Origin of the sequence: Nocardia sp. NBC_01009 (assembly GCF_045208035.1) — a bacterium.
In the GTDB taxonomy this organism is placed as follows: domain Bacteria; phylum Actinomycetota; class Actinomycetes; order Mycobacteriales; family Mycobacteriaceae; genus Nocardia.
The window spans coordinates 228,261-284,087 of sequence record NZ_CP108695.1 but is presented as its reverse complement, the minus strand read 5'-3'; the positions used below and the strand labels follow the sequence as shown (position 1 = coordinate 284,087).

58 protein-coding genes (2 of these 58 running past the window's edge) are annotated in these 55,827 nt (G+C 66.6%); 34 read left to right on the top strand and 24 right to left on the bottom strand.

The window, feature by feature from the left end:
* The 4 genes in view from OHA42_RS01200 to puuE are tightly spaced (at most 38 nt apart) and all read left to right on the top strand, a layout consistent with a single transcriptional unit that may run on beyond the window.
* Positions 1-606, top strand: the final stretch of a protein-coding gene (locus OHA42_RS01200) for a molybdopterin-dependent oxidoreductase (RefSeq protein ID WP_406233800.1). The gene continues 2,271 nt to the left of window position 1, outside the view; only the last 606 of its 2,877 coding nucleotides appear in the window; its start codon lies off the left edge, out of view; its stop codon occupies positions 604-606.
* A gap of 38 nt (positions 607-644) precedes the next feature.
* Positions 645-1,817 carry a DUF6986 family protein gene (locus tag OHA42_RS01195; protein ID WP_406238979.1) on the top strand — a complete coding sequence of 391 codons (1,173 nt, stop codon included), beginning with the start codon at positions 645-647 and terminating at the stop codon, positions 1,815-1,817.
* Positions 1,818-1,849: 32 nt separating this feature from the next.
* Positions 1,850-2,815 carry an allantoicase gene (gene alc, locus OHA42_RS01190; protein ID WP_406233798.1) on the top strand — a complete coding sequence of 322 codons (966 nt, stop codon included), beginning with the start codon at positions 1,850-1,852 and terminating at the stop codon, positions 2,813-2,815.
* Entirely contained in the window at positions 2,812-3,726 is a 915-nt protein-coding gene (puuE, locus tag OHA42_RS01185; protein WP_406233797.1) for an allantoinase PuuE, read from the top strand. The genes alc and puuE overlap by 4 nt, the downstream gene beginning before the upstream one ends.
* Before the next feature lie 40 nt (positions 3,727-3,766).
* Here the strand turns inward: puuE and OHA42_RS01180 are convergent, their stop codons facing one another.
* Positions 3,767-4,246: a MarR family winged helix-turn-helix transcriptional regulator gene (locus OHA42_RS01180; RefSeq protein WP_406233795.1), complete on the bottom strand. Its 480-nt coding sequence runs from the start codon at positions 4,244-4,246 to the stop codon at positions 3,767-3,769.
* Positions 4,247-4,316: 70 nt separating this feature from the next.
* Here OHA42_RS01180 and OHA42_RS01175 point away from each other — a divergent pair, with 70 nt between their 5' ends.
* A complete protein-coding gene (locus OHA42_RS01175; RefSeq protein ID WP_406233793.1) occupies positions 4,317-5,150 on the top strand; it encodes an alpha/beta fold hydrolase in 834 nt (277 codons plus the stop codon).
* 29 nt (positions 5,151-5,179) lie between these two features.
* Here the strand turns inward: OHA42_RS01175 and OHA42_RS01170 are convergent, their stop codons facing one another.
* A complete protein-coding gene (locus OHA42_RS01170; protein ID WP_406233791.1) occupies positions 5,180-6,460 on the bottom strand; it encodes a lipase family protein in 1,281 nt (426 codons plus the stop codon).
* 498 nt (positions 6,461-6,958) lie between these two features.
* Here OHA42_RS01170 and aceA point away from each other — a divergent pair, with 498 nt between their 5' ends.
* From aceA to OHA42_RS01135, 7 genes are all read left to right on the top strand, one after another.
* Entirely contained in the window at positions 6,959-8,242 is a 1,284-nt protein-coding gene (gene aceA, locus OHA42_RS01165; protein WP_328406698.1) for an isocitrate lyase, read from the top strand.
* A gap of 416 nt (positions 8,243-8,658) precedes the next feature.
* Positions 8,659-9,528, top strand: a complete 870-nt coding sequence (locus OHA42_RS01160; protein WP_406233790.1) for a 3-hydroxybutyryl-CoA dehydrogenase — start codon at positions 8,659-8,661, stop codon at positions 9,526-9,528.
* 319 nt (positions 9,529-9,847) lie between these two features.
* Complete coding sequence (gene metE, locus OHA42_RS01155) at positions 9,848-12,151, top strand: 5-methyltetrahydropteroyltriglutamate--homocysteine S-methyltransferase (RefSeq protein ID WP_406233789.1); 2,304 nt, start codon at positions 9,848-9,850, stop codon at positions 12,149-12,151.
* 171 nt (positions 12,152-12,322) lie between these two features.
* On the top strand, positions 12,323-12,748 hold the full coding sequence (locus tag OHA42_RS01150) for a VOC family protein (protein ID WP_406233788.1): 426 nt from the start codon (positions 12,323-12,325) through the stop codon (positions 12,746-12,748).
* Positions 12,748-13,320, top strand: coding sequence for a TetR/AcrR family transcriptional regulator (locus tag OHA42_RS01145; protein ID WP_406233787.1), 573 nt, complete (start codon positions 12,748-12,750; stop codon positions 13,318-13,320). The genes OHA42_RS01150 and OHA42_RS01145 overlap by 1 nt, the downstream gene beginning before the upstream one ends.
* A gap of 214 nt (positions 13,321-13,534) precedes the next feature.
* On the top strand, positions 13,535-13,894 hold the full coding sequence (locus OHA42_RS01140) for an LLM class flavin-dependent oxidoreductase (RefSeq protein WP_406233785.1): 360 nt from the start codon (positions 13,535-13,537) through the stop codon (positions 13,892-13,894).
* Between the two features lie 430 nt (positions 13,895-14,324).
* Positions 14,325-16,085 carry a DEAD/DEAH box helicase gene (locus OHA42_RS01135; RefSeq protein WP_406233783.1) on the top strand — a complete coding sequence of 587 codons (1,761 nt, stop codon included), beginning with the start codon at positions 14,325-14,327 and terminating at the stop codon, positions 16,083-16,085.
* Between the two features lie 303 nt (positions 16,086-16,388).
* Here OHA42_RS01135 and OHA42_RS01130 read toward each other — a convergent pair whose 3' ends face one another.
* From OHA42_RS01130 to OHA42_RS01115, 4 genes are all read right to left on the bottom strand, one after another.
* Positions 16,389-17,120: a ZIP family metal transporter gene (locus OHA42_RS01130; protein ID WP_406233782.1), complete on the bottom strand. Its 732-nt coding sequence runs from the start codon at positions 17,118-17,120 to the stop codon at positions 16,389-16,391.
* 192 nt (positions 17,121-17,312) lie between these two features.
* Positions 17,313-17,861, bottom strand: a complete 549-nt coding sequence (locus OHA42_RS01125; protein ID WP_406233781.1) for a TetR/AcrR family transcriptional regulator — start codon at positions 17,859-17,861, stop codon at positions 17,313-17,315.
* Positions 17,862-18,124: 263 nt separating this feature from the next.
* Entirely contained in the window at positions 18,125-19,363 is a 1,239-nt protein-coding gene (locus OHA42_RS01120; RefSeq protein WP_406233779.1) for an AI-2E family transporter, read from the bottom strand.
* A 186-nt stretch (positions 19,364-19,549) separates the two neighbouring features.
* On the bottom strand, positions 19,550-20,602 hold the full coding sequence (locus OHA42_RS01115; RefSeq protein WP_406233777.1) for an NAD(P)-dependent alcohol dehydrogenase: 1,053 nt from the start codon (positions 20,600-20,602) through the stop codon (positions 19,550-19,552).
* A 147-nt stretch (positions 20,603-20,749) separates the two neighbouring features.
* Here OHA42_RS01115 and OHA42_RS01110 point away from each other — a divergent pair, with 147 nt between their 5' ends.
* The gene (locus OHA42_RS01110) at positions 20,750-21,874 is read left to right on the top strand and encodes a S1C family serine protease (protein WP_406233775.1); all 1,125 of its coding nucleotides are present in this window, start codon (positions 20,750-20,752) and stop codon (positions 21,872-21,874) included.
* Between the two features lie 76 nt (positions 21,875-21,950).
* Here the strand turns inward: OHA42_RS01110 and OHA42_RS01105 are convergent, their stop codons facing one another.
* From OHA42_RS01105 to OHA42_RS01080, 6 genes are all read right to left on the bottom strand, one after another.
* Positions 21,951-22,520 carry a vitamin K epoxide reductase family protein gene (locus OHA42_RS01105; RefSeq protein ID WP_328406682.1) on the bottom strand — a complete coding sequence of 190 codons (570 nt, stop codon included), beginning with the start codon at positions 22,518-22,520 and terminating at the stop codon, positions 21,951-21,953.
* The gene (locus OHA42_RS01100) at positions 22,517-23,293 is read right to left on the bottom strand and encodes a DsbA family protein (protein ID WP_406233772.1); all 777 of its coding nucleotides are present in this window, start codon (positions 23,291-23,293) and stop codon (positions 22,517-22,519) included. Before OHA42_RS01100 ends, OHA42_RS01105 begins: the two co-directional genes overlap by 4 nt.
* 184 nt (positions 23,294-23,477) lie before the next feature.
* Positions 23,478-24,323, bottom strand: a complete 846-nt coding sequence (locus tag OHA42_RS01095) for a polyphosphate kinase 2 family protein (RefSeq protein ID WP_406233770.1) — start codon at positions 24,321-24,323, stop codon at positions 23,478-23,480.
* Positions 24,324-24,460: 137 nt separating this feature from the next.
* The gene (locus tag OHA42_RS01090) at positions 24,461-25,189 is read right to left on the bottom strand and encodes an ESX secretion-associated protein EspG (RefSeq protein WP_406233769.1); all 729 of its coding nucleotides are present in this window, start codon (positions 25,187-25,189) and stop codon (positions 24,461-24,463) included.
* On the bottom strand, positions 25,186-25,878 hold the full coding sequence (locus OHA42_RS01085; RefSeq protein WP_406233767.1) for a hypothetical protein: 693 nt from the start codon (positions 25,876-25,878) through the stop codon (positions 25,186-25,188). The genes OHA42_RS01090 and OHA42_RS01085 overlap by 4 nt, the downstream gene beginning before the upstream one ends.
* Positions 25,875-26,264: a hypothetical protein gene (locus OHA42_RS01080; RefSeq protein ID WP_406233765.1), complete on the bottom strand. Its 390-nt coding sequence runs from the start codon at positions 26,262-26,264 to the stop codon at positions 25,875-25,877. The genes OHA42_RS01085 and OHA42_RS01080 overlap by 4 nt, the downstream gene beginning before the upstream one ends.
* 208 nt (positions 26,265-26,472) lie before the next feature.
* Here OHA42_RS01080 and OHA42_RS01075 point away from each other — a divergent pair, with 208 nt between their 5' ends.
* From OHA42_RS01075 to OHA42_RS01060, 4 genes are all read left to right on the top strand, one after another.
* On the top strand, positions 26,473-27,216 hold the full coding sequence (locus tag OHA42_RS01075) for a GntR family transcriptional regulator (protein ID WP_406233763.1): 744 nt from the start codon (positions 26,473-26,475) through the stop codon (positions 27,214-27,216).
* Positions 27,217-27,301: 85 nt separating this feature from the next.
* The gene (locus tag OHA42_RS01070) at positions 27,302-27,508 is read left to right on the top strand and encodes a hypothetical protein (protein ID WP_406233761.1); all 207 of its coding nucleotides are present in this window, start codon (positions 27,302-27,304) and stop codon (positions 27,506-27,508) included.
* A 258-nt stretch (positions 27,509-27,766) separates the two neighbouring features.
* Entirely contained in the window at positions 27,767-28,450 is a 684-nt protein-coding gene (locus OHA42_RS01065) for a DUF2637 domain-containing protein (protein WP_406233760.1), read from the top strand.
* 25 nt (positions 28,451-28,475) lie between these two features.
* Positions 28,476-28,922 (top strand): hypothetical protein, encoded by a 447-nt coding sequence (locus OHA42_RS01060; protein ID WP_406233758.1) that lies wholly within the window; start codon positions 28,476-28,478, stop codon positions 28,920-28,922.
* 74 nt (positions 28,923-28,996) lie between these two features.
* On the opposite strand, the gene OHA42_RS01055 is transcribed toward OHA42_RS01060, so the two are convergent.
* The 4 genes from OHA42_RS01055 to OHA42_RS01040 form a co-directional block, all read right to left on the bottom strand.
* The gene (locus OHA42_RS01055; RefSeq protein WP_406233756.1) at positions 28,997-29,629 is read right to left on the bottom strand and encodes a class I SAM-dependent methyltransferase; all 633 of its coding nucleotides are present in this window, start codon (positions 29,627-29,629) and stop codon (positions 28,997-28,999) included.
* 159 nt (positions 29,630-29,788) lie between these two features.
* Positions 29,789-31,039: a saccharopine dehydrogenase family protein gene (locus OHA42_RS01050; protein WP_406233754.1), complete on the bottom strand. Its 1,251-nt coding sequence runs from the start codon at positions 31,037-31,039 to the stop codon at positions 29,789-29,791.
* Positions 31,040-31,070: 31 nt separating this feature from the next.
* Complete coding sequence (locus OHA42_RS01045; RefSeq protein ID WP_406233752.1) at positions 31,071-32,501, bottom strand: ABC1 kinase family protein; 1,431 nt, start codon at positions 32,499-32,501, stop codon at positions 31,071-31,073.
* 164 nt (positions 32,502-32,665) lie between these two features.
* Complete coding sequence (locus OHA42_RS01040) at positions 32,666-33,349, bottom strand: TetR/AcrR family transcriptional regulator (protein ID WP_406238977.1); 684 nt, start codon at positions 33,347-33,349, stop codon at positions 32,666-32,668.
* 273 nt (positions 33,350-33,622) lie between these two features.
* On the opposite strand from OHA42_RS01040, the gene OHA42_RS01035 reads away from it, so the two are divergent.
* From OHA42_RS01035 to OHA42_RS01015, 5 genes are all read left to right on the top strand, one after another.
* Entirely contained in the window at positions 33,623-34,960 is a 1,338-nt protein-coding gene (locus tag OHA42_RS01035; RefSeq protein ID WP_406233750.1) for a DUF445 domain-containing protein, read from the top strand.
* A gap of 104 nt (positions 34,961-35,064) precedes the next feature.
* Positions 35,065-35,568 carry a helix-turn-helix domain-containing protein gene (locus tag OHA42_RS01030; RefSeq protein WP_406233749.1) on the top strand — a complete coding sequence of 168 codons (504 nt, stop codon included), beginning with the start codon at positions 35,065-35,067 and terminating at the stop codon, positions 35,566-35,568.
* Entirely contained in the window at positions 35,565-36,224 is a 660-nt protein-coding gene (locus OHA42_RS01025) for a heparin-binding hemagglutinin (protein WP_406233747.1), read from the top strand. The genes OHA42_RS01030 and OHA42_RS01025 overlap by 4 nt, the downstream gene beginning before the upstream one ends.
* A gap of 61 nt (positions 36,225-36,285) precedes the next feature.
* Entirely contained in the window at positions 36,286-36,591 is a 306-nt protein-coding gene (locus OHA42_RS01020) for a DUF2516 family protein (RefSeq protein ID WP_328412448.1), read from the top strand.
* A 156-nt stretch (positions 36,592-36,747) separates the two neighbouring features.
* The gene (locus OHA42_RS01015; protein WP_406233745.1) at positions 36,748-37,785 is read left to right on the top strand and encodes an alpha/beta fold hydrolase; all 1,038 of its coding nucleotides are present in this window, start codon (positions 36,748-36,750) and stop codon (positions 37,783-37,785) included.
* A 143-nt stretch (positions 37,786-37,928) separates the two neighbouring features.
* Here the strand turns inward: OHA42_RS01015 and purU are convergent, their stop codons facing one another.
* Both purU and OHA42_RS01005 read right to left on the bottom strand, forming a co-directional pair.
* Positions 37,929-38,819 (bottom strand): formyltetrahydrofolate deformylase, encoded by an 891-nt coding sequence (gene purU / locus OHA42_RS01010; protein WP_406233743.1) that lies wholly within the window; start codon positions 38,817-38,819, stop codon positions 37,929-37,931.
* A gap of 468 nt (positions 38,820-39,287) precedes the next feature.
* Positions 39,288-39,875, bottom strand: a complete 588-nt coding sequence (locus OHA42_RS01005; protein WP_406233741.1) for a GNAT family N-acetyltransferase — start codon at positions 39,873-39,875, stop codon at positions 39,288-39,290.
* A gap of 177 nt (positions 39,876-40,052) precedes the next feature.
* On the opposite strand from OHA42_RS01005, the gene deoC reads away from it, so the two are divergent.
* Positions 40,053-40,721, top strand: coding sequence for a deoxyribose-phosphate aldolase (gene deoC, locus OHA42_RS01000; RefSeq protein WP_406233740.1), 669 nt, complete (start codon positions 40,053-40,055; stop codon positions 40,719-40,721).
* A gap of 49 nt (positions 40,722-40,770) precedes the next feature.
* Here the strand turns inward: deoC and OHA42_RS00995 are convergent, their stop codons facing one another.
* The gene (locus OHA42_RS00995) at positions 40,771-41,493 is read right to left on the bottom strand and encodes a DUF2993 domain-containing protein (protein WP_406233738.1); all 723 of its coding nucleotides are present in this window, start codon (positions 41,491-41,493) and stop codon (positions 40,771-40,773) included.
* Between the two features lie 99 nt (positions 41,494-41,592).
* Here OHA42_RS00995 and OHA42_RS00990 point away from each other — a divergent pair, with 99 nt between their 5' ends.
* Positions 41,593-42,201 carry a hypothetical protein gene (locus tag OHA42_RS00990; protein WP_406233736.1) on the top strand — a complete coding sequence of 203 codons (609 nt, stop codon included), beginning with the start codon at positions 41,593-41,595 and terminating at the stop codon, positions 42,199-42,201.
* Positions 42,202-42,298: 97 nt separating this feature from the next.
* Positions 42,299-43,876 (top strand): hypothetical protein, encoded by a 1,578-nt coding sequence (locus tag OHA42_RS00985; RefSeq protein WP_406233734.1) that lies wholly within the window; start codon positions 42,299-42,301, stop codon positions 43,874-43,876.
* Here the strand turns inward: OHA42_RS00985 and OHA42_RS00980 are convergent.
* Together OHA42_RS00980 and OHA42_RS00975 are read right to left on the bottom strand one after the other, a co-directional pair.
* Entirely contained in the window at positions 43,801-44,610 is an 810-nt protein-coding gene (locus tag OHA42_RS00980) for a class I SAM-dependent methyltransferase (RefSeq protein WP_406233733.1), read from the bottom strand. The genes OHA42_RS00985 and OHA42_RS00980 overlap by 76 nt on opposite strands.
* Positions 44,580-45,098, bottom strand: coding sequence for a DUF2505 domain-containing protein (locus OHA42_RS00975; RefSeq protein WP_406233731.1), 519 nt, complete (start codon positions 45,096-45,098; stop codon positions 44,580-44,582). The genes OHA42_RS00980 and OHA42_RS00975 overlap by 31 nt, the downstream gene beginning before the upstream one ends.
* A 153-nt stretch (positions 45,099-45,251) precedes the next feature.
* On the opposite strand from OHA42_RS00975, the gene OHA42_RS00970 reads away from it, so the two are divergent.
* Entirely contained in the window at positions 45,252-45,833 is a 582-nt protein-coding gene (locus tag OHA42_RS00970; protein WP_406233729.1) for a VanZ family protein, read from the top strand.
* Here OHA42_RS00970 and OHA42_RS00965 read toward each other — a convergent pair.
* Entirely contained in the window at positions 45,824-46,309 is a 486-nt protein-coding gene (locus tag OHA42_RS00965; protein WP_406233727.1) for a DUF2505 domain-containing protein, read from the bottom strand. The two genes, OHA42_RS00970 and OHA42_RS00965, sit on opposite strands and share 10 nt — an antisense overlap.
* A 42-nt stretch (positions 46,310-46,351) precedes the next feature.
* On the opposite strand from OHA42_RS00965, the gene OHA42_RS00960 reads away from it, so the two are divergent.
* Both OHA42_RS00960 and OHA42_RS00955 read left to right on the top strand, forming a co-directional pair.
* On the top strand, positions 46,352-47,440 hold the full coding sequence (locus tag OHA42_RS00960) for a UDP-N-acetylmuramate dehydrogenase (RefSeq protein WP_406238975.1): 1,089 nt from the start codon (positions 46,352-46,354) through the stop codon (positions 47,438-47,440).
* 68 nt (positions 47,441-47,508) lie between these two features.
* The gene (locus tag OHA42_RS00955; protein WP_406233725.1) at positions 47,509-48,747 is read left to right on the top strand and encodes an Ig-like domain-containing protein; all 1,239 of its coding nucleotides are present in this window, start codon (positions 47,509-47,511) and stop codon (positions 48,745-48,747) included.
* Between the two features lie 76 nt (positions 48,748-48,823).
* On the opposite strand, the gene mscL is transcribed toward OHA42_RS00955, so the two are convergent.
* Together mscL and OHA42_RS00945 are read right to left on the bottom strand one after the other, a co-directional pair.
* Entirely contained in the window at positions 48,824-49,276 is a 453-nt protein-coding gene (gene mscL, locus OHA42_RS00950) for a large conductance mechanosensitive channel protein MscL (protein ID WP_406233723.1), read from the bottom strand.
* A gap of 158 nt (positions 49,277-49,434) precedes the next feature.
* A complete protein-coding gene (locus tag OHA42_RS00945; RefSeq protein ID WP_406233722.1) occupies positions 49,435-50,169 on the bottom strand; it encodes an SDR family NAD(P)-dependent oxidoreductase in 735 nt (244 codons plus the stop codon).
* Positions 50,170-50,260: 91 nt separating this feature from the next.
* Between OHA42_RS00945 and OHA42_RS00940 the strand changes: the two genes are divergently transcribed.
* From OHA42_RS00940 to OHA42_RS00915, 6 genes are all read left to right on the top strand, one after another.
* Positions 50,261-51,094 (top strand): alpha/beta fold hydrolase, encoded by an 834-nt coding sequence (locus OHA42_RS00940; protein WP_406233720.1) that lies wholly within the window; start codon positions 50,261-50,263, stop codon positions 51,092-51,094.
* Between the two features lie 165 nt (positions 51,095-51,259).
* On the top strand, positions 51,260-52,732 hold the full coding sequence (mshA, locus tag OHA42_RS00935; protein ID WP_406233717.1) for a D-inositol-3-phosphate glycosyltransferase: 1,473 nt from the start codon (positions 51,260-51,262) through the stop codon (positions 52,730-52,732).
* On the top strand, positions 52,729-53,235 hold the full coding sequence (locus OHA42_RS00930) for a YbjN domain-containing protein (protein ID WP_406233716.1): 507 nt from the start codon (positions 52,729-52,731) through the stop codon (positions 53,233-53,235). Before mshA ends, OHA42_RS00930 begins: the two co-directional genes overlap by 4 nt.
* A gap of 211 nt (positions 53,236-53,446) precedes the next feature.
* Positions 53,447-54,352: an ROK family protein gene (locus OHA42_RS00925; protein WP_406233714.1), complete on the top strand. Its 906-nt coding sequence runs from the start codon at positions 53,447-53,449 to the stop codon at positions 54,350-54,352.
* Between the two features lie 86 nt (positions 54,353-54,438).
* Positions 54,439-55,176 (top strand): phosphoglyceromutase, encoded by a 738-nt coding sequence (locus tag OHA42_RS00920; protein ID WP_406233713.1) that lies wholly within the window; start codon positions 54,439-54,441, stop codon positions 55,174-55,176.
* Between the two features lie 251 nt (positions 55,177-55,427).
* Positions 55,428-55,827, top strand: partial view of a CocE/NonD family hydrolase gene (locus OHA42_RS00915; protein ID WP_406233711.1) — the 5' portion only. It continues 1,658 nt past the right edge of the window; 400 of the gene's 2,058 nt are visible here — the first part of the coding sequence; it begins with the start codon at positions 55,428-55,430; its stop codon lies off the right edge, out of view.

The following is a 55,827-nucleotide window of genomic DNA, read 5'->3' as shown; positions in this document are numbered from 1 at the left end:
ATGCTGGCCAGGGCATCCGAGCTGTCCGGACTACCCGCGTCCGAATGCGAACTGCGCCCCGGCGGTGTCCGCTGCGGTGATCGGCTGCTCGTCGCGGCGGAACTCCTGGCCAATGGTGAGCTGTCGGGCCGCGGCGATCATGACGGCAGCCCACGTTCGGTCAGCTTCAACGTGCACGCCTTCCGGGTTGCGGTTCACCCGGACACCGGATCAGTGCGAATCCTGCAGTCCATCCAGGCCGCCGACGCGGGCACCGTGCTCAACCCGGTGCAGTGCCGCGGGCAGGTGGAGGGCGGCGCGGCGCAGGCCATCGGCACCGCGCTCTACGAGGACATGCGCAGCGACCACGGCGTGGTGACCACCCGGACATTGCGGCACTACCACATCCCACAGTTCGCCGACCTGCCCCGCACCGAGGTGTACTTCGCCGAAACCGCCGATGACCTGGGCCCGCTCGGTGCCAAGTCGATGAGTGAGTCGCCGTACAACCCGGTCGCCCCCGCCCTGGCGAATGCCATCCGCGATGCTGTCGGAGTACGACTGGACCGGTTGCCGATGACGGCCGACCGGATCTGGCATGTCATTCAGAAAGGAGCGCAGGGGTGACCCGGCTACCCGAGGACGTTCGTGCCCGAATCGACGCGATGCTCGACCCGGTCGACGCCGAACTGCTTGCGCGGTATCCAGGCCCCGACGGCCGGGCGCAGCCCATTCACACGGCATACGTGTCAGCCGATCGCGTCACCGCCGAAACGCCCGTGGCATGGGGTGCGGCGGCAACGGAACTGCTCGACCGCCACCACGACCTGCTCGCCGAGCTGGACAGCACCCGGTCCCTGCCCGCCGTGCGCGACCGCCTCCAGCGCCACCCGATCCAGGATCTGCGCATCGACTTCGAGGACGGCTACGGATTCCGTTCCGACGATGAGGAAGACAAGGCCGCCATCACCGCAGGCGCGGCGCTGGCTGCCTGGGCGGAGCAATCCGACGGCCCGGCAAGTTTCGGCATTCGGACGAAGGGTCTTGCGGGCGCGGAACGCCACAGAGCCTTGCGCACCCTCGAGTTGGTGCTCGACACGGCGGGCGGCGTGCCGGCAGGCTTCGTATTTACCGTGCCCAAGATTCGAGCGGCAGAACAGGTTTCGGCTCTCGTCGCACTCTCCGAAGCCTTCGAGCGGGGCTATGGCCTGGCTGAAGGCACCTTGCGTTTCGAGCTCCAGATCGAGAGCCCGCAGGCCGTCATTGCTGCCGACGGCACCACACCGATAGCAAGAATGATCGGCCTTGCCGGTGGCCGCTGCAGCGGATTGCATTTCGGCACATACGATTACACGGCCGCCTGCGGTATCGCCGCGCCCGATCAGGCGCTCGATCATCCGGCCGCGGACTACGCCAAGTCCGTCATGCAGGTGGCCGCGGCGCAAACGGGTGTGTGGATCTGTGACGGCTCCACCCAGATCGTGCCCGACACCGAACCCGAAGCCGCACTGCGCAACCATCATCGGCTGGTCACCCGATCGCTGCGTCGCGGGTACTACCAGGGCTGGGACATGCACCCCGGGCATTTGATCACCCGCTGGCTGGCCACCTATGAGTTCTTCCGGCAGGCCACCGCCATCGCGGTCCCGCGCCTGCAGGCCTATCTCGAACGGCGATCCGGCGGGGTCATGGACGAGCCCGCCACCGCGGAAGCCTTGGCCGCCACCGTCTTACGCGGCGTGAACTGCGGCGCGCGCGGCGCGGGTGAACTCGGCGACCTGACCATCGAGGTGCTGCAAGCGCTGGTTTCGCGCGCGCCGATCCCGCAGGAGGCGTAGATGAACAACCAAGCTCCGGAACAGGAGGCGTAGTGCACGACGCGGACTTCACGCTGCTGCCGGACCTGGCGGTCCGACCCCTCGGCGGGTCGGTGATCTGGGCCGATGACGAATTCTTCGCGGAGAAGGAGAATTTGATCAACCCCGGCCCCGCCGAATACCGCCCGTCGACCTTCGGGCACAAGGGCCAGATCTATGACGGCTGGGAGACCCGTAGGCATCGGGGCAGGCCCGGTGACGATTCCGCCATCGTGCGGCTCGGCGTGCCCGGCCTCATCCGTGGCATCGTGGTGGATACCGCCTGGTTCAAGGGCAATTATCCGCCCGCCGTGTCGGTGTCCGCGCTGGAGATCGAGGGCTACCCGGACGCCGAGACCATCGCCGAACGCGACGACTGGGTGACCCTGGTCGACCGTGCCCCGGTCGCAGGCGACAGCCGCAACCCGTTCTCGATCGAGAGCGAAAAGCGTTGGACCCATGTGAAACTCACCATGCATCCGGATGGCGGCGTGGCTCGGCTGCGGGTGTACGGGGAGGGTCGCCCCGATCCGAGGCTGCTCGGTCTCGGCCCGCTGGATCTGGCCGCGCTGGAGAATGGCGCGCTGGTGATCGACTGCTCCAACCGCTTCTACAGCTCGCCCAACCAGCTGCTCTATCCCGGCCTGGCCGGGAAGATGGGCGACGGCTGGGAGACCGCCCGCCGCCGCGACGACGGCAACGACTGGGTGCACATCCGCCTCGCCGGACCGGGCCTGATCCGGCTCGCGGAGATCGACACGTCGTACTTCCTCGGCAACAGCCCGGGCTCAGCCCGGGTCACCGGCCGCACCACCGACGGCACCGAGCTAGAACTGCTGCCACGCACCGCACTGCTCCCCGACACCAGGCACCGCTTCGCGATCGCGCCGATGGGCGCTTCGGTCGAGGAAGTGCGCCTGGACATCTACCCGGACGGCGGGCTTGCGCGCCTGCGGCTGTACGGAGAGCTGGGCGAATGAGCAAGCGGGACTTTGTCGGCTACGGGGCGACACCACCGGATCCGAAATGGCCGGGTGGCGCACGGATCGCGGTCCAGTTCGTGCTCAATTACGAAGAGGGCGCGGAGAACAGTGTCCTCGACGGCGATCCGCACTCGGAGACCTTCCTCTCGGAAATGACTCCGGCGGAAGCCTTTCCGAATCGGCACATGAGCATGGAGTCGCTCTACGAGTACGGCTCCCGCGCCGGTCTGTGGCGGGTGCTCCGGGTCTTCGAGCGCCGTGCCCTGCCGCTCACCATCTTCGCGGTGGCCAGGGCCATGCAGCGAAATCCCGAGGCGGTAGCGGCTTTTCGCGAGCTCGGCCACGAGATCGCCTGCCACGGCCTGCGCTGGAAGTCCTATCAGCTCGCTGACCGCGAGACCGAGCGGGCGCACATGGCCCAGGCGGTTCGCATCCTCACCGAATTGACCGGCGCCCCACCGCGGGGCTGGTACACCGGGCGCGACTCACCGAACACCAGGCAGTTGGTGGTCGAGCACGGCGGATTCGTCTACGACTCGGATTCCTACGCCGACGACCTGCCCTACTGGGTCACCGTCCACAACCGCAATCACCTGGTGGTCCCGTACACGTTGGACACCAACGACATGCGTTTCGCCTCGCCTGCGGGTTTCCCCAGCGGTGAGCAGTTCTTCGCGCACCTGCGTGACGCCTTCGACGTGCTCTACCGCGAAGGCGCCGAGGGCAGCCCGAAAATGCTGTCGGTGGGTCTGCACTGCCGCATAGTGGGCCGCCCTGCCCGCACCGCGGCACTCGAACGCTTCCTGGACCACGTCCAATCCCACGATGATGTGTGGATAACTCGACGCATCGACATCGCCGAACACTGGCACCGAACCCACGCTCCTACGGGGCTATCGACACGCTGAACATGGTCGAATTCTCGGGAGTGTGTGCCGGAAGGCGAGATCAGCCGCCTTGCTTCCGAGATGCGGTGGAAGGATCGCTGTGCGCGGCTGTGCGCGGGTGGCTCGGGCGTAGTTGCCGAGCGAGTAATTCCAAAGCGGTGACGACTTCGTTCACCAGCTCAGGGTCGTCGGTGCCGAGTGCAGCCGCCAGTGCGGCGTCGATCGTGGTCGCCCGCACCTGTGCGACGCGGGCGGAGATTCGGTCGGCCTTGCGGATCAACGATCGACGTCGGTCGCGTGGGTCGGTGGTTGTGGTGATCGAGCCTGCTTCTTTCAGGCGGGCGACTGCGTTCGATACGGCGCTCTGCGGAAGGCTGGTGCGCGCGGCTATTTCGCTGACGGTGCTGTCTGGATGCTCCAGAATGTCGCTGGTCACGATCAGCACCGGCCGGTGGCCGCCGCCGAGACCCTCGGTGGGCAGCGCGTCTTCGCCGAGCTTCATCAGGGTTCGGCCCAACAGGAAAAGCTCCACACCATCCATGCGGCAACAGTACATCAAGTTTGATGCATCACTATTGATGTATCAGATTTGATGGGTTATCGTTCTCGGTATGACCACGATTTCGAACGCCACCCTTTCGGTGCCCGGTGCCGACCTCTACTACGAGGTCCGGGGCACCGGCCCGGTCCTGCTCATTTCGCAGAGCGGCGAGGGGGACGCGCGCCGCAGCGAGGGCCTGGTCCGCCAGCTGGAGCAGAGTTACACCGTCATCACCTACGATCGAAGGGGACTGTCGCGCAGCACGATTCACGACTCGACCGAGCCGGTGACGGTGGCGACGCATGCCGATGACGTGCATCGTCTGCTCGCTGCGCTGACAGATCAACCGGCCCGCATGCTCGGTTGCAGCATGGGTGCGGCCATTGGACTGCACCTGGCTGTCGGACACCCGGAGCAGCTGCACACCCTGATCGCGCACGAGCCGGTCGCACCGTGGCTTCTCGCGGCTGCCGAACGCGCGCACCATCTGCGCGAACTCGAACACTGCCAGCAGGTTTTCCGGGACAGCGGTTGGCAGGCCGCCTTGGCGCCCATGGTGAAAACCCTCGGCATCGACCCACGGAACCAGGAATTGGAGCCGGGTGTGGAGCTGCCCCCGATTACTCCAGCGCGTGCCGCGAACTTCGCATTCTTTATCGGCGAGGACTTCACCGCCATTCGCGCCGACAACCTCGATGCCGCCGAATTGCGGCGGTCATCTGTCCACATCATTCCGGCCTCCGGGCGTAGCACCCCGCATGAGGTTTTCGACCACAAATGCGCGCAGGAGTTGGCCGTGTTGCGTGATACCCCGGTGGTCGAATTCCCCGGTGGCCACAACGGCAATATGACCCACCCGTCGGCCTACGCCGCTCGCCTCCGTGACTTGCTCACCGCGGTGTGAGTCGGGTTCGCGACCGGCCGGGGTGCGGCTCAGGCGAACAGGTTGTGCACGAACGGTAGGGAATCCGGCAGTGAAGCATTGACCGTCCCGCTGTGGTCGGTGGGATAGGTGTGCAGCGTGACCGGCTGGCCGTTCGCCTTCAGCACGGCTGCCCAGCGCAGGGATTCCGGCGTGATGACATCGGTGTCGCGCAGGCCCTGCCCGATGAAGAGCGGCTTGTTGTAGCCGGATTCGGGCAGCGCCATGTAGCGGGCGAGGAACCCGTGCAGGTCGGGGATCTCCAGCAACGGCCGGGAGAACAGATCGCCCAGCACGACGCCGCGTGCCGCGAGCTCGTCACCGAGCGGCCCGATGCACGCATCGCGGGCGCGGGTCAGCCATTCCCGGCCGGCGTCGGTGAGGAAGGACTCGATATTCAACGTTGGGGAGGCGGCTGCCTCGCCGCCGCTCGGCCCGGCGCGGTTTTCGGACGGACTCTGTCCGGCTGCGTCCCCGTAGGCGGCTGCCTCGCCTCCGCTCGGCCCGGCGCGGTTTTCGGACGGACTCTGTCCGGCTGCGTCCCCGTAAGTCGTGCGCAGCCCGTTGAGGATGTACAGCACGTAGGCGGTGCTGTGCGGGCTCAGCTTGATGGGTGGCATATGCGGAGCCAACGGCAGCAGCACGTCCTCGACGTAGGCAGGCACGCCGGTGGTGACCGCGCCGCGGTAGTCCAACTCGGGGCCGCCGAATTCGGTGGCGTAGCGCGCGGTGTAGGCGGCCGCGCCCGCGCCCTGCGACTGGCCGACGACGGCCCACTTCTTCGCGAGTGACGAGTACTGCCTGGTCGCGGCCTGTACTGCGTCGACCACGTTGTGTGCCATGACCATCCCGTTGAGATAGGGATGCTCATCCGGTGTGCCGAGCCCGGCATAGTCGGCGGCCACGATGGCGTAACCCTGCTGCAGCCAGGTGCCCAGGTAGGCCCAGTCGCGCTCGGCGGCGCTCGGTCCGGTGATGCTGTATGCGCAGTCGTCGCCGAGTCCGACGGTGCCGTGCGCCCAGGCGATCACCGGCCAGCCGCCCGCGGGCGCAGGACCCGGCGGGAAGTAGACGGCCGCGCTCGCCTCGGTCGGCACGTTGTTCGCGGTGCTGGTGCGATAGATGATGCGGGTGGAGTTCACCGACCCCGGCGGGGTCGCGACTGCGGCGAGTGGCGCAATAGAAGTGACGGTGCCCGGTCCGCCCGCGGGGTCGGCGGTCGCTGCGGGCAGTGTCAGCAGGCTCGCGGCGCAAGTGCAGGCGATTGCCGTGGTGAACCACAGTTTCCGCATGGTGCTCCTGTCGGGTTGATCGAGCGCCCGATGCCGGCCGCGGATGGCCGAGGCAGCTGGACGCCTGTCCTGGAGTGAATTCGACCCAGTCTGCCCGACGGCGCGCGACCCTTCCCGCTCGAAGGTGGCCCAGCCCACACCGAAGGCAGCCGCCCGAAGCTGTGAAGGTCCTCACAGGACGGAATGTCTGCGCGAGTCGATGGCAGCCCACTTGAAGATCGCTAACAGTACGAGCGTTACGCTAAAACCGCATGTCAGAGCTACCCGTCGGTAGGTTTCATGCGTGCAATTCATCGGCAAATTTCGCAAAGTTAGCAAACACCTGCGGAAACCTAGCTGAGATTCACACTAGCAACAGGTAGACGGCTATTTTCTGGTGTGCCATCGTGTGGAAGTACACCCCATGGGCCTAGCAAGCCTGCAAATTGCCGCTCCAGCAGTTCGAGTCAGACTCGACCGTGGGGCATACCCCGACCAAACGAGGAAGTGGAGTCAGAGATGACCACCGGCACCCCGAAGACAGCCGCGGAAATCCAGCAGGATTGGGACACCAACCCCCGCTGGAAGGGCATCACCCGTAACTACACCGCAGAGCAGGTGTCGAAGCTCCAGGGCACCGTCGTCGAGGAAGCCACCCTCGCGCGCCGCGGCTCGGAGATCCTCTGGGATCTCGTCAACAACGAGGACTACATCAACTCCCTCGGCGCCCTGACCGGCAACATGGCCGTGCAGCAGGTGCGCGCCGGCCTGCAGGCCATCTACCTGTCCGGTTGGCAGGTCGCCGGTGACGCGAACCTCTCCGGCCACACCTACCCCGACCAGAGCCTCTACCCGGCCAACTCGGTCCCGGCCGTCGTGCGTCGTATCAACAACGCGCTGCTGCGCGCCGACGAGATCGCCAAGGTCGAGGGTGACACCTCGGTCAAGAACTGGCTCGCCCCGATCGTCGCCGACGCCGAGGCCGGCTTCGGTGGCGCCCTGAACGCCTACGAGCTGCAGAAGGCCATGATCCAGGCCGGCGCCGCGGGCGTGCACTGGGAAGACCAGCTCGCCTCGGAGAAGAAGTGCGGCCACCTCGGTGGCAAGGTGCTCATCCCGACCCAGCAGCACATCCGCACCCTGACCTCGGCTCGCCTCGCGTCCGACGTCGCCGACGTGCCTTCGGTGATCATCGCCCGCACCGACGCCGAAGCCGCCACCCTGATCACCACCGACGTGGACGACCGCGACAAGCCGTTCCTCGACGGCACCCGCACCGCAGAGGGCTTCTTTGGTGTGAAGAACGGCATCGAGCCCTGCATCGCCCGCGCCAAGGCCTACGCCCCCTACGCGGACCTGATCTGGATGGAGACCGGCAAGCCCGATCTCGAGCTGGCCAAGCAGTTCGCCGAGGCCGTCCGCAGCGAATTCCCGGACCAGCTGCTCGCCTACAACTGCTCCCCGTCCTTCAACTGGAAGGCGCACCTGGACGACGCGACCATCGCGAAGTTCCAGAAGGAGCTCGGCGCGATGGGCTTCAAGTTCCAGTTCATCACCCTGGCCGGCTTCCACTCGCTCAACTACGGCATGTTCGACCTGGCCTACGGCTACGCCCGCGAGGGCATGACCGCCTACGTCGACCTGCAGGAGCGCGAGTTCGCCGCCGAGGAGCGCGGCTACACCGCCACCAAGCATCAGCGTGAGGTCGGCGCAGGCTACTTCGACCTGATCGCCACCACCGTGGACCCGAACACCTCGACGGCCGCCCTGAAGGGCTCCACCGAAGAGGGTCAGTTCCACTGAGTTGTTTGGCGGCGCCTGCGGCACCGCGTGTTCGCGGCCCCCAAGGCTCGCTTCCGAGCACTCGAGACTCGCGCCTTCGGCGCATGCGCGAGGGTCGGACCTTCGTCCGCCCCGGCGCTCCAAGCTTCGAGTACTCGGAAGCGAGCCGGCCGCGAACGGGGCTCGTAAGACTCGCCCCGTGCGTGGTTGCGTAAGCAGTTCGCGTTGCCAGCCTGTGTTTTGTATGGGAAATGAGGTTTCCCGACGTGAATACCTTTAGCCCTCTACTCCAGTAGGGGTGTACCGCCCTCCCCGCCGAACAGCCCTCGGCGGGGAGGGCATATCCCTATACCTTGGACCATCGAAGGCTCGCCGCGACCGCGTCGCTCCTTCGCCACCAGCCACCCGATTGCCAGACAAACCAGCAGGAGCGGGACGTGAGCAGCGAGAAGATTCAACGCGTCGGCATTATCGGCGCCGGACAGATGGGTGCCGGAATCGCGGAGGTGTGCGCTCGCGCGCATATCGACGTGCTCGTCTTCGAACAGACTCGGGAACTAGCCGCCGCAGGCCGTTCCCGCATCCTGCGGTCGCTCGACCGTGGCGTCAGCAGCGGCAAGATCACCGAGCGGGAGCGCGAGCAGGCCGCCTGGCGGCTGCGGTTCACCTCCGACCTCGGCGACTTCGCCGACCGCCAGCTGGTGGTCGAGGCGGTGCTCGAGGACGAGAAGGTGAAGACCTCGATCTTCAGCGAGCTCGACAAGGTTGTCACCGATCCCGATGCGGTGCTGGCCTCCAACACCTCCTCCATCCCGATCATGAAGATCGCGGTCGCCACGGCGAACCCCGAGCGCGTGGTCGGCATGCACTTCTTCAACCCGGTTCCGGTGCTGCCGCTCGTCGAGCTGGTCACCACGCTCAAGACGAGCGAGTCGGTGTCCAAGCGCGCCGAGGCTTTCGCGGGCGATGTGCTCGGCAAGCAGGTCGTCCGCTCGGCCGACCGCTCCGGCTTCGTGGTGAACGCGCTGCTGGTGCCGTACCTGCTGTCCTCGATCCGCATGGTGGAGTCCGGCTTCGCCACCAAGGAAGACGTCGACAAGGCGATGGTGCTCGGCTGTGCCCACCCGATGGGCCCGCTGGCGCTGACCGATCTCGTCGGCCTCGACACCGTCAAGTCGATTGCCGACTCCATGTACGCAGAGTTCAAGGAGCCGCTGTACTCGGCCCCGCCGCTGCTGATGCGCATGGTCGAGGCGGGCCTGCTCGGCAAGAAGACCGGCGCAGGTTTCTACCAGTACCGTGCTTGATTTGCAGCGCCTGCGGCGCTGCGTGTTCGCGGCCCCCAAGGCTCGCGTCCGAGCGGCCGAGACTTGCGACTTCGTCGCCTCGCTTCGGCCACTCGGACGCGAGCCGGCCGCGAACGGTCGCTCGTAAGACTCGCTCCGTGGTGGGTGGGTCGGCTGAATATCATCCGGCCTCAGGTACGGCCGGGTGGATGGGGTTATCGGCATAAGCTGCAAGAAGGGCCGAGTGGTTTCTCGGTCACACATCGAGAGCGCAGCGTTGCGGGGCGTCCACCGTTTCAGGTAGGCGCCGCGCAGGTGATCGAAAGGGAGCATCCCGCGCATGGTCAACGTCACCGATGGTTACGGGTCGAGCATCCTCGGGTACCCGAGGATCGGACCGCACCGGGAACTGAAGCGGGCCCTGGAGGCCTATTGGCGCGGCGGGGCATCCCGCGACGAGCTGCTCGCAGTCGGGCGCGACATCCAGGAACGGCAGTTCAACGAGCTGGCCGCCACCGGGCTCACCCAGGTTCCCGGCAACACCTTCTCCTTCTATGACCATGTGCTCGACAATGCGCTGCTCTTCGGCGCGGTGCCGACCAGGTTCAAGCCGCTCCAGGATGAACTGGACCCGCTTGACTTCTATTTCCTGATGGCACGCGGTCGTCCCGACCTGCCGCCACTGGAGCTGGTGCGGTTCTTCGGCACCGCCTACCACTACCGGCAGCCCGAACTCGATGAATCCACCGAGTTCTCACTGCATCCCGAGGCGTTGCTCGACGAATTCGATAGGGCCAAGGAACGCGATATCGAGCTGCGCCCTGTGGTGCTCGGCCCGCTGTCGCTGCTGCTGCTGTCCAAGGCCGGGCACGTGCCGGGTGAGGCGGAATTCGACACCCTCAGCCTGCTCGACAAGCTGCTGCCGGTGTACGAGCAGCTGTTCGAGATTCTCGCCAAGCGCGGCGCCACCTGCGTGCAGCTGGACGAGCCCTGTTTCACCGGTGAGCGCAGCCCCGCCGAGCTCGCCGCGTTCGACAAGGCCTACCAACGACTTTCGAAGGCGCCGCTGCGGCCGCGCATGCTGGTCACCGGTCAGTACGGCGACTTCGGTGAAGCGCTGACCATCCTGGCAGGCACCAATGTCGAGGCCATCGGCCTGGACCTGGCGAGTTTCCGGGTCGACCCCGAGGAACTCGCGAAGGTTCCCGGCATTCGTCGTAAGCGTTTGTACGCGGGCGTGATCAGCGGCCTGAATGTGTGGCGCGCGGACCGGTTCGTCACACTGTCCTACCTCAACGAGCTGGCGAAGGTCTGCCCCGACCTGGTCGTCTCCACCGGTGCGACGCTGCTGCACGTGCCCTACGATGTGCTCGCCGAATACGACATCGAGGGCAATGTCGCCGATCGCCTCGCCTTCGCGAAACAGAAGGTGGGCGAGGTGGTTTCGCTCGCGAAGGCGCTCACCGAGGGGCCGTCGGAGAAGTGGCGCAAGCGGCCGACCGAGGTGCACTTCAAGCAGAAGCACGCAGTGCGGCAACGGGTTTACGCGGTCACGCCGGGTATGCGTGAGCGTGCGCCCTACGAGGTGCGCCGAGAAGCCCAGCAGCGCAAGCTGAATCTGCCGCCCGTGCCCGCGACCACGCTGGGTTCCTTCCCGCAGGCCACCCGGATCCGGCAGGCCCGCCACGATCTCGGCGAGGGCAGGTTGTCCTACGCGGAGTACCGCAAGAAGATCGAGGCCGAGATCGAGGCCACGATCCGTCTGCAGGAGGACATCGGCCTCGACGTGCTCGTGCACGGCGAGCACGAGCGCAACGACATGATCCAGTACTTCGCCGAGCTGCTCGACGGCTTCGCGACCACCCGCTTCGGCTGGGTGCAGGTGTACGGATCCCGCTGTGTCCGACCGCCGATCATCTACGGCGATGTGTCGCGTCCGGCCCCGATGTCGGTCGAATGGATCACCTACGCCCAGTCGCTGACCGACAAGCCGGTCAAGGGCATGGTCACCGGTCCGGTCACCATGATCGCGCGCTCGTTCGTCCGCCAGGACCAGCCGCTGTTCGAAACCGCAGACCAGGTGGCGCTGGCGATCCGCGACGAGGTCGTCGACCTGGAGCGCGCGGGTATCTCGATCATTCAGGTCGACGAGCCCGCCATTCGCGAAATGTTGCCGGCGCGCCCCGTCGGTCGTGCCGAGTACCTGCGCTGGGCTGTCGGCGCATTCCGCCTCGCCACCTCCGGTGTGCGGCCGGAAACCCAGATCCACACGCACATCAACTATTCCGGTCGCGCCGAGGTGGTCGAGGCGATCGACCAGCTCGATGCCGACGTCACCGCGCTGGTCGCGACCCGCTCCATCGAATGGGTGCTCAAGGCGCTCAAGGACGACTGCGCCTCCGGCCACGGCCTGAGTCACGGTGTGGGACCCGGTGTCTACGAGAGCCGTTCGGCGCGTATCCCGGATATCGATGAGATCGACGAATTGCTCACGGCCGCAGCCGAAGCGGTTACGCCGGAACGACTATGGGCGAACCCGGACGGTGGTTTGAAGACGCGACACTACTGGCAGCTCGAGCCGTCGCTGCGCAATATGGTCGCGGCCGCGCGCCGGGTTCGTCGGCGGGCGATGTCGGCCGAATAGGCACAAGTTGAGGCCGCCCTTCATGTCCGAGTGATGTGGGGGCGGCCTTTGCTTTCCGGCGGCCGTCGGAGTGTTCGGCCGCGGGCCGCCCGGGTCGGTGCATCTGCCGACCGGTGAATCGGCGAAAATGGTCTCTTGAAATCAGTACAGTACGTACCGTATCGTTGAAATATGACGGATACGCCCGAGGCCTGGCCCGAGTCGTTGCCGGTGGCGCAAGTTCGGATTGCCCGACCCACCGATCGTTTGGCAGCGGTAGTCCGGTTCTATGTCGAAGGGCTGGGGCTGCGGGAGCTGTACCGATTCGAGAACCACGCCGGCTACGACGGAGTGATGCTCGGGCTGCCAGGGGCCGGGTACCACTTGGAGTTCACCACGCACGCGGACGGCAGCCCCGGCGATGCGCCCAGTGCGGAAAACCTGCTGGTGCTGTACTTCTCGGGCGAATCGCAGATGTACGACGTGGCGCAGCGGCTCGGTGATTTCGGCGTGGAACCGGTGGCTGCGGAGAACCCGTACTGGGCCGAGCACGGCGGACTGACCTTTCCGGATCCGGATGGCTGGCGGGTCGTGCTGATGCCGCGACCGGTGTTCTGATGGCGGGCAGGGCGCGCGAAGACCGGATCGATGCGGTAGTGCTGGCGGCGGCTCGGGAACTGCTCGACGAAACCGGCTACGCAGACCTGTCCATCGGCCAGATCGCCACCAGGGCCGGCATCCATCGACCGGCGATCTACCGCCGCTGGCCATCGAAGCGGCACCTGGTTGTCGACGTAGTCGCCGACCTGCTCGGTCTCCAGCCGACCCCCGACACCGGCGACCTCCGCGCCGATCTGACCATCGCGATGCGCAATCTCGTTGCCGCACTACGGGATACCTCGTTGCATCAGGTCCTCCCGGCCCTGGTCGCCGACCTTGCCAACGATCAGGCTCTGCGCGATCACTTCCTGGCCACCGTCTTCGATCCGCGCAGGCACACCACCGCAACCGCGCTCGCGTCGGCAATTCGCCGCGGCGAGATCGACCAGAACCTTGATATGGACTTCGTCCTCGACGCCATCGCTGCCCCCATCTACTATCGCGCCCTATTCGGTCACCTGCCCTTGACCGACACCCTCGCCGACCAATCCGTCGCCGCCGTCCTCCGGATCGTCACCCCCGCAGCTTGATTCGGGTGCGCGTCATCGAGGGCGAGTGGCGCGCCATGATGTCGGTCTCTCGGCCGTGCCCGCAGCCATGTGCCACTCGTCGGGCTCACACCTGGATGGCGGTGGTGGATGGCGAAGGCGGGCCGGGCGAGATCGGGTCGGATGGATCGGGCGTCGAGCGTTGTTGACCGGGTGAGGCGCACACGCGACAGGAAGCGGGGCCGACAGGATGCACGTGGACGAGTCCGTGGAAACGAGCGGCGGGTTGCGGCTCGGTATCGCGCCGCACCGGTTGTGGACGGATGCGGAGGTCGAGCTGGACGGCGTGGTGGAAACTGCCCGCACCGCAGAGCAATTGGGGTTCGACCATGTGATCGCGAGCAGTCATGTGCCGGCCGGGGAGTTGGGCGTCACGCCCGATCCGCTGGTCATGTTGTCGGCGATCGCGGGGGCGACATCACGGATCGGCCTTGCGGGTCGCCCAGGAGGTTATGCCACAGCTGAAGGGGCGCTGATACGAGACTCGGGCGCGGGTGTCGGTTGCGGCCGGAACACTACGCAACCCGCGACCGACGTACAGCGGGACGCCCCCTGACTCGCGGGCCGAGAGCGCCACGCCACCGGGGGTGCTGACCCGCGGTACGGACAATCGCGGCAATGTTGCGTGGCGTTCGATGACGAAAGTCACCTTCACGGAGTGGCCGACGGGTGCGCAATGGTGAAATCGCAGGCAGTGGTGCAGGTGTCGTGCGGGGGCGTGGTGTCGGAAAGTGGGTTGTCGGTGCCCGGCGTCGGCTTTCCGATAGTGACCTACGACGCCCCTGCCGCAGAAGGCGCGGAACTGCGCTATGGTTGCTAGTCGGCGATTGTTGATCTTGCACAATCGCCCTATGTCCGTCGTGGATGTCTTTCTTTCGCGTCGGCCCCGCAGCTGGGTGTCATAACACCGAACGCAGGTATGGACACACCATCCTGCGTGCCGCTGCGGTACAACCCCCGATGCCGGAAAGGCACCCGTACTTCTTATGACGACTCGTTCCTCGAGCTCTGCCCCTGTGACCTCCTTTGCCGCGCTCGGCGTGCGCAAGAAGCTGGTCGACGCCCTCGCGGCGAACGGCATCACCGCACCGTTCCCGATCCAGGCCGCCACCCTGCCCGATTCGCTCGCTGGTCGTGACGTGCTCGGCCGCGGCAAGACCGGTAGTGGCAAGACGCTGGCCTTTTCCATCCCGATGGTCGACCGGCTCGCGGGCGGTGTGCGTAAGCCGGGTCGGCCCACCGGCCTGATCCTCGCCCCGACGCGTGAACTGGCCACCCAGATCACCGCGACGCTCGAGCCCATGGCCGTGGCCTGCGGGTTGACAGTGACGACGATCATCGGCGGTGTCTCCCAGGTGCGGCAGAGCCGCGCGCTCGCCGCCGGCGTCGATATCGTCGTGGCCTGCCCGGGCCGGCTGGAAGATCTGATGCGTCAGCGCGTGGTGCACCTCAACGAGGTGCAGGTCACCGTGCTCGACGAGGCCGATCACATGGCCGACCTCGGCTTCCTGCCTGCGGTGACCCGGATCCTCGCGGCCACCCAGTCGACCGGCCAGCGCCTGCTGTTCTCCGCCACGCTGGACAACGGCGTGGACAAGCTGGTCAAACGATTCATGCGCAATCCCGCGTCGCACTCCGTCGACGAGGCCAACTCGCCGGTGGCCGCGATGACCCACCACGTCTTCGAGGTCGGCGGCGTCGACGCCAAGAACGCGCTCGTGCGCACCCTGGCCTCCGGCGGCGGCCGCCGAATCCTGTTCATGCGCACCAAGCATCAGGCGCGCAAGCTCGCCAAGCAGCTGACCACCGCGGGCATCCCGGCGACCGATCTGCACGGCAACCTCTCCCAGGTCGCCCGTGATCGCAACCTGGCCGCGTTTACCGATGGCTCGGCGCGCGTGCTCGTCGCCACCGATATCGCCGCGCGCGGCGTGCACGTCGATGATGTCGAGCTGGTCGTGCACGTCGACCCGCCCGCCGAGCACAAGGCATACCTGCACCGCTCCGGGCGGACCGCCCGCGCGGGCAGCGCCGGTGACGTGGTCACCGTTGTGCTGCCGGAGCAGCGCAGGGACGTCGCCGGACTGCTGCGCAAGGCAGGCATCCAGGTGAGCCCGCAGCACGTGACCGCGGACTCGGCGCCGGTGACCGACCTGGTCGGCGAGATCGCCCCCCTCGTCGCACCGACCTACAACCCGACCGCCTCCACCCACACCGGTGGACAGGCCCGTAACCGGAACAGCCGCCCGAGCAGCGACGGACGCGGCGCCGCAACCGGTGGTGCCCGTACCCGTGGTGGTCAAGGGGCAGGCGGACAGTCTCGTCGGGACGCGGTGGCCGGTGGGTCGTCGCGGAGCCGCAACGGGCGTGGCGCGAACGACTCGTTCGATCGCGGCACCGGCTTCGGCGGCCGGTCCGAGCGTGGTGCCGGTTCGTCGCGTAACAGCGATGGTCGTGGCACCGGCTTCGATGGTCGTTCGAGTGGCCGCTCCGAGCGTCCTGCCGGTTCGTCGCGCAACGGTGACACACGTGGCGGCGGCTTCGACGGTCAGTCGCGTGGCCGCACCGACCACGGTGCCGCGACCGGTGGGCAGCGCAGCCGGAACCCCCGTGGCGCAGGCGTTGCCGTTGCCCGTGGCACCGATGCCGCAGGCCGGTCCCAGGGTCGCCCCGCCCGCGCGGGCACCTCGCACGTTCGCTCGGCCTCCCGCGACCAGGCGGCCCCGCCCCGCGCAGGCCGACACTGATCACCCGATAGGTCCATCGCGGCCGACATCTCGACGAATCGCCTTCTGGCGCAACCGAACGGCCCCTCGAGCCCTCGCTCGTAGGGGCCGTTCGGCTATCGATCCGAGATGAATGCGCCCGGCTGGTGTCCGGTCCAGATCCGGCGGTTGTCCGTCGCGGTCTGCGGGTCTTGACGATTTTTGTTCTGGCGCAACCGAATGGCCCTCGAACCATTCCGTGAGGGGGCTGTTCGGCTGCTGCCCCGCGACGGACCCGCTACGCCGGTTGTCGCCATGTTTACGGGAGTCGCAGGCCCCGCAGCGTCAGTGGCTCAACGCTGAGACCGCCAGCATGAATGCGGCGCCTCCCACGGTGCAGGCGAGGGTCAGCCGGGAGGGGTGTTGCGCGTGGGCTTCGGGGAGGATGTCGGCGGTGGCGAGGTAGAGCAGAAAGCCCGCGAAGTAGCCGAGATAGAGGCCGACTGCTTCGGCGGGCACGCGGATGAGGGTGCCGATTATCGCGCCGACTACGGGGGCGATGGCGTCCAGGGCGAGCAGGGTGAGTGCTCGTTTGCGGGCACTGCCGTAGAGGGTGGTGATGGTGAAGGTATTGAAACCGTCGGCGAAGTCGTGACTGATCACCGCGATGGCGACGGCGGTGCCGACGGTCGCTCCGGCCTGGAAACCGAGTCCGATCCCGAGACCGTCGAGCGTGCTGTGAAAGATCAACCCGGCCGCCGCAAGCAGCCCCACTGACTCGAACCCGTGCTTGTGCGTACCGAATTCGTGTTCGTGACCGGTGTGAACGGCAACCGCCCGCTCGATGACATGGATGGTGAGAAACCCGAACACCGTGGCGATCAGCGCGTCGGGCACCCCGAGCACAATGTGCGCGGACTCCGCTAACGCCTCCGGCAGCAGATCGAAGAAAACCACCCCGAGCATCACCCCCGCCGCCACCCCGAGCACCAAATGTCTCCGGTCCCCGATCCGCACCGCCACCAGCCCCCCGACCAGCGTCGAACACATAGACGCCAACGCCAGCAGGATCGCCATCGATCCAGCATGTGTCACCGCCCCCCGCCGCACTGACATATCTGCCCGGCGAGTTGGCCCCCGTGCTCGGCGCTCGGGCAATGAGGTGCGCGCGGGCGCGGCGAAGAGGCTTGCCGGCAGCCAATCGGCCCACGGCGAGCGGGATATGACGGAGGGACCACGCGATAACCGCATTCATGTCCCGAGCGTCGGTCAGGCCAGCGTGGCCAGGGTGCGGAGGCCGGTGGTGATGTCGGCGGCGGTGGGGGCGTGGTCGGGGTCGACCAGCCATTGGACGAGGAGGCCGCCGATCATGGTTTGCAGGACCGCGCCCAGGTGGGAGTCCTTGCCGGTGGGGGCGAACAACTCGCTGAGTTCGGTGCGGGCCAGGGCTTGGGCGTTGCCGAGTTCGGCGCGGATCTCGGGGGAGTGCAGGGCCTGGGCCAGGCTTTCGACGTTCGCCGACCAGAGGGCGCGGTTTTCGGTGAACGAGGTGATCAGCTGCTGCAGAAAGGTGTGCAGGCGGGCCGCGGGGTTGTCGGCGTCGGTGTCGGGCAATGACGCGAGGATCTGCTGGACCGCGGTGGCGCTGGACTCCATCATCGCCTGATTCAGGAGCTTGTCGCGGGTGCCGAAGTGGTAGTTGATGGCCGCCAGATTGGTGCCGGAGGCGGCCACGATGTCGCGCACGGTGGTGCGCGCGTAGCCGCGTTCGGCCAGGCATTGTTTGGCCGCGGCCAGCAGATCTTCTCGGGTTCCCACCTCCGAACCATAGCAGTGGGGCATACATCCGTTTGTGACATATGTTTCAAACTAACGTCAGTGATGGATGTTCGACATCTGTATGGTCGAGCGCGACCGCCCCGATCTACGACGGTGGCCACGCAGTCCGACCTGACTTCGTGCCCGAACTGCCCGCGAGCACGGTGCTCGATTACGCCTCCGGTGCGGCGACTTCCCCTGCCGTTGCGGAGAACGCGCATCCCGTCGAGTCGGCGCACGTAGTCGGGCCACGCGGTCCGCGATCAGTCCGTCAGCGCTCGTCGGCTCCCGGTGAGCCGAATGGCCAACTGCCTGGTCCACTTCGGGCGATCCTTCTTGGGTGGCACCGGCAGGTCGTCGTGGATATCGGACTCGACCTCGTATCGACGGACATACGCGCCGGCGAAGGCTTGGACAGTGGCTGTCACCGGAATGGCAAGCAGCGCACCGGTTGCCCCGAGTACCGCCGCTCCCGCAAGCACCGCTCCGAAGGCGACGGCGGGATGCATGTCCAGGGTGGTCGCGGTGATTCTCGGTTGCAGCACATAGTTTTCGAACTGCTGGTACACGATGATGAAGCCCAGGATCCACAGCGCCGTGCTCGGGCTGTGCACCAGCCCGACGACCACCGGCAGCGCACCGGCGAGGTAGGTGCCGACCGTCGGAATGAACTGCGAGACAACGCCGACCCAGAGCGCGAGCGCGAAGGCCGACGGCACGTCGAGCACGCGCAGTGCCGCGTAGTGCGCAATGGTCGAGCAGAGTGCGAGCAGCCCGCGCGAAAAGATGTAGCCGCCGGTCTTCTCGACGGCGATATCCCAGGCGCGCAACACATGTCGCTGGCGGTGCGGGGGCAGCAGTGAGCAGACGGCGTGGCGGAAGCGCGGACCGTCGGCGGCGAAGTAGTAGGTGAACAACAGCACGCCGAGGGCTTGGAAGAGCACGCCGACCGCGGTGGTGCCGATACCCCAGACATTGCCCGCCAAGCCGTCGAGGTAGCCCTCGATGGTGGCGCTGCGATCCTTGGCGATCTTCCCGATGTCGGTGCCGGACAAGTCGGTTTTGAAGGTGCGGTTGATCCAGTCGACCGCCTGGTCGGCGTATTGGGGCGCGTTCTTGACCAGCGTGGTGACCTGCTCGACGAGCAGCGCACCGAGCGTCCACACGAAGGCGACGGTGAGCACGGTCAAGGCGAGGAACACCAGTCCGGTCGCTGGTCCACGGCGCAAGCCACGGGCCGCGAGCCAGTTCACCGCGGGTTCGATCGCGAAGGCGAGGAACAGCGAAATCAACAGCACCGTCAGCAGCCCTTGTAGCCGGGTCAACAGCCAGAAGCCGCCGACCAGACCGGCCACCGTCGCCGCGGCGAGCAGGAACGCACGCAACAGCCAGGGTGGTGGCCCCACCGTCACATCGTCGATGACCACCGTGTCGTCGGTGTTCGCCGGAGCATCGCTGCTGGCAGCCTTGTCGATCGGCGAGCTGTCTTCATCCGCAGGCACAACGCTCCTCCGCCTCTTTCAGCAGGCAATCGGGGTGCGCCGAGGCCACCTTCGAGGGTCCGCTGTCGAGCGGCCTCGGCTGCTGGGTGCACCGGTGAGTGACCCGTGTGCATCCTAGATCCGTTGTTCCGCCGGTAATCCGAAGAACTGCCGGGGGCCGTCGACCAGATCGATGGGCCGGGACTGCTAGATCGTTGCGGCGTCTATGACGAACCGGTAGCGCACGTCGCTCGCGACGACCCGGTCGTAGGCGCCATCGATCTCGTCGGCCGAGATCAGCTCGATTTCCGCGCCGATGCCGTGCGCCGCGCAGAAGTTCAGCATTTCCTGGGTCTGCGCGATGCCGCCGATCATCGAGCCCGACAGCGAGCGCCGGTAGGCGGAGAGGCTGAAAGTCTTGACGCTCATCGGATTCTCGGGCACGCCGAGCTGCACCAAGGTTCCGTTCACCCCGAGCAGGCGCAGGTAGTTGTCGATCGGCAAGTCGGCCGAGACGGTGTTGAGGATGAGATCGAAGCGGTTGCGCAGCTCGCGGAAGGTCTGCTTGTCGTTGGTCGCGTAGTAGTGGTGGGCGCCGAACCGCTTGCCATCGTCCTGCTTACCGAGCGAGTGGCTGAGCACCGTGACCTCCGCGCCCATCGCGGCCGCGATCTTCACCCCGACGTGTCCGAGGCCGCCCATGCCGATAATCGCGACCTTCTTTCCCGGTCCCGCCTCCCAATGCCGCAGCGGGGAGAACAACGTGATGCCCGCGCACAGCAGCGGTGCGGCCACATCGAGTCCGATGCCCTCGGGGATGGCGAGCACGAAATGCTCGGTCACCACGACCTGTGTCGAGTAGCCGCCCATCGTGTAGCCGCCCGGCTGGACGGCCGGGTCGACCGGCGTGTTGTAGGTCATGGTGGCGCCGGCTTCGCAGTACTGCTCCTCATCGGCGAGGCAGGGGCCACAGACGCCGCAGGAGTCCACCATGCATCCGACGCCGACCCGATCCCCGACCTGATGCTTGGTCACCGCCGAGCCGACTGCGGCGACAATGCCCGCGATCTCGTGGCCCGGCACGCAGGGGTACTTGGCGCTGCCCCACTCGTCGCGCGCGGTGTGGATGTCGGAGTGACAGATACCGGCGTACTTGACGTCGATCAATACATCGCGCGGCCCCAGTTCGCGGCGCTCGATGGTGACCTTCTCGAAGGCGCCATCGGGCGTGGGCATGGCGTAAGCGGCAGCGGTGCTCATGCTTACATGCCTACCGCTGCATGAGCATGTTTGCCAAACTTCTCGCCGGACCTGCCCGGAGCGCGGGGGTGTTCGTGGAATCTGCCCGGCGGGATGATGATCTCCAGCCACAATGGAATTCATCAGGTCTAGCCGAGGCGGGAGACGATGGACGACGAATGGCATCGCGTGCCCGAGCGGAATCGGGCGGCAGGCGGTGGGCGCGCGCTCGCGCTGTTCGTCGCCGCGATGCTTGCGGTTGCCGCTTTCCTGGGGTTCCATGGCGAACTGCCGGGTTGGCCGACCGGCGAACCGGACACCTCGTCGCCCGCTCTATCGGCGCCGGTACCGCCGCTCGACCCGGTGGCGGTCGCGCACGTCGTTCAACCGGCGCTGGTGAACATCAGCACCTCCAGCCACGCCTTCGGACTCGGCGCGGCCGGGTCGGGAATTGTGCTCACACCTGACGGGCAGGTGCTGACCAGCCATCATGTGGTGAAGGGCGCGGAAAGCGTCACGGTGACCGATGTCGGCAACGGGCTGGAGTACGACGCGACAGTGCTCGGTTACGACTCGGGCGCCGACATCGCGCTGCTGGAACTCGGCAACGCAGCCGACCTGGTGATCGCGACTATCGGCACTTCGTCGGACCTGCGAATGCGCGACCAGGTGCTGGCGATCGGCAATGCGGGCGGCATGGGCGGCACCCCGACCGCGATCGCCGGAAGTATCACCAATCTGAACAGCACGATCGTCGCGCTCAACTCCGCCGACCTGTCACGCAAGCCGTTGTCCAACATGCTCGAGGTCGCAGGTGCGGTCAGTTCGGGGCAGTCCGGCGGCGCGCTGGCGGATCGGAAGGGCGCCGTGGTCGGCGTGATCACCGCGGCGTCGGGTGAGCCGGCGCGTGACATCGGGAGCACCGCGAACGGCTATGCGGTACCGATCGATACCGCGATGCGGGTGGTGCAGCAGATCCGATCCGGTACGCCGACCGACACCGTGCACATCGGGCCGACCGCTACCCTCGGCATTCTCATCTCGAACGCAGAGCCCGCCGGCACGGGCGCTCGCGTTGACGTCGCTATCTACGGAATGCCCGCCTACGCCGCAGGCATCGTGTCGGGTGAGGTGATCACCGCGATCGACGGGCACACCGTCACCACGGCCCAGTCCCTGCGTGCGGCACTGAACCTGCGCCGACCGAACGACACCGTGGGACTGGCCGTCACCGGTTCGGGCCACCTCCAGCGCACGGTCCCCGTGGTGCTGACGGTCGGGCCGCCGAACTGAACAGTGCCCGAGAACGACGACAGCCGACGGCGCCGGGCACCGTCGGCCGTCGAATCGACTTGCCGGACTATCGAATTCAGGCCAGCGACAGCCAGTAGTCCTGGAAACGCAGGAAAACAAGCAGCAGCACCACCGCGTAGAACACCGCCACAAACGTCCAGCGCCACTCCGCGATGATGCCGAGCGGTCCGCGCGAACGCCCCCACAGTTGGTCGGTGACCACCGCGAGCAGCGGTGTGATGATCGCCCACACCACCATGCAGTACGGGCACAGCGCATTGATCCGGTACAGGCTCTGGAAGATCAGCCAGCCGATGAAGGCGACGCCGAGCACGGTGCCGAGCCACAGCCCGCCCCAGATCCAGCGCGGAAACCGCACCCCGGCGACCGCGAGGACACCGAGAGTCACCACCACGGAGAAGCCGACGATGCCGATGATCGGGTTCGGGAACCCGAACGCGGCAGCCTGATCGGTCGCCATCACCGACCCACAGGACAGGATGGGGTTGATGCTGCAGGAGGGCTTGTAATCGGGATCGGTGAACAGCTTGAAGCGCTCGACGGTCAGCGTGACCGAGGCGATCCAACCAGCGAGCCCGCCGATCAGCAGCACCCACGCGGACCGCGCCGCTGCTGCGTCGTTCACTGACCCGCGGCGGCGGCTATCGCGGGTGCGAGTCCGCCCGGTCCGAAGATCTCCTGGCTGGAGTCGATCTGCTTACCGTTGACGAACACCGACGGGGTGGACTTGATCCCGCTGTTGAGCACGTCCTTGGTCTTGTCCTGGATGTACTTGTCGTACTTGCGATCGGTGATGCACTGGGCAACGGCCGGATCGGTGTAGCCGGCGTCCTTGGCGATCTGGATCAGCTTGTCGTCGGGCAGTCCGGTGCCGCCCTCGGCGGGCTGCTGGGCGAACATGGCGGCCAGCCAGGGCAGGTACTTCGACGAATCGGACTCGGCGACGCAGTACGACGCGTTCGCCGCACGCGAGGAGTACTGGGTGGTGGATGCCTTGTCCAAGAAGGCGATCACGTTGTATTCGACCACAGCCGTGCCTTTGTCGACGGCATCCTCGAGCACCTTGGAGTTGGCAGCCTCGAAGCCCTTGCACGCCGGGCACTGCAGGTCGGCAACGACGCGGACGGTGACCTTGGCGTCCGGCTTGCCGATGCGGATCGCGCCGTTGTCGGTGATGGAGCCTTGAACCGCGCCGGAACTCTGGCCCGAGGTCGCGATGGCCGGAGTGGCGCCGGGCGCGTTCTTGCGATTGTTTTTCACCGCGATGCCGATGCCGATGGCCGCGACGAGACCGATCAGCACGACTGCAACGCCGACCTGAATGAAGATCTTGCGGTTGCGGTCGGCGCGCTCCGCCGCCGCCAACGGATTCTTCTTGCCACCAGGGTTGTTGCTCACCGTGCGTTCACCACGCCTTTCGCTAGCCTGCCGGTTTCCTGCCGCCACGATGGTAGTTCCGAAGCTCTACCAGGCGTGGTCTGGCACGGCCCACATCATCCTGGGTGAACCTGAGAGATTCCGAAATTTCGCCGCAGGCGGGCCGTTTCGAGCGATATGTTGGCAGTCGCCTACGGCGAAGCGGTCAGGCCTGTTCGAGGCGGCGCTTCTGCTCCTCGACTTCGAACTTCGCGGTCGGCCAGTCCAGTTTCAGCTGGTCGAGTGCATCGATGAGCAGCTCGGTGACCGCGAGGCGGGAGAACCATTTGCGGTCGGCGGGAATCACGTGCCACGGTGCGAACTCGGTCGAGGTCCGATCCAGCATCACCTGGTAGGCCTCTTGGTAGGCGGGCCAGTAGGCGCGCTCGTCGATATCGGCGGGGTTGAACTTCCAGTATTTGTCCGGTCGCTCGAGGCGTTCCATGAGCCGTTGCTTCTGCTCGTCCAGCGACACGAACATGGCTACCTTCACCAGCGTGGTGCCCTGGTCGACCAGCTCCTGTTCGAAGGCGTTGATCTCGTCGTAGCGCGGTTCCCATACCTCCGGCGGCACCAGGTTGTGCACCCGCACCACGAGCACGTCCTCGTAATGCGAACGGTCGAACACGCCGAGTTGGCCGCCGCGCGGCAGCGCCTTGCGGATGCGCCACAGGTAATGGTGCTGCTTCTCCTCCTCGGTCGGTACCCCGAACGAGGCGTGATCGACACCCTGCGGGTCCACCGAGCCGATGACGTGCCGGACGATGCCGCCCTTGCCCGCGGTGTCCATGCCCTGCAGAACCAGCAAGACATTGCGGGAGTCGCCGGAACGGCCGTTGGCATACAGCTTTTCCTGCAGGCCCGACAGGACGTCGGCGCGTTCGGCCTGCAATGCGGCGGCCGTCTTCTTGTCACCCTTGAATCCGGGCGTGCCGGAGGTGTCCAGATCAGCGATCCGTAGGCCATCGGCCCGCAGGGCGTTGGTGGGCGGAAGAGACCAGTGCTTCGCCATCGGTCCAGCTAACCACGGCGAGCTCCCGACGACGGGTCGTCGGCTCAGCTCGTGTCGGATCGGGACGTATTGATACCAGCGACTTGCAAGCCACTGCGGTGTTGCTTCGAGCAAGCTACAAGCAGTCGCTACGACTGTCAGCGGATCTGCGCGAGACGCAGGATCTGGTCGGCGAAATCCTCGTCGGAGACCGGGGTGAGCACCAGGTCGTCGGAGGAGGCGAGCAGGTAGCGGCCGTCACTGGTGAAGTCGAGCCAGCTGCGATGGCGGGTCGGCGGGGACATGGGATGGTCGGGCTCCACGGTCACGGTGATGAAGCCGCGGCCATCGACCGGTTTTCGGAGCGTTTGGCGGAAACGTGCGGCGCCGCGGTGGCCGTTGGTGACGAAGGGTTCGCTGCGATCCGGACTCAACACCGCGTCCTGTGGCTCCCGCATCGGGCCGAGCCTGCCCGCTTGCGCCGGGCCGATGATCTGGACCAGGCGCTGGCCCAGGGTGCGGGCGTGGCACATCTGCACGATCACCTTGTCGGTAGTGGCGACCAGGATGCCTGCGTGATTGTGCACCACAGCGGCGAAGGCGAGGATCGGGTCGGTGTCGCTGGAACCGCCGTTGCGCGGCGCGACGGTGCGCTCGCCGGAGACGGTGATGGTTGTCGCGTCGGTGCGGGCGCACATCATGAGCGCGGCGGCGAGGTCCGGGTCGGCTTGGCGGGCGAAGCGCTGCGGCAATCGCAGTGCGGCGTATTCGGTTTCGGTGCGGGTGGTGGCCGCGGGCATCATGTTGACGGGGTAGGGCCGCCGGTCCAGGCTTGTTTCATTTTCCCAGACGTGGGTGAATTCGTCCGGAGTGAGAATCCATTTCACTGCGCGGCGCCCCCGCCGACTGAGGTGGGTCGGGCAGGGGTGCCCTCAGCCGAGCCCGCGGGCACCTCGGGCGGGAGCGTGAAGCGGGGGACACGGTCGCCGGAGGCGGGCATGGTCGGGGTGTAGACGTAGGTCATCGTGCCCTGGACGTCGGCCTGGGTCGTGGCAGCCGCGATGTCGTGTTCCATTCTGCGCTGACCCCCGTGCACGGCCTCCGCGGCCGGGTCCTCCAGCGGACGGTACTCCTTCGGCGGTGGTATGGCAGCCCGAATGGTCTGCGCAGCTTCGCAATTCAGCTCCATCAGGCGCTGCACCGTCCGGCACACCTCGTGTGCTTCGGTGCCGACCTGCACGAATGCGCGGGTGGCCTGCAATGCAGCATCGGCCGATCGGCCGGACCAGCGTGCGAATTCGCGGTTGGCGGTGTCGGAGAAGATCTGGAATGCCTCGGCGAGCGCGACGGCGTTGGACTCCCATCCGGCCGCGACCTCGCCGAGTGCGGCCGGATCCAGGGTCTCGTGCACGAGGTCCCAGATCTCGCGATGGGTGTAGGCACCGAACCGCTCTCGTTCGGGGGCGAATGCGGGATCTGTTCCGGCGCTTGCTGTTGCGGCATCGTTCGTCAACAGCTGCTGGCGGGTGCGGATGTCGGCGGCGGCTGCTCTTGCCGCATCCCGCGGCGCGGTCACCGTGGCTCCAGGTATTCGGTGACCAGAGCGAGGGCCGCCTTGTTCGCGGCGTCGGCGTCCTCGAACTTCTTGCCTGCCGCCAGGTATGCGGCCTTGTACAGCAGAGCTGTTTCCTGGAGGGCGGTCACCGTGTCCAGGTATTGCCTGCCCTTGTCGTCGAAACCGCGCGTAAGGCCATGCCCTGTCGGCAGATTCGGGAAGCCAGCGACATCGGTGACGAGATGCCCTGTGCCCATGGCCTTTTGCAGGTCATCGACGAGTTTGTCGCAGGCCACGGCGAGGTTCTCGGCGACGTCTTCGGCGAGCACGAACGGCTCGCCGCCGCCACCGGTGGCTGCCGCATAGAGTTGCCTGGCCATCCGCTGCCCGGTATCAGGTACCGCCATCTGGGTCGCCCCCTTCTGTTCGGTCCACACCCACCGCACGTGTCGGTCCACACCCACCGCACGTACTGGTTTCGTACTCTACCGGGCGGTAAGTCACGGGGTGAGCTCCTTGCCTGCGGTCGGCTGCGGAGCACGGTGTGATGTGTGGCACGCCTGCCCGGCTACACTGGCCAGTGGTCTAGGGAGGTTTCGAAGGGGAAGGCGTCCGGTGCCCGAAATCGAAGAAGTACTCCCGAAATATCTCCAGATCTCGGGGTATATCCGCAATCAGATCGAGCGCGGCGAACTGGCTCCCGGTGCCGAAGTGCCGTCCGAGCGGGAGCTCGCGGCGAGCTGGCATGTCGCGCGTCCCACGGCGGCGCGGGCGTTGAATGAGTTGCGGCAGCGGGGGATTGTCGAGTCGCGGCGCGGATCCGGCACGTATGTGGTCGATCGCAGTGCGCTGCCAGCAGCGCGGGAGCGGGGCGATCGGGCACGGCAATACGGTTGGGCGTACTCCGAGACCGCGTCGGTGACCGTGTTGGAAGCCGGGATGGTCGATGGGCCGGTGTGGGTACGCGAAGGCCTCGCAGTGGCGGTCGGCGGCTCGGTACTCGTTCGGAAGCGGTTGGTGTCCAACGATTCCGGTGTGGCCGAGCTCGCGACATCCTGGTTTTCGGCTGCGCTCGCCGAGATCGCACCGCGGCTGCTCGACGCCGAGCGGCTGCCGGGTGGCACCGTCGGGTATCTCGAGTCCGTCACCGACCATCGCGTGTCCTACGCCCGCGATCGAGTGAGCGCGCGTCTTGCCACGGCCGACGAACGTCGCCACTTCGACCTGCCCCGTCCGGCCGCGGTGCTCGTCTACCGGTTGGCGCTACACGAGGCCGATGACGCCGTCCTGCAATTCGACGAGGTCGTCTACCCGTCCGACCGCTGGGAGTTCCAGCAGGAGTATTCCACCCGCTCGTAGCCGGTTTCTGCATTGACAGCCGACCAACATAACTGGCATAGTCCACTTATCGGGAGTGGCATAGGCCAATGGGTGGGAGGGTGCGATGTTCGATCAACTGACCATCGGTAGCTGGGTAGTCGTGGGGGAGCACTGCTCCGTCCGCCGTGCACCCTTGCAACGAGACAACTACCTGGCCTTCATATTCGAAAGCGGCGGAAGCGAATTCGAATTCGCCCTCACACCGGAAATGCTGCGCCGCATGGTCGACCTCGGCGCCGCGCCGCTGCCCCGGCCGGATGAACCGGACTGAACGGCGGCCGCTCCGAATGTCCTTGCGACGGTAGTGAAATGGTCGCCACGCCCGCTGTGAAAACCGCCATTTCACTGCCGATCCCACACCTTGTTTCGCAAACCGGACACCCGCTGCGACAAAGAATGTGAAGCGGTGTCGTTCGGTTGGATCGCCGTAGGTGCATCGTTCGCGCTCGGCGACGACTTTCCCCCTGGCTTTGGTGTGTAATGCGGTGCACGCGCTACGCTCCCCATCATGACGACGATCACACCTGTGATGGCGGAGGAATTCGACGGACCACCCGCGTCAATGCCCGGTGCGTCCAATGTGAACTGGCGGCGCCGGCTCAAGCCGCGTCCGGCGCATGCGTCGCTGGTTGTTACTGCTGTTGTTGCGGTCAAGGCATTCGAAATGTCCTTTGCCGCTTTGCATGGACTAGCCATCACAAACCGCGTCCTACCCGATCTGGCCTCGAATGTGCCGATCGCGATCGACGGTTTGGTGATCGGCTCCATGATTGCCACTGCCTCGTTCCGCAAACTGAGTGCCGGTTGGTGGTACGCGACTGGGCTGTTCGTGCTGTCGACGCTGGTATCGGTCGCCGGGAATATAGAGTACGCACGCGAGATCGGCGGTGGCGCAGTGTCCGTGGTCATCTACGCCGGCATGCCGCTAGCCTTGCTCTTCGCTGTGCATCTCACGCTGATGCTGTGGGAGCAGGGACGCACGGACGGACGCGCCGAACTCCTTGCTGTGGCGGAGCAATCCAGCGCATCGGCGTCGACCCGGCCCGAGCGCGAAGCTGATACAGCGCCGATGCGGCTCGACCCGATCGACATCGTCACGAATTCCGAACTGATCGCCGCGCCGTTCACCACCGAGCAGCCGGTGCAGGCTAAGATCACCTCGATCAAGGCAACCGAGGGCCGTCACCTGGTCCCGGCATCAGTCCGTGCGTGATCGTGCGAGTTCGAATACTTCAGTCATGCTCGAATTCTTCGATGGAGTAGCTATGCCTTTTATCATTTGGCAGGACCAGGGTATTGATCAGTTCCGGGAAATAGGAGGCCGATTGGCGGCGGTCATCCTCAGTACCGTCGACCGATCCACAGCCTTGAATCAGCTCACCGAAGCGGCGGATAGCGCGGAAGCGTTCACCGATCTGTTGATCGAATATTCCAGCCGATGGTTCCACGAGAGCGGTGGGCAATCGATTCTGATCGGACCCGAGCTTTTCTGGATGCTGTCGGAGCCCACCGCACGGCAGGGGGGCAATGCTATTCGAAGCCACGAATCGCACCCGGCCCTCGAGTACACGGTGAGCCAGCGGGGCCGCAAGTTATTGGTGACCTGCGTTTTCGAGGCGCTGGCACAAAGCCAGTGGATGCCGGCGAACATGAGCGAGAGCGGTGATTTCAGTATGTCCGGATGACGGACTGGCCCATCATCTTCCAGAACAGGTGGCGCGAGGCAAGGCTGCCGCTTCGTCCGGTGCGAGCAGCCGACTCACTCCGGGCGACTTGCGCTCACATACTGCAATAGGCGATGGATCTGCTGGTCGATGTCGACCAGCCCGTGCTCGGCGAACAACGTCGGGAAGATGTCGTTGTCGAAGACCCGTAGGCCACTCCAGCTGCCCACCATGCGGCTGGCGTGGCCGAACGGGTTGTCGGCTCGGTGGCTGGTGGTGATGGCTATCCGGCCGCCGGGTGCCAGGACGCGGATCATTTCGCGGGTGGCGGCGATCGGGTCGGGAATGAGGTAGAGGGCGCCGAAGCAGCAGACGGCGTCGAAGGTGCCGTCGGCGAAGGGGAGTCGGCGGGCGTCGCCGCGAAGGTAGCCGACGCGGGGTCCCGCGTTGTCGGTGACGGCGCGGGCGAGCATCGGTGCGGAGTAGTCGAGGCCGATGGCGTAGCCGCCGCCGTCGAGTGCGCTGCTCAGGTATTTGGTGAAATTGCCTGGGCCGCAGGCGATATCGAGGACTTTCTTGGAGCCCTCGAGGTGCAGGGCGGTGACGGCGTCGCGGCGGTCGGCGGCGGTGGTGCGGCCGCTTGCCAGGTAGAAAAGGGTTGGCCGCCAGGCCCTTTCGTATACCGCTGCCAGTGCGGGGGCGTTCATGGTGCGTCTGGCGAGGTTCACGGGGTCATCCTCGGTTCGGTCGCTATCGATGTGATGTCTGATCGAGGACGGCCGCGCTTGTTCAGCTGGAAATTCCATGGGCGCTCCTCGTCATCGGGGCGTCGGAACGGGCGATTCGGGCGGTGACCATGCCTCGATCACCGCCCGCCGCAACCGAACTCAGGTTCGGTCGACCTCGATGGTGATCCCTGCCGCGCGCAGCCGGTCGGTGAGTGCGTCACCCATGGCCGCCGCGGGGGTGAGGATGCCTGCCAGTTCGGGCTGCTTGTCGCCGTCGAAGGCCAGGCACAGGCCTGCTTCGCCGAGCATCACCGCGGTCGCCTGGTAGCCCGGGTCGCCGGCGCCTGCGAAGGTCGCGACGTACTTGGCTCCCGAGGAGGTGCGCGCGAAGGTCTTCATGGTGAACCAGCCACTGGTGCGGGCCTTTTCACTCGGCCCGGTGCCGGGCTTCGGCAGCACCCGGTCCAGCAGCTTGCGGCCCAACGCGACTCGCGACAGCACCGCGCCCGCCGCCATGGTTGCCACGATGCCGCCCGCCATGCCCGCCGCAACCAGCGGAGCGACCGGAGATTTGCCTGCGCTCATCACCTCGCGGTAGCGGAAGTTCTTGCCGTACACCCAGCCGAGCAGGCCGTTGGTACGGCGGACGATCTTGGTGTTGTGCGAGCCCATGATGAAGGTCGCGACCCACCCGTCCAGGCTCGGGTCGATGCTGCTTGCCCGCTGCAGGGCCTGATCGGACTGGCGGCCCACATCGGGATCCATCGACTTGTCGGGGCTCAGCGAGTACGGGTGCGACAGCACTCGGCCCTTGGACGGGTCCTCGGCGATGGCTTCCATCATCGCGCGGCCGGAGTCGATGGTGCCGCCGCTCGCGCCGCCCTTGAGCCAGGCGACGAGCGTGGTCTCCTCCAGTTCGCCGGCGTTGTCGGCGACCGAATGCTTGTAGAGCTGGTACACGCTGATGTCCGACGGAATCGAGTCGTAGCCACAGGAATTCACGATCTTCGCGCCGGTGGTTGCGGCCTGGTCGTGGAACTGGTCGATCGCATCCCTGATGAACAGCGGCTCGCCGGTGAGGTCGGCATAGTGAGTGCCCGCCTTCGCGCAGGCTGCCACCAGAGGCAGGCCGTAGCGCAGGTACGGGCCGACGGTGGTGACCACGACGGTGGTCCGCGCGGCCAGCGCATCGAGCGCGGCTTGATCGGTGGAATCGGCCACGACCAGTTCCCAGCTCGCGGCGGCAGGGCCGAGTTCGTCGCGGACCTTCGTCAGCTTGTCCAGCGATCTCCCGGCCAGCGCGATGCGCGCCGACTCGGGCGCGGCGCCGGCCAGGTACTCCGCGGTGAGCTTGCCGACGAAACCTGTTGCGCCGAATAGCGTGAGGTCGAATTCTCGTGTGTCTGCCATCGTTACCTGCTCCCGATCAGTGCTGTGTGCGTTATGCCTTGTCCCGTATGGGCTTCTTCGCCCGGGCCCGAGGCTTTTTCGGCGGAACCGGCGGGTGCTCGGCGAGCCATTGGTGATGAATCTGTCCGAGTTCGGTGACCGGTGGTTCGTCGTAGATCCACTCGCGGGAAATGCGATGCCAGTTCGCGGTGCATTCGAGCTGTCCGAGCATGCCGAAGGTCAGGAAGTCGGCGCGGCGCGAGAACAGATGCTCCGGCGGCAGGTTCTGCTGCTTCATCCCGGCGAACTCGCTGGCCCTCGGGTCGACGGCGAGCAGGAACGCGCCGCTGGCCAGTTCGGGGGTGATCGTCAGCTCTTCGTCGATCAGGCACCATTCCGACGCGGCGAGCACATATTCCAGACACTCCTCCGCGCCGATCTCCTCGGGCGAGTCGATGACGCCACGCTCGATCATCAACTGCCGCAGGTCTTCGGCGCGATCCTCGGCCGCCGCGCGCAGGCAGATCGTCTCGAAGCGCACGTGCTCCGGATCCATCCGGTTGAACAGGCCGAAATCCAGGAACGCGACTTTGCCGTCGGTAGCGAGCAGCACGTTGCCCGGATGCGGGTCGCCGCAGAACTCGTTGAAGGTGAACAGCGAGCCGACGTAGAACCGGTAGATGATCTCGGCGATCCGGTTGCGCTCCGCATCGGGCAGCCGGCGGATGGCGTCGAAGCCTATGCCCGCCACGTATTCGCTGACCAGGACCCGGGTGGTGCTGAGTTCCGGCATCGAGCGTGGCACCCGGATGAACGGGTGGCCTGCATAGACCTCGGCGATTTGCAGCTGGGTGTTGGCTTCGGCCTGATAGTCGAGTTCGCTCTCCATGTTCAGCCGCAGTTCGTCGAGCACGGCCGGGGTCACCCACGGCATCGCCGATTGCAGCACCCGCCGGAACATGGCCAGGTTCTTCAGGTCCGCGCGCACCGCCGCGTCGATGCCGGGGTACTGCACTTTCACCGCAACCTGCCGACCGTCGTACAGCGTGGCGCGATACACCTGGCCGATGGAGGCCGCCGCGATCGGCGTCGATTCGAATTCGGCGAACACCCGATCGAGCGGTTGCCCGAAGTCTTCCTCGATCACTCGGCGCATCGATTCGAAAGACACCGTCGGTGCGGCATCGCGCAGCACGGCGAGGCGTTTCTGGAAGCGTTCCCGGTGGTCTTCGGGCACCAGGTCGAGATCGAGCACGGACATCATCTGGCCCAGTTTCATGGCCACGCCCTTCATGGTCCCCAGGACCATGACTACCTGTTCGGTAGTGCGGATCATCGACTCTTCGGCCATTTTGGCCCGCACGGCGTCGGACCTTCCTCGCATCGATAGCCGCGTGCGCTGCGTCCGGATGACCGAGCTGGCTGCGACCGCACCCAGCTTGGTGCCACGAGCAAGCCGGGAAGTCGGCACTTGCTTCGCCATCGAGGTACCTCCATTGGTGCCAACGCGCGGGCGGTGACGCAGCCCACTCGGCGCACCGCTCGGGTTCAGACTAGCCAACGAATCCGCAAAGTCGAGCACGGCGGTGAACTTCAGCTAGCGGCCCAGCTAGCACCCTGTGGAGGTACCCGAAGTCGGGCGGTTGATCAGTTTCCCGACTCGGTATCGAAGGTCGGCAGCACATGCGGCTGCGCGTTGAAAACCTCGCGCGACCCGTTGGCCCGCGCCATTCCCTCGATGGCGCTCCAGGCCATCATCGTGAGGTAGTCGATGACCTGTTCGCGGGACATCGACTTGTTGGTCGTCCACCAGTGCGTGGCCAGCTGGATGCCGCCGACCAGCACGTAGGACCACAGCAGGGCGCCTTCGGTGTCGATACCCTTCGCGCCGGCGCGGTCGGTGATGACCACGGAGACGACCTCCGCGAAGAGCTTCTCGAACTCCGCGAGCGAGGACTGGTCGGCCGAGCCGTTGCCCATGATGAAGCGATAGACCTCGGGGTCCTCGTCGACGGTGCCGACGTAGGCCGAGAGGGCCGAGCGCACCAGCTGGTACTCGTCGGCATCGAGGCTGATCGCCTCGTAGACCCGCGGCATCAGCGTGGTTTCGATGAACCGCTGCATGGTGGCGTGGACCAGGTCGTTCTTATCGGAGAAGTACCGGTAGAGCACGGTTTTGGAGACGCCGATCTCGGCGGCGATCTCGTCCATGCCGGCATTGCTGCCCCGGGTGCGGATCGCCGCGAGGGTGCCGTCGACCAGCTCTTCGCGTCGGTCGATCTTGTGCTGCCGCCATCGGCGCTTGCGGCCGTCCGTCCGGCCGGTGCGCACCGCCGCCGGTCGCTCGGCGAGCTCGCCGACGTCGACAAGGTCTTCGGTGGACAGCGTGAGCTCCCTCGTTCGTAGGGGTTCGGGCTTCGAGCCATTGGGCTCCTCGGACCACAAGCTTAGGTCCAGGCAACCGGTGAGAGGTGCGTTTGGGTCGCCGATGCGGCAGGAACCACATATTTGCCGACCGGAACGGGCGCGCCGCCGGTGTGTCGTCACACGCTGCCGGTGCTGTGTCGAGTATGGCCGAGTGCCGGGCACCGCAGAATGGAAGGCATGGAGAAAGCTCCCGGCAACATCGCGGTCCTCGACACGCGCACCCAGCCTGCCGCAGCGGCACCCAGTACCTTCGCGGCCTTCGTGGACGAGGAAGGCAAGAAGCGGGACCTGTTCCGGATGAAGGCACTGGCTACCGGGCTGCTGGCCTTTGCGACGGTGATCTATCTGCTCTGCCGTTGGCTGGAATCACTCGGTTCGGGCGGCGACTGGGTCGGCTATGTGCGCGCGGCCTCGGAGGCGGGCATGGTCGGCGCGCTCGCCGATTGGTTCGCCGTGACCGCGCTGTTCCGGCATCCGCTCGGCCTGCCGATTCCGCACACCGCGATCATCCGCAAGAAGAAGGATCAGCTCGGCGCGAGTCTGGGTTCCTTCGTCGGTTCGAACTTTCTTGCTCCGGATGTGGTCTCGGCGAAGGTGACCTCGGCGCAGATCTCCTGGCGGGTCGGGCGCTGGATGGCGGACTCCGGCCATGCCGCGCGGGTGGCCGAGGAGAGTTCGACCATCCTGCGTGCGGTGGTCGGCGTGCTGCGTGACGAGGACGTCGAGCAGGTCATCGACAACACGATCGTCAAGCGGATCGCGGAACCGCTGTGGGGTCCGCCGATCGGCAGGGTGCTTGCTGAACTGTTGGCCGACAATCGGCAGCTTCCGCTGCTCGACATGCTTGCCGAGCGTGCCCATCAGTGGGCGCTGGGCAGCCAGGAGACGATCGATCGGATTGTTTTGCGCGATGCTCCGCAATGGGCTCCGAAATTCGTAAACATTCTGCTTTCAGAAAAGATCTATCGGGAACTGGTCGAGTTCACCTGGAAGGTCCGTTCGAATCCCGAGCACGAGGTGCGCCTCGCGGCGAATCGGTTCCTCGAGGAGTTCGCCTACGACTTGCAGCACGACGACGCGATGATCAAGAAGGCCGAGCGGATCAAGGCGCAGGTGATGGGGCGCGAGGAGATCACCGGCATGGCCGAGGCGACCTGGCGTGCTGCCAAGCGGCTGATCCTGGAATCAGCGGATGATCCCAGCAGTACGCTGCGTAGGAAGGTTGCCGAGAACGTGCAGCAGCTCGGGGAGCGACTGCGTGACGACGACGAGATGCGCGCAAAAGTCGACGGCTGGATCGACAGGGGGGCGCGCTATCTGGTGGGAAACTATGCAGAAGAGATCACGACCCTGGTCACCGACACGGTTGCCAGGTGGGATGCCGAGGAGGCAAGCAAGAAGATCGAATTGCAGGTTGGGCGCGATCTGCAATTCATTCGCATCAACGGAACGGTGGTCGGATCGCTGGCAGGGCTTGCGATCTACACGATTTCGCAGCTGCTGTTCCACGGCTGAAGGATAGAGCGCCGAATGTTTGCTGGAAGAGTGCTAACAGAGTGCTTGCAATAGTTAGCACCCTCATTTAGAATTGATACCGTACAACCGCCAGAAGGTGAGTGATGGCAGACCAGCCCGAGGTTTCCGCCGAGTACACCGACAGTTCGGCCGAGCAATCGGCAGGCGTCGGAGAAAAGGCGGCCCGCGTCGTGAATGCGGCGCACGACATCGGAGGGTTCATCAGGGCACAGCGAGAGGCTGCGCAAGTCTCGCTGCGTCAGCTCGCCACCCTTGCGGGAGTGAGCAATCCGTACCTCAGTCAGATCGAGCGCGGATTGCGCAATCCGTCCGCCGAGGTACTCACGCAGATCGCCAAGGCACTGCGGGTGTCCTCGGAGGTGTTGTACGTACGGGCTGGCTATCTCGAGCAGCGGCCGCACAGTCCGATCCGGGATGCCCTGCTTGCCGATACGTCGATCAGCGAACGGCAAAAGCAGGTCCTGCTGGACATCTATGAATCGTTTCGCCGCGAAAACGGAGGGAACGAGTCAGGGGGGGATCAATGGGACAGCGAAGTTCCGCTTACGACAACCGACACTCCGCCACGCCAGGAGACTGAAGAATGACCGAGAAGAACCAGACCAGCAAGCCACTGCTCGCCACCGTCGGCGCAGGCGACGCGGTCTACGCCGCGGTGCTCGACGCTGTCACTCAGGTGCGTGAGCGTGCCGCCACCGCCGATGTGACCGGCCGCGTCGAAGAGGCTCGTGAGCGCTTCGCAAACGTGCCCGCCGACGTGCAGGCTCAGTTCGAGACGCTGCGCGAGCGGTTGTCCGGGCTGCCTTCCGAACTGCCGGAGGACCTCGCCGAGCTCCGCGAGAAGTTCACTCCGGAGGAGCTGCGCACGCTCGCCGAGAAGTACTACGCCAAGGTCCTCGACCTGTACGCGGATCTGGCCGTTCGCGGCGAGGAGACCGTCGAGCGGCTGCGCGCCAACCACCTGGTCGAGGATCAGATCGAGCGCGTGGAATCCCTCTACACCGACGCGGTCAGCCGCGCGGAGGACGTGCTCGGCAAGGTCAACGACCTGCTCGGCCGTCCGGTCAAGGATGAGGACGAGGACGAGGTCGTCGCCGAGCCGGTCGTCGAGGCCGAGGTGCTGACGGTGACCACCGAGACCGCGCCCGCCGCGGCCGAGGAGCCCGTTGCTGCGAAGGCTCCCGCCAAGAAAGCCCCCGCCAAGAAGGCTCCGGCCAAGAAGGCTGCTCCCAAGAAGGTGTAATCGCCTGACGCACAAACGACGACCCCGCGCACCCGTGGTGCGCGGGGTCGTTGCTTCTATGATGGGTGGGGTGAATGTGGCGCAAGATTTAACCGGCATGATCTTGTTCGTGCTGCGGCTGGTAGCACTCGGTGCGACGATCTTCGCGCTGATTCACGCCATTCGTCAGCGTCCGGACGCCTTCACTGCGGTGGACAAGCTGACCAAGCCGATCTGGATCGCGATACTCGCCGCGGCGCTGTTGTTCCTGCTGCTTTCGCTGACGGTGACGAGTCTGCTTGCGCTCATTGCGATCATTGCGACCGGCATCTACCTGGCCGATGTGCGGCCGAAGGTGGACGAGATTCAGCGCGGTCCGCGCTGGTAGGGCGGAATTCAGCAGTAATTGGGCAGAGCCGGACGGTGTCCGTCCGAAGCCGCGCCGGGTAGTGAAGGCGCAGCGGTCGCACTTTCTTGGTGCTAGCTCTAGCTAGCAGCGCGAATCGGAGTTACTGTATCGAGCAGTAACACAAAGGAGTGTCCGATGCGTGCAATGCTGCCGTCTGCGTTGGGGAACCTCCCGGAACATATCCGGGGCTTGCTCGACGTACACCGCGCCAATCTGCGGAACCGTACCTATGCGACTGCGGCGCTGAACCCACCGACCGTTGCGCATCATGTCGTCCCCGTGACCACCGCCGACGGCGCCAAGCTGCGGGTGCACGCATACGGACCGGTCGACGGACAGGTGATCGTGCTCGTGCACGGCTGGACCTGCGCCATCGAATACTGGAACGCACAGATCAACGCATTCGCGGGCGAGTACCGCGTGATCGCCTATGACCAGCGCGGGCACGGAGAAAGCGAACTCGGTTCCAGCCCGCTGACCACCGATCTGCTCGCCGACGATCTGGCCGCTGTCCTCGCGGCCACCCTGCGTCCCGGCCGCAAGGCCGTGCTGGTCGGGCACAGCCTCGGCGGAATGACGCTGCAGGCCTGGGCCGGACGGTACCCGGAGCGGGTCGCCGAGCAGGCGCTCGCGGTGCTGCTGACCAATACCGCCCCGCACGGGCTGGTCGCAACGACCACGGTCGTGCCGTTGTTCAACCGACCGCTCCCGCTGCTGAAGCTCCGAATTCCCTTGCCCGCCTTCATCGGCCGCCTCGGACTCGGCACCCCCATCCTCTTCCCGCCGCTTGCGCCGGTGCGCTGGGTCTTCGCCAGGCAGATCATGACACTCGCCGCCACCGACGACGAGATCGCCGTCAGCATGGCCATCGTGCGCTCCTGCCCAGCCCGCGTGCGCGCCAAGTTCGGCTTCCTGCTCGCCGAGATGGACCTCGGCGAATCGGCACGAAACCTGGTGGTGCCCACAACCGTGCTCGCAGGCTCCCTCGACGACATGACACCCCCCGCACACTCGGAGCTGATCGCCGAAATGCTCAGCGAAACAGGCAGTCTGGCCAAGTACGAGATACTGAACACCGGCCATCTCGGCAACACCGAGGCCCACGACCGCTTCAACGAAGAACTAACCCAGGTCCTCGAATCCACCCGCACCCCAGCAGAAGCCGTAGGCTGACCGCCCGACGAACATCGACGGTAGTCGAATGGTGGTTGCGGACTTCCTACGCAGCCACCATTTCGACTACCGTCGATGCCGAAGTTGCGACCGTCTGCGACCGTGTGTGAGGACGACGGTGCGGTTGTGTCGTGGGTGGTTTGTCAGTTGAAAACGACTGTGCGGCGGCCGTGGACCAGGACTCGGGCTTCCAGGTGCCAGCGGAGGCCGCGGGCCAGGACTACGCGTTCGATGTCGCGGCCCTGGCGGACCATGTCGCGGACCTCGTCGGCGTGGTCGATGCGGATGACGTCCTGTTCGATGATCGGGCCTGCGTCCAGTTCTGCTGTGACGTAGTGGCAGGTGGCGCCGATCAGTTTGACGCCGCGGGCGAAGGCCTGGTGGTAGGGGCGGGCGCCGACGAACGACGGCAGGAAGCTGTGGTGGATATTGATTGCCCGGCCTGCCCAGTGCTCGGTGAGCTCGGGTGGAAGCACCTGCATGAATCGGGCGAGCACCACCGCGTGCGGGTCGTGGGCGTCGACGAGCGCACGCACTTCCTCGAATGCGGGGCCGCGTTCGGCCGGATCCTTCGGGAACGGCACGTAGTGGAACTTCACGCCGTGCGCCTCGGTCATGCCTGCGAGGTCGGGATGGTTGCCGATGACCGCCTCGATGGTGGCGGGCAGCTCACCGCTGGCGGCGCGTCCGAGCAGGTCGTGCAGGCAGTGTCCGTCCTTGCTGACCAGCAGCACCGCGCGCCGCAGCTCCCCGGAATCGAGGAGCTGCCATTCCGTCTCCGGCCCCAGCTTCGCGGCCACTCCCGCGAACCGGTCCCGCAGTTCGGCGATCCCGAACGGCACCGTTGAAGCCTTGATCGCCTGCCGGGTGAAGAACCACCCACTGTCGACGTCGGAGTGGTAGCCGGCCTCCACGATCGACCCGCCGAACTCGGCGATGAACGAGGTGATTCGAGCAATAATGCCCGGGCGGTCCGGGCAGCCGAGGCTGAGCACGAAACGACGGTCGTCGAGAGCGGATGGAGCGGAACTCATCGACACATCCTCCCAGGTCGCTCCACGCCCCATCCGCCCGCCTCACGCAAGGCGAGTACTTCCACCAAAGTCGCGAGCATCACCATCGACGCCCCACCCGGCAGCGAGTCCTCCAAGCGAGGGACCCACCATCACCACGCATAAACCGACGCGTATCCATCAAGGTCGCGACAATCACTACCGCCATACCCGCTGGGCACGATGATGTCTTTCGGGCGCAGCGAGATCCAGCACCAGAGTTCGCGGCGTCTCCTCGAGCACCCCAACCGCATCCACCAAGGTCGCAAACCCCGCTACCGACGCCCTCCAGCACGATGACGCCTTCCGAGGGCAGGGAGACCAAGCACTAGAGTTCGCGGCCCGTCTCGCTTCCGAGCGGCCGAAGCGCATGCGCCGCAGGCGCGAGTCTCGGCCGCTCGGAAGCGAGACCAAGGGGGCCGCGAACACGCAGCGCCGCAGGCGCTGCAATCAAACACCGTAAAACGGTTCGGCGTAATGGAATTCGCCGACTATCTGCGATTCGTATGCGGTCAGGGGGCGGACCTGGAAGTGGGAGACCCAGGCGGGTTCGTCCGGGGTGATGCCGAGGCGGGCGGCGGGGATGAAGCCGAACTGGGGGTAGTAGTCGACACTGCCGAGCAGCGCGACGAGGGGTTCGTCGAGGGCATCCGCCGCGCCGAGGGCAGCGTGTACGAGGGCCGCGCCGACGCCGCTGCCCTGGTGTTCGGTGTCGACGCCGAGCGGGCCGAGCGCGAGGACCGGAAATGGGCCGACAGCCGCGCGGGTGAGGCACAGATGCCCGATGACTATGTCGTGTTCGATGGCGACGAAGGACAGCGTGGGGATCCAGCCTTCGTCGCTGCGGAGGCGGGCGACGAGATCGACCTCCGGCGGGTCGCCGGCGTCGTCGTCGGCGGCTTCGCCGGTCATCTCCATGATGTCGGCGTCGGCGAGGGTGTATCGCACATCGCCGTCGGCGGACTGCGGTCCGAAGGCGCTGCGATGCACTGCCGCGATGGTAGTGACATCATCGGCGCGTTCGCGACGGATCAGCACGGTGTCGTCTCCTCCCGAACGAGTAGGGCCATCCGTACATGCTCCTGCGCTTGCGGCGGAGTCGTGCACGCGCTCGTGTCCGATGCATTACCCGTACTCCATCGACAATAACGAGTGTGCGGGACGCACCAGAGGCACGCAATGGAATTCGCCGCCGGTATGCCAGACTCTCACCCCATGGCAAATTCCACGTCGCTGACCCGGGCCGAAGTGGCCGCCATGATCGATCACACCTTGCTCGCACCCGAGGCGACGACGGCCGATGTCGACGCACTCATCGCCGAAGCGCGTGCGCTCGGCGTGTATGCGATCTGTGTATCGCCGTCCATGCTGCCGGTGCGCGCACCGGGCGTGGCGATCGCGACGGTCGCCGGATTCCCTTCCGGCAAACACCATTCGCTGGTGAAAGGCGCGGAGGCTCGCCTTTCCGTCGAGCACGGTGCGGCCGAGGTGGACATGGTCATCGATGTCGGCGCGGCGCTTGCCGGTGACTACAACGCCGTCCTGGCCGACATCGTCACCGTCCGTGAGGCAATGGGCGAGCGGGCGGTGCTCAAGGTGATCATCGAATCTGCCGCGTTGCCCGACGCCGCGATCGTGGAGGTCTGCCGCGTCGCCGAACGCGCGGGTGCGAACTTTGTGAAGACCTCCACCGGATTTCATCCTGCGGGCGGTGCGAGCGTGCACGCGGTCGCGCTGATGGCCGACACGGTCGGCGGGCGTCTCGGAGTGAAAGCCAGCGGTGGGATCCGGACCGCCGAAGCCGCAGCGGAACTGATCGCCGCAGGCGCGACACGGCTCGGGCTGTCCAAATCCCGTGCGGTGCTTGACGGTTTCCCCGCCTGATTCGTCCGGGGCGTGAATTCCTCCGGCGAGGACACGATTTCGGCGGTGATCAGCAGCGGGCCTCGTCCGGGCCGGCCTCGAGTTCGGTGCGGCCGCCCTCCAGCTTCACCGCGATACCGTCGTCGGTCACCTTGATGTCGGTCGCCTTCAGGCCCATCGGATAGCTCTGCAGGCTCTGAGTGAAGACATCGACAATGCCCTGCACCAGATCCGTGGGCAGGCCCATGCCGAGCAGCTCCGCCGACATGGTGTCCACCTGCACCACCCCGTTCGTCACCCGCGGCTGCACCTGCAGCTGGGCGAGCCCACCGAGCACGTCGAGGGTCAGCATGCCGCTGCTCGAGGAGGAGTGCACGTCGCTGACCAGGCCGCCGAGCGTCTGCCGGATACCGTCGTTGTTCCAGGTGACATCGGCCGACGAACTGTTGATGGTGCCGCCGCCCTGTCCGGCGTTCTCGACATCGAGGTCCTTGAACCTGGCGTGCACCACCATGCCGACGGCCGGGCCGAACTTGGAGTCGGCGCTGTCCACCGTCACCCGGGAGACCTTGCCGTCGATCAAGGTGAGCAGCATCGGCCGCCAGCCGAAGCCGACGTCGATCTTCGAGCCCATGTCCTTCTCGAATTGCGTGCTGATGCACCGCGAGATCTTGTGCCTGGCGTAGGCCTCGCCGGCGACCAGCGCACCGATGAGCAGCGTCACGACCACGACCAGGGCAATCACGAGGGTGCGCCGGGTGGAGGTCACGGTGGCAGGAGGCTTCTGACTCATGAGCCCGATTCTTCCCGACATTTCTGTGTTCGCTCTGAGGGCGCGGTGAGGGGATCAATTGTGACATGCGACACAAGTTTCGAGCGTAGCCTGGTGGCCATGGCTGGCGATGCTGCGGCCCGCGCACTCGATTCCGCGGAGCAGGGATGGCGGGTGCTGCGGCGCTTGGCCGGGCGGCATGCCGGATTCTTCACCACCAGGCAGGTGCTGCGCACCGGTTGTGAGGTGCGGGTGCGGGTGGCGCTCGGGGACGGGTCGGTGACGCGGGCGGGAGTGGGTTTACTTCGGCTGGCCGATTGGCCCGAAGGCCCGCTCGACGAGTACGCCATGTGGGCGGCCTGGTTCGACGGCGCCGCCGCGGTGTCGCATCAGAGCGCGGCCGAACTGCACGGGCTCGGTCGGCTGCGGCCGCGATTCCTGCACCTGTCGGTCGGTGCTGGGCGTCCGCCGGTGACGCCGCGCCTCGTGGTGTTGCGTCGTCCACTGATCGCCACCGATGTCGAGTCGGCGGGCTCGTTCCTGGTCACGACGCCGGTGCGGACGGTGCTCGATCTGGCGGAGGCGGATATCGGACAGACCGCCCTGGACGAGGTGGTCGGCGATGCGGTCGCTATCGACCGTTGTGCGCGCGACGAAATCCGTTCGGCCAGTCTCCGACTGCGCCCGCGTGCGGCCGCTCGGGTGTATCGGGCCCTCACCGGCGTATGAGCTGTGTGGTGAGCGGGTGCGAGGTGATTCGGTCCGGCTATGAATTACCTTGGCGTCCGGTTTTGCCGGGCGCGCGATCATGGCAGGGTGACTGATCATGGGGACCGAAGGTCAGAGCAGGTGGGATCTCGTCTTCCCCTCCGGTGCGCCCGAGCGGATCGGCGATATGTTCGCCACCGCCGTGGTCGCCGACGCGGTCCGCGGGTATGACGCGGATCTCGCCCAGACGGTGGAGACCTGCCGGGACTGGCGCTGCTCCTATCGCACGGTGTTTCGTGGGCTGACCGCGTTGGCTGCCAGCTCGCCTGCGGCGTCGGTCGGCATCGCGACCGAAGGGCTGCGCTCCGCGCGCAAGTTGCTTCGGCTGGTCACCGGAGCGACCGTCGCGCCCCTGCGCAGCGTCGACGTCGAAAAGGTTGCCGAGCCGGGCACACTCGATACCGTCCGGGTCGAGGGCACCGCGAAACCACTCGGGCGGCTGGAAGTCCCCTACCGCGACACGGTGTTGGCGGAGGAGTCGTTGCAGCGTCAGCTGACCGAATGGCGTCGCGGTGGCATCGTGGAACCGGGTTTCGCCGCCGCGGTGGAACGGGTGATCGACCATCCGGAGTGGTTGGCACTGCCTGGTTTCCGTGTCATCGTCACCGGGGCGGCGGCCGAGCTCGGCCCGCTGCGCCCGCTGTTGCGGTGGGGTGCGGACGTGCTCGGCATCGATCTGCCGGGGACGGAACGCTGGCAGGAACTTTCGCGGCTCGCCGAGACCGGTGCCGGGGTGCTGCGCTATCCGGTCACGGCCGATCCCGGCGTCGATATCACCCAGCAGTTCCCGGCGCTGGTGCATTGGATCCGTGCGCAGCTCGGTGCGGAGGTCCGGCCGGTGTTCGGCCTGTACGCGAATGATCAGGGGTCCGCGGGAGTTCGGCTCGCCACCGCACAGGACGTCCTTGTCGAGGATCTGCTCGAGCATCGGCCGGACGCCGCGCTGGCGTTTCTCGGGTCGCCGATCGACTGTTATGCCGTGCCGGAAGAGGTTGTCGCGGAGGCCCATGCGCGACTGCACGGGCGTGGTCTGCATGGCGCGGACCAGAATCTGCTGCGGCTACTGTCGGTGTCGACGCTGTATCGGCCGAGCTATCGCACCACGGTCACCGACCACTTCGGGGCGATGTGGGGTGTCGCGGATGCGCTTGTTCCGTCCATCGGACCGAATCATGTTCTGGCGCACCGTATCCTGCGCTGGCGCGCGGTGCTCGCACACACCGCAGGGCGCACGGTGTCCTACACCGTCGCGCCACCGGCCTCGACGAGTGCGGTGCGCGCCGAGCGTTCGCTTGCGGCGGCCTACCGTGGCGTGCGCCGATTCGGCGTCGAAGTATTCGAACCCGCCACGGCACGAACACTTCTCGCTGCGAAACTGGTCGCCGACCTGATGGCACCGCCTGCCGCGCCGGACGATGCGAATCCGGAGAGCCTGTTCGCGGTGGGCGCGGCGCACGGCGGCCTGTGGCGTCAGCCCTTCGAGCCGCATTCGATGCTGCCGGTCGCGACGGCAACAGGCTCGGTCGCGGCGGCGCTGGACTCGGTCGGGGCCGCGACGGGCTATGTGCGATCGTGGTTCGGCGCGACGGCCGACCACGGCACCGAGAGCACACAGTCGCGCATGCGGCGACGGTAGGTCCGCACCGGAAAACCTTCCTGCCGCAACGACTCCGCCGCGGTCCGCCAGCGGACCCGTGGCCCGAACGGCGCGTGTGGCGCGGCACGGGCCCAGGCGCGGTCGGCGGCGGTGAGCAGAGCATGGATCGGTTCGCCGGGAACGTTGCGGTGGATCAACGCCTTCGGAAGTCGCTCGGCGATGTCGGAGGGGCGCTCGACGGTGAACGGATCCCATGCCAGGGTGAGCGACAGCGGCCCCGAGCGATCCAGCAGCACCCACGCGCAGCGGCGGCCGAGTTCATCGCAGGTTCCGTCGACCAGCAGGCCGTCGGAGGCGACGCCGGACAGGATGGTCGCCCACGCCTCGGGAACTGCCGATTCCGGATATTGCCGCAGCACATTGAACGCGCGCACCAAGACCGGCCGCAGCCCGGCCAATTCGAAGCCGCCGCGGGCGAACTCGACACCGTCGCGGCCGGGTACCACCCGTTCCGGATCGATCTCCAGACCGATCACGCGCACGTCGGCGCGGACGGTCCGCACCCGGGTCGCCAGCTCCAGCGTGGTCCACGGGCTCGCACCGTAACCGAGGTCGACGACCAGCGGATCCGGCGCGGTCTGCAGGCGGGCACGGACCAGCTCGTCGTTGATCAGCCAGCGGTCGCTGCGCCGCAGCCGGTTGACGCCGGTGGTGCCGCGGGTGATGGTGCCGACCGGTTTGGTCAGCTGGTCGGGTTTTGCTCTTCCAGCCACCGCACGGTCTCTTCGGCCTCGGCACGGAACAGGTCGACGAGGTTTACCAGCATCAGCTGCTCGAGTCGTGGACCAACCATGGGAATGAACACCTTCGCCTCCGAGGAGAACCGCGCGGTGCAGCCGGTGTCGGTGGGGAACACGCGGATGGTGCCGCCGAGGCTGCCGGGGCCCGCGGGGATGGACGCGGAGTATTTGCCGACGACTTCTTCCTCGTTGAACGGGCCGTAGCTCTCCTTGCGGGTGATCACCATGTCCTTGCGCATCACCGCCTGCGCCATCTCCGGCAGCATCTCTCGCGGCAGGATGTGGTGCAGCACGATCTCGATCCCGGAGTCGCTCACCTCGTGGCTCACGACTTCGTTCTCCGAGTACTTCCGCATCTCCGTGACCCGCGCCTCCCAATAGTCGCGGTTCGACAGCGCTGCATACAGCTCTTTGGTGGTGTGCAACGGGTAGCGGGCTGAATAGTCCAGTCGGCGAGCCATGAGCGATTACGTTACCGGGACCGATCGCCGCGCCATCGCTCGGCGGTGAATGTGAAGACCATCCGCACGCAGTCGGACCAGGACATTACCCAGTTCGCGCTGGTGGCCGCCCGCGCACGGCCGAGACCGAAATCTTTCGGTCAGACTTGCGAAGTGAACGGGACATGGCAGACATGGGGTGGGGTGGTCGTTGCGGCGCTGGCCGCGATTCCGGCGGCGAGCCCGTTCGCGTGGTGGCTGGCACGGCGGCGCGGTTCCTGGCGCACCGCGCTCTGCGATGTGGGCATGGTGGTCGGTACGGTGCCGTGGCTGTGGATGATTCTCACGCCCGCCGGTTCCGGTCGCTCGGTCAACCTGGTGCCACTGCGTGACCTGGCCGATCAGCTCACCGACGACCGGGTTGTCGAGCAGCTCGGCGGGAACCTGTTGGTCTTTGCGGCGCTCGGGTTTCTGCTTCCGGTGCGCTCGGCCTTGTTCGCCGATCCGTGGCGACTGCTGATGGTCGGCGCGATCCTGTCGGGCGGCGTCGAGATGCTGCAGTTCGCGCTGGGGGTAGGGCGTCATTCCTCGGTCGACGACGTGCTCGTCAACGCGGTCGGCGCGCTGCTGGCCGGACTGCTGTCGCGGCACTGGTGGCAGCGCTCCTCGGCTGGGCACCGCGCTAACGCCCCGGACGAACGCACACCTCCTGACATATCAGAAGGTGTGCGGTGGCGGGCCCGGACTCAGCGCTGAGCGAGCCAGTTGTTGGTGAACTCCTCTTCGGAGGCGAACAGTTCGGTGAGGCGCTCCGCGATCGCGGCTTCGATCTTCCCGCCGAACAGCGGGATCTTCACCTCGATGCTGCCGGTGACCGTGGCGACCGAGCCGGAGCCGTCGGAAACGAGGGAGATGGCGCCGCGGACCTCGGCGGGTGCGCCGTCGACGCGGGCTTCGAAGGTCGCGGTATCGCCGGACCAGTTCTCGACGCGCGGGATGATCAGATCGCCGGGGCGGACCGCGGTGATGGCGGCGGGCAGCAGCTCGGCGGCGATGGCCTGGACCATCTCGATGCGGACTTGATCACCGTTGACGGTGACCGAATCGAGTCGGGCGTTGGGCCCACCCACCTCGGCGATGCGGTCCTTCCAATACTGCTCGTCAGCGATCGCCGCGCGCACGGCCGCGACCGGATGCGAATAGCGGGCCGTGTACGCCAGGGGTGTAGCCATGTTCGAACACGCTACCGTCTGGCTGTGCGAACTTCACGGGTGGTGTCGTCGGATCAGCTGCGCGAACTGCTGGCCGACACCGGTGCGCTGGTGCGCGAATCGGTGCGGCTTGCGGAACTGACCACGCTGCGGGTCGGCGGGCCCGCGACGGTGGCCGAGTGTGGGACGACCGAGTCGCTGGTGGCGACCGTGTGCGCGCTGGACGCGGCCGGAATACCGGTGTTGTTGCTCGCCGGCGGCTCCAATCTGCTGATCGGTGACGAGGGCTTCGACGGTGTCGTCGTCCTGGTGCGGACCGAGGGCATCGAGATCGGCGCGGACGGTGTGATCGCCGAGGCGGGTGCGAACTGGGACACGGTGGTGGAGGCGACGGTCGCGGCCGGGTTGGGCGGGCTGGAGTGCCTTTCCGGCATTCCGGGATCGGCGGGCGCGACCCCGGTGCAGAACGTCGGCGCGTACGGCGTCGAGGTGGAGCGCCTGCTGCGCCGGGCGCGATTGCTCGATCGCGCTACCGGCGAGATCCGCTGGGTCGAGCCGGGCGAGCTCGGTTTCGGATACCGGACCAGCGTGCTCAAACACCATGACGACGCCGTCGTGCTCGCCGTCGATTACGCACTCGATCCCAGCGGATCCAGCGCACCGCTGCGCTACGGCGAGCTGGCGAACGCGCTCGGCGCGACCAACGGCGAATCCAGACCGGCGGCGCAGGTGCGGGCGGCGGTGCTCGGCTTGCGGGCGGGCAAGGGCATGGTGCTCGACCCCGGCGATCACGACACCTGGAGCGCGGGGTCCTTCTTCACCAACCCGGTCGTTCCGGAGGCCGGGGTGGGCGAGGTGCGGGCCGCGATCACCGCGCATGTGGGAGATGTCACGATCCCGACCTATCCGGCGCCGGACGGGGTCAAATTCTCCGCGGGCTGGCTCATCGAGAGAGCCGGTTTCGCCAAGGGCTTTCCAGGGCAGGCGGCCCCGGCTCGGCTGTCCACGAAACACACGTTGGCGCTGACCAACCGTGGTGACGCGACGGCCGCGGACTTGGTCGCGCTGGCCAGGACGGTGCGCGACGGTGTTGCCGAGCGATTCGGGATCCGGCTCGAGCCGGAACCGGTCACGGTGGGGGTCACGCTCTGACCGGATGAAAGGAACGCCACATTCTTCGCTCGCCGAGCGAACGATTTCTCGGGCGTAAATTCGAAGAAGTGTGCAATCGTCCAGTCATCCGAAGACCGGCCGCCGCCGTGTCGGCCGTGCTACTCGTCGTGGTCGCCCTGGTGGCAAGCTGCACGAACGACCGCGGCGGCAAGAGCGACTCCGCCCGCGACTCCGGTCCGGTCGCGAAGGTGAGCATGGCCCCGGCCGCCGACGCCGAGAACGTCAACCCGACGGCACCGGTCTCGGTCACCGTCGCCGACGGCACCATCGACCAGATCGCGCTGACCAATGCCAACGGCAAGCAGGTCACCGGGGAGCTCGCACCGGACAAGCACAGCTACAAGATCACCGAGGCGCTCGGCTACGCCGCCACCTACACCTGGTCGGGCACGGCGACCGGCACCGATCGCAAACCGGTTCCCATCGACGGCACCTTCCGCACGCTCGCGCCGAAGAACGCGGTCCCCGCGACCATCAATATCGCCGACAACCAGGAAGTCGGCATCGCCGCGCCGATCATCTTGCAGTTCAAGGCTTCTGTGCAGAACAAGGCCGCGGTGGAGAAGGCGCTGACCGTCACGACCAACCCGCCCACCGAGGGCGCGTGGGCCTGGTTCCCCGACGACAACGGTGGCTCGCGCCTGCATTGGCGGCCCAAGGACTACTGGGTGCCCGGCACCACCGTGCAGGTCACGGCCAAGCTCTACGGACTCGACCTCGGCGGCGGCAACTACGGATACACCGATCTCACTTCGGATTTCCGCATCGGCCGCCGTCAAGTCGTGCAGGCCAACGCGCCGAGCCACCGCATGCAGGTGGTGCGCGACGGCCAGGTCGTCTTCGACTTCCCGGTCAGCTACGGCCAGGGCAATGAGCCACGCAATGTGACCCGCTCCGGTGTGCACGTGGTCACCGAGAAATACGAAGACTTCATGATGTCGAATCCGCCGTTCTACACGAACGTTCGCGAACGCTGGGCGGTACGCATTTCCAATAATGGCGAATTCATCCACGCGAATCCGGAATCGCTGTCGGCGCAAGGGGCGTCGAATGTCACCAACGGCTGCATCAATCTTTCGCCCAGTGACGCGCAAGCGTACTTCCCGACCGCGCTCTACGGCGATCCGGTCGAAGTGACCGGCACGTCGATCCAGATGTCGGCCGCCGACGGCGATCTCTACGACTGGACCATCGACTGGAGTACCTGGAAGGGCTTGTCCGCGTTGGACGCCTCGCACGCTCCAGGCATCTCTGCGACACCGGTCGCGCCGGGGCCGCCGCGTTGATCCGCGACCAGCGCAATACAGATCCGCCCCCGTTCGATGATCCGAACGGGGGCGGATTGTCTTGGGCGCCAGGTGATTACCGGTTCGATGCGGCCTTCTCGGGCGCCACGTTCGCCTTCTCCAGCGCGATGGCCTCCTCGACGGTGCCCAGGTTGCGCCCGGCGAGCAGGTCGCGGATTTCGATCAGCAGTTCGGTCTCGGTCGGCTCGGCGGCCTTGGTGGTGCCGAAGCGGTTCTTGAGCGTCTTCATCGGCACCATCAGCACGAAGTACAGCACCGCGGCGACCATGACGAAATCGATGAGCGCGGTGATGATCGGGCCGACCGCGATGAAGGTGGCGGGCTTGTCCGCCACCAATTGGACGCCGAGTCCCAGCTCGTTGGTCTTGCCCAAAACGGCGAGCAAGGGATTGATGATGCCCTTGGTCACCGCCGTCACCACCGCGGTGAACGCGGTGCCCATGACCACCGCGACCGCAAGGTCGATAACGTTCCCGCGCATCAGGAAATCTTTGAAACCCTTGAGCATGAGCCGAGCAACTCCAATCTGGTGTATTCGAATTTCAAATCCCAGATGCTAACCGTCCATGCACGCTGAGCAACCGCTACGGGGCACTCGGCCAGCCCTGGCTCCGGGCCACGATAGACGGGAGAGCGTGGTGCTGCGACCCGAGCGCGGACCCGATCTCAGCTGCGGCGCGCGAAACGACCCGGCACCACCTGGTCGCGCGGCGCGACGATGATCTGGTCCAGGTTGACGTGTGACGGTCGAGACGCGACAAAGCCGACAATCTCCGCGATGTCCTGCGCGACCAGCGGGTCGATGCCTTCGTACACCTTGGCGGCGCGTTCGGCGTCACCGTCGAAGCGGACCAGGGAGAACTCGGTCTCGACGGCGCCGGGCGCGATCTCGGTGAGCCGGACCGGTTGGCCGAGCAGCTCGCCGCGCAGCGTGCGGTGCAGGACGGCCTGGGCGTGCTTGGCGGAGGTGTAGCCGGAGCCGTTGTCATAGGCGTGGAAGGCGGCCACCGAGGTGATGGTGACGATGAGGCCGTCGCCCGAGGCGATCAGCTTCGGCAGCAGCGCCTTGGTGATGCGCAGCGTGCCGAGCACATTGGTCTCCCACATCCAGCGCCAGTCGTCGAGATCGGCCTCCGCCACCGGGGCGAGGCCCTTTGCGCCACCCGCATTGTTGACGAGCACGTCGGCGCGGTCGATCGCGTCGGTGAAGGCCTGCACCGATTCGTCGGAGGTCACATCGAGTTCCAGCGCGGTGCCGCCGATTTCGTCGGCGAGGGTCTGCAGCCGATCGAGCCTGCGGGCGCCGACGTAGACGTGGTAACCCTGTTTGGCGAGCTCCCTGGCGGTGGCTTCCCCGATTCCCGAGCTGGCTCCGGTGACGACGGCGGTGCGGATACTCATGATCTCGATCCTAAGTGCAGGGAGTTTGCCGGAGAGCGGGGTTGTTGCCCGGATCACGGTCGGCGCGCGCCGCACCGTTAGCCTCGGTGGCATGGCTATTCGGGATGCGGTCAGTGCGGACGGAACCACCATCGTCTATCGGGTCAGTGGGCCCGCCGATGGGCGAGCGCTGGTGCTGCTGCACGGTTGGTCGGCGAATCTGCGGTGCTGGGGTGCGGCCGCCGACGAGTTGGCCGAGCGCTTCCGTGTCATCGCCGTCGATCTGCGCGGGCACGGCTACTCCGATGCGCCGGAGGCCGGGTACGACGATCCCGAGAACTGGGCCGCCGATATCGCGGCGGTGCTCGGGCGGGAGGGCATCGAATCCGGCGCGGTGCTGCTGGGCTGGTCCTACGGCGGCATTGTGCTCAGCGACTACTTGACCGCCTATGGCACCGGCGCGATCGCCGGCATTGTCTACACCGGTTCGATGGCCAATATCGGCCGTGCGCCAGGTGCGGCGACCGGTTCGGCCATGCAGGAAGCCATTCCCGGCGTCTTCGAGGAAAGCGCCGGGCGTGCGATACGTGCTTTCGGCGCCTTCGGCAATGCCAATACCGGCCCGGGCCAGGACAAGGGCGTCGATGCCCAGCGACTGTTCGGCGCGAGCCTGGCCACACCGCCGCGGGTGCGCAAGGCGCTGTTCTATCGGACCGTCGACAACACCGAGACGCTGCGCGCCCTCGATGTACCGGTGCTGGTTCTGCACGGCACCAGTGATCCGGTCGTCCCGATCGAGAACGGCCGCTACATCCTCGACACGGTCCCCGGTGCGCGCGCCTCGTTCTGGGAGGGCGCGCAGCACGGTCTTTTCATCGAGGACCGCGCGCGGTTCGTGGCCGAGATCGGTGCGTTCGTCGACGGCCTGGAGGTCGCGCCGAAGTAGCCGTCCGAAACCCGCCGGTACGGTCGGCGCTCCTCGCGCAGACTGGGTCGTGTTCGGAGAGTGTCTTTGGACGGCGCGAATTTCGTGAGTGTGCTCACGAACGACCTGTGATGGCCGTCACTTGCCTCGGTAGCGGCGTCTGAGTTCGCCGATGCACCGTGCACTATGGATAGTGTGAGTCAACGCCCGGACCTACGGCCCAATCGGATTGCCGTGCTGTCGGTGCACACCTCACCACTTGCTCAACCGGGCACTGGCGACGCGGGCGGCATGAACGTGTACGTGCTGCAAACTGCCATTCAGCTGGCCCGCCGCGGTACCGAGGTGGAGATCTTCACCAGGGCCACCTCCTCGAATGTCCCGCCTGTACAGGAGGCGGCGCCCGGGGTGCTCGTGCGCAACGTGGTGGCGGGTCCGTTCGAGGGACTGGACAAACACGACCTGCCGACACAACTGTGCCCGTTCACCGCCGAGGTGCTGCGGCAGGAAGCCAGGCATCAGCCCGGTTACTACGACCTCGTGCACTCGCACTACTGGCTGTCCGGTCAGGTCGGGTGGCTGGCCAGAGATCGCTGGCGGGTGCCGCTCGTGCACACCGCGCACACCCTGGCCGCCGTGAAGAATGCCGCACTCGCCGACGGCGACTGTCCCGAACCCGTCACCCGGGAGATCGGGGAGAAGCAGGTGATCGCCGAAGCGGATCGGATGGTCGCCAACACCGCCGACGAGGCGCGCCAGCTCATCGAGCTCTACGGCGCCGACCCCGAACGCATCGACGTGGTGCCGCCCGGCGCCGATCTGACCCGCTACCGCCCCGGCGACAAGGCCGCCGCCCGCGCGGAATTGGGGCTGGCCACCGACGAGCAGATCGTCGCCTTCGTCGGTCGGATCCAGCCGCTGAAGGCCCCCGACGTACTGGTGCGTGCCGCGGCGGAGGTGCTGCGCGCCCAGCCCGCGCGGCAGCTGCGGGTGCTCATCGTCGGCGGCCCGTCCGGAACAGGACTCGAGCGCCCCGACGCGCTGATCGAACTGGCGGCCGGCCTCGGCATCGCCGACCGCGTGACCTTCCTGCCGCCGCAGCCGCCCGACCGCCTCGTCCAGGTGTACCGTGCCGCCGATCTGGTCGCGGTGCCCAGCTACAACGAATCGTTCGGACTGGTCGCCATCGAAGCGCAGGCCAGCGGCACGCCAGTGCTGGCAGCGGACGTGGGCGGGCTCGGCACCGCGGTCCGGCACGGCGAGAGCGGCCTGCTGGTTCCCGGTCACGCCACCACCGATTGGGCAAGCGCGCTCGGCTACCTGTTGGACGACCCGCAACGGCTGGCCCGGATGAGCGCCTGCGCCGTCGGACATGCCGCCAACTTCTCCTGGGAACACACCGCGGAAGGACTGCTTACCAGCTACTTCGCGGCGCTGACCGATTTCCATGCGGTGCGCACCCGGCTCGGTGGCGGGCGCGGCGTGCTGTCCGACCGTGCACAGCTGCTCGGCGACGGCACCGAGTTCGACGCCGCACGTCCCGCGGAACTCGGTGAGCGCGCTAGCCTCGCCATGGAACGCACGGCCGCTCTCCTCGGCGAGAGCAGCCAGGCCAGATCACGGGCGCTGTGGCGGCGCCGGACGGGAGCACGCCGGTGAGTAGCGGGGCGCACGCGACCGCGCAGCTGATCGATGCGACGCTGCGTGAGAGGGAGATCGAATACACCCGGCCGAGCGCGGATGTCTTCGTCGTCATCCTGCCCGGTGAGCGCAAGCTGAAGACCACCGTCATGCTCACCGTCGGCAAGCACGGCGTACGGATCGAATCGTTCGTCTGCCGCAAGCCCGACGAGAACTTCGAAGGCATCTATAAATTCCTGCTGCGGCGCAACCGCAGGCTCTACGGCGTGGCCTACACCCTCGACCGTGTCGGCGATATCTACCTGGTCGGCCGCATCGCCACCCACGCCGTCACCGCCGATGAACTGGACCGGGTGTTCGGCCAGATCCTCGAGGCCGTCGAAGCCGACTTCAACACCCTGCTCGAACTCGGCTTCGCCGAATCCATTCGGAGAGAGTGGAAGTGGCGTGTCTCGCGCGGCGAATCGCTGATGAATCTGCGCGCCTTCGAGCATTTGGTGGACGTGGCCGATCAGCCCTGAGCGAGTCCGGCTTTGTTGCCGAACCCACTCAGGACGGCGATATCGGATCGGTCGAGCACGGGGAAGTTGCTCCAGGAATTCGCGGACGCCGTGCTGGCATAGGTGCTCGGAAAGCCGCCCTCGACGCCGCAGGGTGCGGGATCTCTCCCGGGCAGGCCCGCGGTGCGCGACAATCGCGCTGGGACTCGGTGAGTGTGGAGGCGGCCCGGCTATGACAGTTCTTGCTCTTGATATCGGCGCGACGAAGTTCGCGGCGGGACGGGTGTACGGGGGCCGCAACGTGCGTGACGTGCGGCAGGTCGACGTGCCGCGCGAGGCGGTGTGGGAGGCGTGCCGCACGCTGTTGGCGGAGGTCGCGGGCGACGACACCGTCACCGCCATCGGGATCGGCTCGGCCGGTCCTGTCGATACCAGGTCCGGTGTCACGAGCCCGCTGAACATCCCCGAGTGGAAGTCCGGATTCCCGATCGTCGCCGAGGTGCAGAAGCTCTTTCCCGGCGCCGCAATACGATTCGCCATCGACGGTGCCTGCTTAGCGCTGGCCGAACATCATGTCGGCGCATTGCGCGGCGTCGCGAACGGGCTGGCGATGACGGTGTCGTCGGGGATCGGCGGCGGGATCATCGCGGATGGCCGGGTACTGCTCGGCCGGACCGGCAACGCTGGGCATATCGGTCACATTGTGGTGCCGGGCTGGGATGTGCCGTGCGAATGCGGCGGGGTCGGGTGCGTCGAGGCGATCGCCAGCGGCATGTCGTCGGTGCGCTGGGCTCGTGCGCAAGGCTGGTCCGGTGCGACCGGTGCCGCGCTGGCGAAAGCGGCGCACTCCGGCGACGACATCGCGCTCGCGGCGCTGCATCGATCCGGGACCGCGCTCGGGCAGGCCATCGCCTCGGCGGCCGCGCTGCAGGATATCGATCTAGTGGTGATCGGCGGCGGTTTCGCGCAGTCGGGTGCACCACTCTGGGAGCCATTGCGGGCGGCGGTCGCCCGGCACGCGCGATTGGAGTTCCTCGGTGGACTCCACGTCGTGCTGTCGCGAATCACCAACGGCGCCACCCTGGTCGGCGCAGGCGTGCTCGCTGCGGGCCACGCGACGGCCGACACCGTTGTCTGAAGGGCTGGGCTCGGACCGGCTGATGCCCGGTTCGGCCACCGGGAACGGATGCGAGGCAGGTTTGCGCACATGCCAGAATGGCCTGCATGACGTACACCCTCGTGCTGCTGCGCCACGGCGAGAGCGAATGGAATGCCCTGAATCTTTTCACCGGTTGGGTGGATGTGCACCTGACCGACAAGGGTATCGCCGAGGGCAAGCGGGCCGGCGAGTTGCTGGCCGAGCACGGCATCCTGCCGGACATCGTCTACACCTCGCTGCTGCGCCGCGCGATCAGCACCGCGAACATCGCGCTGGACGCGGCCGACCGGCACTGGATTCCGGTGGTCCGCGACTGGCGGCTCAACGAGCGGCACTACGGCGAGCTGCAGGGGAAGAACAAGGCGCAGATCCGGGACAAGTACGGCGACGAGCAGTTCATGCTGTGGCGTCGCAGCTACGACACCCCGCCGCCGCCGATCGACCCGGCCAACGAGTACAGCCAGGAGGGCGACGCGCGCTACGCGGGCATCGAGGTGCCGAAGACGGAGTGCCTGCTCGACGTGGTGAACCGGATGGTCCCGTACTGGGAGTCGACCATCTCCAAGGAGCTCGTCGCGGGCAAGACCGTGCTGGTCGCCGCGCACGGCAACTCGCTGCGCGCCCTGGTGAAGCACCTCGATCAGATCTCCGACGACGACATCTCGGAGCTGAACATCCCCACCGGCATCCCGCTGCGCTACGAGCTCGACGAGAACCTGCGCCCGGTGCGCCCGCGTGAGTACTTGGATCCGGAGGCCGCTGCCGCGGGCGCCGCCGCGGTGGCAAGCCAGGGCGGCAAGTAGCCTGACCGGCAATCTCTGCACGCAGATGCGCTGCGGTCGAGCAATCGACCGCAGCGCATCTGCTGTTTTGGTGAGTGGCAATTCTGATCTTCGAGCGCGGCTACAGCCGGGATATGCAGCCGGTATGGCATGCTGTCCGCTGTATGTGAATCGATATTCGGCTCAAAATTCGTGTGACCCGGAGTTCGAACTTACTCGTCGGTATGTAAACTTTCGCTCGTTCGATCAGTCCGAGAGGTGGATCACGTCCGATGAAGCACGCGTTGCGCGTCACGGTGGCGGCAGTTGCCACCGCAGTGCTCGTTCCTTTCCTCACTTCCGGCGCGAGCGCCGCACCGGTTGCCTCTGGTCCCGACGGCGGCGCGGCGGGCGCGGCCTGGACGGCGGCCGAAGACGGCCCCCAACAGTTCCCGAATGTGAACATCCAATGGGATGTGCCGATCATCATGAGCGACGGCACCGTCCTCAAGGGCAACGTGTATCGCCCCGCGGACGCGGCGGGTAGGCCGATCGACACCCCGACGCCGACCGTCGTCAACATGACGCCCTACACCAAGCTGGTGTCGAACCTCGCCGACAGCGCGATGTCCATTCCCGGTCTCTCCGACGCGCTGATCGAGTTGTTCCGTCAGATCGATTTGAGCGGTACGC

What these genes read in the sequence shown, in the direction of transcription:
- OHA42_RS01195 (WP_406238979.1), top strand. Translation starts at nt 645, where the DNA reads ATGCTCGACCCGGTCGACGCCGAACTGCTTGCGCGGTATCCAGGCCCC.
- puuE (WP_406233797.1), top strand. Translation starts at nt 2,812, where the DNA reads ATGAGCAAGCGGGACTTTGTCGGCTACGGGGCGACACCACCGGATCCG.
- OHA42_RS01180 (WP_406233795.1), bottom strand. Translation starts at nt 4,246, where the DNA reads ATGGATGGTGTGGAGCTTTTCCTGTTGGGCCGAACCCTGATGAAGCTC.
- OHA42_RS01175 (WP_406233793.1), top strand. Translation starts at nt 4,317, where the DNA reads ATGACCACGATTTCGAACGCCACCCTTTCGGTGCCCGGTGCCGACCTC.
- OHA42_RS01170 (WP_406233791.1), bottom strand. Translation starts at nt 6,460, where the DNA reads ATGCGGAAACTGTGGTTCACCACGGCAATCGCCTGCACTTGCGCCGCG.
- aceA (WP_328406698.1), top strand. Translation starts at nt 6,959, where the DNA reads ATGACCACCGGCACCCCGAAGACAGCCGCGGAAATCCAGCAGGATTGG.
- metE (WP_406233789.1), top strand. Translation starts at nt 9,848, where the DNA reads ATGGTCAACGTCACCGATGGTTACGGGTCGAGCATCCTCGGGTACCCG.
- OHA42_RS01150 (WP_406233788.1), top strand. Translation starts at nt 12,323, where the DNA reads ATGACGGATACGCCCGAGGCCTGGCCCGAGTCGTTGCCGGTGGCGCAA.
- OHA42_RS01145 (WP_406233787.1), top strand. Translation starts at nt 12,748, where the DNA reads ATGGCGGGCAGGGCGCGCGAAGACCGGATCGATGCGGTAGTGCTGGCG.
- OHA42_RS01135 (WP_406233783.1), top strand. Translation starts at nt 14,325, where the DNA reads ATGACGACTCGTTCCTCGAGCTCTGCCCCTGTGACCTCCTTTGCCGCG.
- OHA42_RS01130 (WP_406233782.1), bottom strand. Translation starts at nt 17,120, where the DNA reads ATGGCGATCCTGCTGGCGTTGGCGTCTATGTGTTCGACGCTGGTCGGG.
- OHA42_RS01115 (WP_406233777.1), bottom strand. Translation starts at nt 20,602, where the DNA reads ATGAGCACCGCTGCCGCTTACGCCATGCCCACGCCCGATGGCGCCTTC.
- OHA42_RS01110 (WP_406233775.1), top strand. Translation starts at nt 20,750, where the DNA reads ATGGACGACGAATGGCATCGCGTGCCCGAGCGGAATCGGGCGGCAGGC.
- OHA42_RS01095 (WP_406233770.1), bottom strand. Translation starts at nt 24,323, where the DNA reads ATGGCGAAGCACTGGTCTCTTCCGCCCACCAACGCCCTGCGGGCCGAT.
- OHA42_RS01080 (WP_406233765.1), bottom strand. Translation starts at nt 26,264, where the DNA reads ATGGCGGTACCTGATACCGGGCAGCGGATGGCCAGGCAACTCTATGCG.
- OHA42_RS01070 (WP_406233761.1), top strand. Translation starts at nt 27,302, where the DNA reads ATGTTCGATCAACTGACCATCGGTAGCTGGGTAGTCGTGGGGGAGCAC.
- OHA42_RS01065 (WP_406233760.1), top strand. Translation starts at nt 27,767, where the DNA reads ATGGCGGAGGAATTCGACGGACCACCCGCGTCAATGCCCGGTGCGTCC.
- OHA42_RS01060 (WP_406233758.1), top strand. Translation starts at nt 28,476, where the DNA reads ATGCTCGAATTCTTCGATGGAGTAGCTATGCCTTTTATCATTTGGCAG.
- OHA42_RS01050 (WP_406233754.1), bottom strand. Translation starts at nt 31,039, where the DNA reads ATGGCAGACACACGAGAATTCGACCTCACGCTATTCGGCGCAACAGGT.
- OHA42_RS01045 (WP_406233752.1), bottom strand. Translation starts at nt 32,501, where the DNA reads ATGGCGAAGCAAGTGCCGACTTCCCGGCTTGCTCGTGGCACCAAGCTG.
- OHA42_RS01035 (WP_406233750.1), top strand. Translation starts at nt 33,623, where the DNA reads ATGGAGAAAGCTCCCGGCAACATCGCGGTCCTCGACACGCGCACCCAG.
- OHA42_RS01030 (WP_406233749.1), top strand. Translation starts at nt 35,065, where the DNA reads ATGGCAGACCAGCCCGAGGTTTCCGCCGAGTACACCGACAGTTCGGCC.
- OHA42_RS01025 (WP_406233747.1), top strand. Translation starts at nt 35,565, where the DNA reads ATGACCGAGAAGAACCAGACCAGCAAGCCACTGCTCGCCACCGTCGGC.
- OHA42_RS01020 (WP_328412448.1), top strand. Translation starts at nt 36,286, where the DNA reads ATGGGTGGGGTGAATGTGGCGCAAGATTTAACCGGCATGATCTTGTTC.
- OHA42_RS01015 (WP_406233745.1), top strand. Translation starts at nt 36,748, where the DNA reads ATGCGTGCAATGCTGCCGTCTGCGTTGGGGAACCTCCCGGAACATATC.
- purU (WP_406233743.1), bottom strand. Translation starts at nt 38,819, where the DNA reads ATGAGTTCCGCTCCATCCGCTCTCGACGACCGTCGTTTCGTGCTCAGC.
- deoC (WP_406233740.1), top strand. Translation starts at nt 40,053, where the DNA reads ATGGCAAATTCCACGTCGCTGACCCGGGCCGAAGTGGCCGCCATGATC.
- OHA42_RS00995 (WP_406233738.1), bottom strand. Translation starts at nt 41,493, where the DNA reads ATGAGTCAGAAGCCTCCTGCCACCGTGACCTCCACCCGGCGCACCCTC.
- OHA42_RS00990 (WP_406233736.1), top strand. Translation starts at nt 41,593, where the DNA reads ATGGCTGGCGATGCTGCGGCCCGCGCACTCGATTCCGCGGAGCAGGGA.
- OHA42_RS00985 (WP_406233734.1), top strand. Translation starts at nt 42,299, where the DNA reads ATGGGGACCGAAGGTCAGAGCAGGTGGGATCTCGTCTTCCCCTCCGGT.
- OHA42_RS00975 (WP_406233731.1), bottom strand. Translation starts at nt 45,098, where the DNA reads ATGGCTCGCCGACTGGACTATTCAGCCCGCTACCCGTTGCACACCACC.
- OHA42_RS00965 (WP_406233727.1), bottom strand. Translation starts at nt 46,309, where the DNA reads ATGGCTACACCCCTGGCGTACACGGCCCGCTATTCGCATCCGGTCGCG.
- mscL (WP_406233723.1), bottom strand. Translation starts at nt 49,276, where the DNA reads ATGCTCAAGGGTTTCAAAGATTTCCTGATGCGCGGGAACGTTATCGAC.
- OHA42_RS00945 (WP_406233722.1), bottom strand. Translation starts at nt 50,169, where the DNA reads ATGAGTATCCGCACCGCCGTCGTCACCGGAGCCAGCTCGGGAATCGGG.
- OHA42_RS00940 (WP_406233720.1), top strand. Translation starts at nt 50,261, where the DNA reads ATGGCTATTCGGGATGCGGTCAGTGCGGACGGAACCACCATCGTCTAT.
- mshA (WP_406233717.1), top strand. Translation starts at nt 51,260, where the DNA reads ATGGATAGTGTGAGTCAACGCCCGGACCTACGGCCCAATCGGATTGCC.
- OHA42_RS00925 (WP_406233714.1), top strand. Translation starts at nt 53,447, where the DNA reads ATGACAGTTCTTGCTCTTGATATCGGCGCGACGAAGTTCGCGGCGGGA.
- OHA42_RS00920 (WP_406233713.1), top strand. Translation starts at nt 54,439, where the DNA reads ATGACGTACACCCTCGTGCTGCTGCGCCACGGCGAGAGCGAATGGAAT.